The organism is Ruminococcus sp. AM31-15AC, from assembly GCF_003462045.1.
GTDB lineage: Bacteria > Bacillota > Clostridia > Oscillospirales > Ruminococcaceae > Hominimerdicola > Hominimerdicola aceti.
In genome coordinates this window covers 1-55,877 of record NZ_QTYG01000016.1, presented here as the reverse complement: position 1 = coordinate 55,877, position 55,877 = coordinate 1, and the positions used below count along the sequence as shown (strand labels likewise).

The window sequence follows — 55,877 nt, the reverse complement described above, 5'->3', positions numbered from 1 at the left end:
ATCATTCAAAGCATGAACAGTGCCGGCGGAAGATGTCATGATAATGCACGCTGTGAAAGTATGTGGGCAAGAATGAAAGAAGAGCTATTCTACAGCCGTGGGGACAAATCGGAGAAATACACTATGAGAGAGTTGAAGACTATGATCTGGAGATATTATATGAGTTACTGGGTCAACAGAAGAATCTGCACCGCCAACGGCGGACTGCCTCCGGCAGCCCGAAGAAAGCTCTACTATGATCATATCTTTCTCGTTGCATAATTCTTGTTCGAATAAAATGTGTCAAGTGATATTGACAAAACCCAAATATGTAAAAATCAAAAATAAAGGGGAAAGCTTATGAGTGATGAGAAAAAAGACGTAAACAGCCAGCAGGAGAATGTGGGCAAAAAGGGCATAAACAAAAAGCTTATTATCGCTTTTGCAGGCATGGGCGCTGTTATAGTGGGGCTTGTTATTGCACTGATACTGGTGGCAACGTCAGGTAAAAAAGACGTTGACAGCTCGGCTTCAAAGGCGGAGAGCAGTTCTGCGGTGGCTTCGGAAACCGATGACACCAGTGAGGAGGACTCTGCGGCTGATGAAAGCGAGGACGAGCCTGATGCTGATGAGGAGGAAAGCTCTCAGGAAAGCAAGGACGATAAAAAGGAAAAGGGCTTTATCATCTCCTATTCAGGGGACAACAGTTGGCAGGACGGCGACAAGGTCATGACGGGCATGGAGATAGGCATTGAGAACAACTCCGACGAAGCCCTCAAGGAGTGGACTCTGGAGCTTGAAATAGACCAGCTCAAAAGCTGTGACGGCTGGAACGGCAACTTTAAGGTCAAGGGCAACAAACTCACGGTCACAAATGTTGATTACAATGGCGAGATCGCAAAGGGCGGTTCGACCTCTATCGGCTGTAATATCGGAACTGGAACAAAGCTCAATGTTAAGTCTGCAAAGCTAAACGGTGTGGAGTGTACTGTTAAAAAGGGCAAGGTATCACAGAATAATAACAATAATAACAATAATCAGAATAATGACAAAAAGGTCACGGAAAAGGACGTTAAAAAGCTTCTAAAGCGTACCTCAAAGGCTAAACAGGGTGATGATTGGCTCCACACAGACGGAAGCAAGATACTTGATAAGGACGGCAAAGAGGTTTGGCTCACGGGCGTGAACTGGTTTGGCTACAACACAGGCACTAACACCTTTGACGGACTTTGGAACAGCGAGCTTGTGTCATCGGTGGAGGCTATTGCAGACCATGGCTTCAATCTTATAAGAGTGCCTATGTCGGCGGAGCTTATCAACCAGTGGTCGGAGGGCGAATATCCAAAGGCGAACTACAATAACGCATACAATGAAGAGCTGAACTCTATGAACAGCCTTGAGATATTTGATTATTTTCTTAAGCTTGCAGAGGAAAACGGTCTTAAAGTAATGCCTGATATCCATTCAGCGGAAACCAATGCCAGCGGTCATACTGTAAATCTGTGGTATACTGACAAGGTCACTGTAAAGGACTATTACCATGCTTTGGAGTGGCTTGCTGACAGATATAAGGACAATGACACTATCATTGCATTTGACCTGAAAAACGAGCCTCACGGCAAGCCTAACGAGGGTGACGCTGCGGCAATATGGAATGATTCAAAGGACACAAACAACTGGAAGTATGTGGCTGAAACGGCAGCGAGCAAGGTGCTTGCGAAAAATCCTAATGTGCTTATAATGGTCGAGGGTATCGAAATATACCCTAAGAACATCAAGAAAAACGGGGATTATTCCTCCACCAACAGTGATGATTACTATTTCAACTGGTGGGGCGGAAATCTCAGGGGCGTAAAGGACTATCCTATCGACCTTGGCAAATATCAGGATAAGCTTGTTTACTCGCCGCACGACTATGGTCCGACAGTTTATCAGCAGCCTTGGTTCGAGGGGGATTACACATACAAGAGCCTTATGAAAGATTGCTGGAAAGACAACTGGTTCTACATTCAGGAGCAGGATATCGCACCGCTTCTTATAGGCGAGTGGGGCGGCTTTATGACAGAGCCTAACCTAACTTGGATGACCTACATGAGAAAGCTCATAAAGGACAATCATGTAAATCACACTTTCTGGTGCTTCAATGCAAACTCAGGTGACACGGGCGGACTTGTAAAGGACGATTTTGTTACATGGGACGAGGAAAAGTATGATTTTGTCAAGGAAGTTCTTTGGCAGGAGGGAGGCAAGTTCGTTGGACTTGACCACGCTATCCCGCTTGGAGATAATGGTATAACTTTGAAAAAGGCAAAGGGTCTTTGATATCACATATAAAAATAGCGGACGAAGTTTTCGGGCTTCGTCCGCTTTTGTATTGTATTTTTATCGCTGGTCGCCCATAAAGAACAGAGCGAGAGTTCCAGGTCCTGAGTGTGAGCCTATAACAGCACCTGTGTAGCAGATATGCACAGTGGTCTTTTTGCCAAGCTTTTTTCGCATAAGGTCAGCTGCATATTCTGCGTCTGAAAGGCAGTCGCCATGGCAGACGGCTACTGTGGAATTATCCCAATTTCCCATGCGTTCGCACATCATATCCACAAGCTTTTCAATGGATTGCTTTCTGCCTCGTATCTTTCCAACTGGGATAAGATGTCCCTCGTTGTCAACGTGGAGAAGCGGTTTAATGCCAAGAATAGAGCCTGCTATGGCGGCAGTCTTTGATACCCTGCCACCTCGGTGGAGATATTTCAGGTCATCAACTGTGAAAACATGGCATAGGTGAAGCCTGTTGTCAGTGATCCACTGGGCAAGCTCGTCAATGGAAAGACCCTGCTTTTTCTTCTCGTCAGCCTTTATGAGCAAAAGACCTTCGCCTGTTGAAGCACAGAGGGAGTCTATGCAGATTATCTTGCCTTCTGGGTATTTTTCCATTACGCTATCTCTTGCAATGCAGGAAGTGTTGAAGCTTCCGCTAAGACCTGACGAAAATCCAAGATAAAGCACGTCATAGCCTGCGGCAAGTTCCTTTTCAAAAGCCTGTTCATAGTCGGAGATCCCTATTTGCGATGTTTTCGTTACTGCTCCGTTTCGCATTTGGGAATAAAATTCAGGCAGCGTCATGTCATTCTTGCTCTTTACAACACCGTTTACTTCAAAAGATAATTCCAGAAGCGTCACGTCCATATTTTTTAATATATCCTCCGACAGATCGCAGGTGGAGTCGGAATATAGCTTGTATTTTCTGTCAGACATTTTTATCCTCCTTTTGCCGTTTGGACAACAATATATAAAAATATTATAACATATGGGCGGGCTTTTGTAAAATATCCCTCAACTATACTTTGTAAAATTTCTATGAACACAGTTGCCTGCGGTGCTGTGCGACAGTTAAGGTGTTTTCAGATACGCAAACAGAAAAGTCACGGCAGGCGGAGGAGATAAGCATATCGCTTATGCGATTTTCTATGAGGGCGGTAATTATGTGGCGTATCTCTCGTGCAGAGCCGCTTTTTGAAAGTGCCTGCTTTGCGATAAAAGGGCAGACCTCTGGATGACAGGCGAGTGTACAGCCAAGTTCGGAGAGCCTTTTTTCAAGAGCGGATATTTCAAGGCGTGTAATGTTTTCCATATCGGAAAGGGTAAGGTCGTTAAAAACAATCACCTCATCTATCCTGCCTAAAAGCTCGGGAGACATAAAGCTTTTAAGCTCTGAGAGCATGGCTTTTTTCTTGGCTTCGCCATTTGACTTGCTGTTTGAAAAGCCCACGGTCTTGGTTTCGGCAAGCTTTTTCACGCCGATATTCGAGGTCATTATTATAAGGACATTGGAGAAAGAAACTGTCCTGCCAGCAGAGTCGGTAAGACAGCCGTCCTCTAGTATCTGCAAAAGCAGATTGTAGATGTCAGGGTGAGCCTTTTCTATTTCGTCAAGAAGAAGCACACAGTAGGGCTTGCGGCGAATTTGTTCGGTGAGCCTGCCACCCTCGTCAAAGCCTACATATCCAGGGGGCGAGCCTATGAGCTTTGAAACGCTGTGGCGTTCCATGTATTCTGACATATCAAGCTTTACAATGGCGTTATCTCTGCCAAAAAGCGTTTTGGCAAGATCTTTTGCAAGCTGGCTCTTGCCCACTCCCGTTGACCCTAAGAAAATAAAACTTCCCATGGGGCGGTCGCTGCCCTTTAGTCCTGCACGACAGCGGCGGACGGCAGAGCAGAGTAACTTTATAGCTTCCTGCTGTCCCACAATGTTTTCGCTTAGCTTATCTTCAAGCCCTGTGAGCCTTGCGGCTTCGTCCTGTCCGATATCAGCGCAGTTTATGCCTGTGAGCGATGAAATAACGCTGTCAATGTGCCTTTTTTCAAGTGGTATGCGCTTTGGGCGACACTCTGTTATGGCGGTGAGATATTCGTCACGGGTGAGCTTGCCTTTCACATAATCGTTGAAAGCGTCTGATATTTTCTCACCAGAATTATTTTCACTTTGCTCTATGACCGCACAGGCACAGGCTTCGTCAAGGATATCAATTGCTTTGTCAGGAAAAATCTGTCGGTGACATACCTTGCGGCAAGCTTAACTGCATATGGGATAAGGTCAGGGGAGATGTTAACGCTGTGGTGCTGTTCATATTTGTCTATAAGACCGCTGAGGATACGGCAGGTCTGGCTTTGATCAGGCTCATCTATCTTCACTTTCTGAAAGCGTCGCTCCATAGCTGAGTCTTTTTCAATATTTTTGCGGTATTCCTCAAAAGTCGTTGCGCCTATGAGCTGTAGACCGCCCCTTGCAAGCTGTGGCTTCAGGATATTTGCAGCGTCTATTGCACCTTCTGCCGCTCCTGCACCCATTATGTTGTGAAGCTCATCAATGAAAAGTATCACATTTCCAGCCTTTGCGGCTTCGTCCATACAGCTTTTCAATCGCTCCTCAAAGTCCCCACGATATTTTGCCCCCGCAAGAAGAGCAGTTATATCAAGGGAGAAGATCCGTTTTGAGGACAACGCAGACGGCACTTCTCCAAGCATGATCTTTCTCGCAAGCCCCTCCACTACAGCGGTCTTTCCCACACCTGCCTCACCTACAAGGCAGGGATTGTTCTTTGTTCGGCGGCAGAGTATCTCCATGATACGTTCTGTTTCAGTTTCTCTGCCTATGCAGGGGTCAAATTTTTCGCACTCGCTTTTGCGTGTAAGCTCTCTGCCGTAGCGTTCAATGGTCTTTAGCTTGGGATAATTTCTGTCTGAAAAAATATTAGGCTCGTTGCCTGACAATGAGCAATCGTTGTACATCTTGTTGCAGTTCACCCCTAACTGCTGCAATATCTCAAAGGCACAGCAATCACTGCGGCGGAGTATCATAGCAAGAATGTATTCCGTTCCTGCGATACCGCCACCCATGCTCTCGCACAGCCTTTTTGCGCCTTTTAAAACAGCGGCAGCGTTAGGAGTGATGTCATTTTTCGTAAGACGGCATGGCGTGCCTCTGCCTATGATGTATTCTATCTGCTCCTCTATCCTTTGAGCCGTGACCTCGTGGCGCAGAAGCACTGCACAGGCTGTGGAGTCCTCCTCATAGGCGGCAGAGAGCAGGATATGCTCAGTGCCGATATAAGTATGCCCCCAGCTTCCTGCCAGAGTGACGGCATTTTTCACAAGCTCTCTTGCCCTTGGTGTAAAGCTGTCGCTATCAAAAAACTGTTCGTTCATAAAATTCACCCCTTAAAATGTTTAAGACAAAGCTTTGTCTTAGCTACATTCTTGACAGTTTTGCGTCTTGTTATTCTCGCATTTTTATCGCTTTTATATTCTTATGCACAGGACAAATTCTCCTTGCAGATTTTTTTGTAACACATTTTTCTCTGCGTCATAAACTGTAATATAAAGCAACGGAGCAAAGCTTCAGCTTTATAAATCTTAACAAAAAAGGAGATTTCATTTATGAACGGTTGTGGATTTGGCGGTTGTTGGTGGATCATTATCCTTATTCTCATATTCTGCTGTGGCTGCGGCGGTTGCGGAAATGGCTGTGGCGGTTGCGGAAACGGCTGCGGTGGTTGTGGCTGCGACAATGGTTGCGGCGGCTGCGGATGCTGATCTGACGGCAAATAAAAGACGGCGGAGCATTACGCTTCGCCGCTTTTTTTTATTTATCTTCTTTTTCCAAACGCTTTTCAAGGCGTTTCACAATAGTTTTCAGTGCTTTTATGCGGGCGTATTTTTTATCGTTGCCCTCAAGTATCGTCCATGGTGCTATATCTGTGGAGGTAAGTGTTATCATGCGGTCAACATATTTCTCATAGGTGTCCCACTTTTCACGGTTGCGCCAATCCTCGTCGGTTATCTTCCAACGCTTTTCAGGCGTGTTCTCACGCTCGTTAAAACGGCGGAGCTGTTCGTCTTTATCAACATTCACCCAGAATTTTATTATCTCTGCGCCCCAATCATGAAGCTGGCTTTCAAACTCGTTTATCTCACGATAAGCCATGTTCACACGTTCTTCGGGGGTGAGCTTTTCGATAGGCTCGACCATTACTCTGCCATACCATGTGCGGTCAAAGATAGTAAAGTGACCATTCTTTTCAAGACGTGTCCAGAAACGCCATAGATAGTGCCTTGCAAGCTCTGACGGTTCGGGTGCAGCGATAGGGTGAACTTCATAGCCCCTTGGATCAAGGGCTGCCGCAATACGCTTGATATTTCCGCCTTTTCCTGCTGCGTCCCAGCCTTCATAGCATATTATAACAGGTATCTTCTTCTGATAGCAGAGATTTTGCAGTTTGAAAAGCTTGTCCTGATATTTTTTCAGCTTTTTCTCATATTCCGCTTCGTCAAGGGATTTGTTCATATCCACTTCTGCAAGAGCAGGCATTTCAATAGTTTTATATTCAGGATAATTGTATCCGCAGGTGTCGAACTGTGGTTCGGGAATATAATGTTCGCCCTTCTCCTTGGCGGAAACTGCAGTGCTTACTGCCTTTGTGACCGCTGTCAGCACTTCAAGCTCAGCAGAGGCACGTTCATTTGCCCCAATGCAAGTCCACGGAGCAAATGCCGTGTTTGTGCATTCAAGCATTTTGTCATATCTGCGGAAAAACTTATCGTATTTTTCCATGTTCTTTATATCGTGGCTTTCCACACGCCAGCTTGTAACAGAGGAGTTCGCCAGCTTTTCGATACGCTTTTTCTGCTCGTCTTCGGTAATGTGCAGGAAAATTTTCACGATAACATATCCGTCGTCAGTAAGTTGTCTTTCAAAGGTGCAGATATCTTCAAGACGTGTGTCCCTTGTGTCCTTGTCTATCTCGCCGTACATACAGGCGTTCACAGTGTCACGATACCAGCTTCGGTCAAGGATAAGAAACTCGCCCTTTTTCGGCAGCGTCTGCCAGTAACGCCACAGCCATGGCATACGCTTTTCCTGCTCGTTTGGCGCACGAAATGACACCACCTTGTAAAAACGTGGGTCAAGAGAGCGTATGAGCTTTGCTATCATCGAGCCTTTTCCTGCGGCAGACCAGCCGTCAAATGTGATTATAACAGGCACTCCTGCGGTCTTTATTTTGTTTTCAAGCAGGGTGAGCTGTTCTCTCAGCCCTTTTAGCTGTTCGGATATCTCTGATTTTTCTGTGTTTTTCTGTATGATCTTTTCAAGCATTGCTATCTCTCCTCTTTTCACTAAATTGTTATTATCACAACTTAATTTATTTGATTTATGTATATTATACACATTTTATCTTTAATTGTATATAGACATTTTTCATGAAAATGCTATCTCTTTTTTGTTAATACGGAGTTAATATTATTGGTTTATACTAATATGATATAAAATATCTCGCAAAGGACGGCAGTGATATGTCAAAAAAAGACGAAAAGGACATTAATATATCAAAGCTCGACAAAAGTCTGGAGGGTCAGGGTCTGTTGGAGGACGCTGATGACGCAGAGTATGAGCGCACGCTGGCTCAGCAAAGGCGTGAGGCTGAGGAGCGTGAAAGGCAGGTTTTAGAGCAGGCGGAAGCTGAAAGACGTGAGCGTGAACGTCAGGAAGAAAAGGAACGTGAACGCAGGCTTGCTCAGGAGCGTATCGAGCTTATGAAGCTCAAAAGCGGAGTTATCGACGAAAGCGAGTCTTCCATAAAGGAAGAGCATGACCAGATAAGAGAGCTTCACGGCTTTGAAAAGGTGCAGAATTTCTTTTATCACAACAAGGTGTGGATAATCTTTACAATATTTATCATAGCGGTGGCGGCATTTATTTTTATTGACGCTGCAAGGCGTGAAAAGGCTGACCTGACAGTGCTTATGATCGCAAACAACGGCTTGGAAACACGTCAGGAGGAACTGGAGGAGTTCTTTGAAAAATACACGGATGATCTTGACGGCAATGGTTATGTCCATGTTGAGGTCATTATGATTCCGCTAAATTCTCACAGCGACGATTATCAGCAACAGAACGTGAACAGCACTAAGTTCTTGGCACAGCTTCAGGGGGGCGAGTCTATACTTGTTATAACAGACTCAAACACTGACGAGGAGTTCAAGTCAATAATGACTCCTGAGTTGCCAAAGGAATTTCCGAACAACAAGTATGTTGATGATATGGGCATGAGCTGGAACATGGAGGTCATGGCAAAGGAGCTTAACTTCGAGAATATGCCGAATGATATCCACCTTTCAATGAGAACGCCAGTTAAGACTTTGGGCGACTCTAAGGAAACTATGCAGGAGAATTATGATAAGGCGTTCAAAGTTTTCAAACGCATAGTTGATGATATGACTGAGAAAGCCGTAGAGGCAGGAGATAAGGGTCTTACAACTGAGCCTGTCCACTATGATGACAGCAGTTTGGAAAGCTCTGATAGCACAGAAAGCTCAGAAAACAAGTAACGGATATTTGGCTGTAGGGGACGGCGTTCTCGACGTCCCGTATGACAAGGTAAAGAATAGCGGACAACCACTTTCCTGTGGCTGTCCGCTTTGTATTTGTATCAGTATTGATAATCATAATTTGTGTTGTCCTGATAATAGCCGTCAGGCTGATTTGACTGGGTGTCGGAAGTGTTCAGGCTTGAACAGTTTTGATCTTCGGCATATTTGTAATCAGAGGTGACACCAAGATATTCTTCAAGGCAAAGTCCGCTCTTTGTGACAGCTTCGGCTTTTTCCTTGCCGAGATAGCGGATATGCCACGGCTCGTACACATATCCTGTTTTGTCCTCTTTTCCCTCAGGGTAGCGGATAATAAAGCCGTACTCTGCACAATGCTCAGCCAGCCAGTTGGCTTCGGGAGTGCCTGCAAAGCTGTTCTCGGTGGTGTTTACATCAAAGGTCAGACCTGTCTGATGTTCCGAATGTCCCGGACGGGAAGATACCTCGTCTGCAGCTTCTGTGCCACGCTCTGCGGCATAGGAGTTGTAAAGATACTCCTGATCCTGATATGAACGATAGCTTGAGTTCACAAACAGCGTTATGCCGTCCTGAGCCGCTGCAGCTGCCATTTCGTCAAAGGCGTTCTGTGCAATTGTGCTTACGCCCGGAGCGTAATCTGATGGCAGGGAGTAGGTCTTGTTTACGATAAGAATGCCGTCAACAAAGGTCATGCCGTTTGACTGCTCTATCTTATGCTTTGTTTCCTCTGCTTTGCTGTTGTCGGAGGTTTTCTTTTTGGTGGTGGTCTTTGCTTCCGCCTGCTTTGTGCTTTCGGTCTGTGATGATGAATCAGTAGCAGGCTTGTTGTCTGACTTTCCACCGCAGGCTTTCACTATCACAAAAATTATCACCAAAAGAATTGCTATGGCAATGATACGGTTTTTCATAACACGCCTGTGTTCTCTTGCACGCCTTTCGGCACGGCGTTTTTCCATTTCAATGCGCATTCTTTCGTATTCTTCGTCAGAGTAGTCATAGTTGTTATATGGCTGTTTGTCTGTGTTTTCAGTCGTGTTGCCGTTATTTATATGTTCGTCCATAGCTATCCTCTTTTTTTGCAGATTATTTCACACTTTTGTGTAAGTATTATACCATACTTTGACGCAGTTTTCAAGTCGGATAATGTCGTCTTATTTCATAACATAAACATAGCATTGATATAGCGGCATAGATTCGTATTCATCATTATCCGGGTCATTCCACATATGGTCTTTTCTTTCCTGAACTATATCATCATGGAAAAAGCAAACACCAAGATATGTGTAATCTTCCAAGCCGTTGATCAGATTGTCACCGTAAGAGAAACCGAAGCTTGCATTATTTTTTAACCAAGTAAAAAGCTCTGTGTATGCCTCGTCATAGTCTGAAACACAGCTGTTGTTTGCTGTGAATTGTCGTATTTTGCTGTTGTTAGGCAGACCGACCTCAGAGAGATGTTCGTATACGTCGCCAATGCCTTGGCAGTAGTCGTCCATAGGATAAATGCTCTTTTCCAGCAGTTGGTCAAACTGTCCGCTTGCACGGAGTGGTTTCAGACCATATTTCTCACGGAGAGGATTTACATAATCGAGCAGGTCAAGGGTCATCTGACTTGCACCATCAGGGGAGTAATATTCAGGCTCGACAGTCTCGTCCTGCTGAGTATCTTCTTTGTTTTCCTGCGGTATATCCTGCTGTATCTCAGGCTCTGTCTCAGGCTCAGTCACTTTTTCTGTAGTGGTAGTGGTTGTGACTGCGGCGGCTTTTGACTCTGCTAATGCCGCCCCTTCTGCAATATCTGACGCAAGGGCGGACTTGTCAGGCTCACGCTTTTTTGTGGTAGTAGTCATGACAGTGGTGACGGGAGGCAGAGTAGTTGTCACAGGTGTATTTGTGGTGACAGTGGCAGTAGATTGAGGTGTGCTTTTTTTCACAGCCGTGGTCTTATCACTATTGTTATTATAAGTATACACCCCGAAAACAGTTGCGGATATTAATGCCACAGCGATTATTGGTGTGGTTATTTTTGCTTTTAAAAACACTTTTTTTGGGGTAGCGAGAACTATTTCTTGCCTCTTGTTTATTTCGCTCATGCAGCCAAAGCAGAAAATGGAATCGTCATGAAGAATTCTTCCGCAATTAGGACATTTTTTCATTTTTTCAAATGCCTCCTGACTTTGTCAAGTGCTTTGAACATTTCCTCAGCCGAGCTGTATCTGTCAGACGGATTTATGGAAAGTGACTTTTTGATGATCTTCAACAGCTTTTTGTTTTCGCACATTTTGACTGACGGGTGCTCGCCTGTTAACAGAACGTTCAGCAGCACGGCAAGTGAATAAAGGTCAGTTCTTGCGTCAGATTGCTGCATACCGAATTGTTCAGGTGCGGCAAAGCCTACAGTTCCCAAAGTTTGGGTGTCAGAGCGTTGATTAGATTTGTAAATTTTAGAAATATCAAAATCTATAATCTTGACATTATTGTCGTCACATATTATAATATTATCAGGCTTTATATCACGGTGAACGATGCCGCTGTTGTGAAGAGCATACAATCCCTGGCATATGGAGCAGGTAATGTTCAGGCGTCGTGTTCTGCTAGTGTTTCGCCGTTTGCATAATCCGTAAGAGTCATGCCGTCGCAGAATTCTTCATAGATAGTATACGCTTCAGTGCTTTCGGAGATCTCGTAGATACGGCAAAGATATGGATTATTTATCAATGCGAGCCTTTGATATACAGAAACGTCAGCAGGCTTATAGATAATGTGCCGCACCATTTTTACACCTGTGTCACTCTCTAAAATGACTTTTTCGTGCTTGCTGTTTTTAAATAGATAGTTTTTGCAGTCGAACATTTTGTCGATCTGTTCTGTTTCAAAATCATATAAGCTTTTTTGTGACATATTTCTCATCTCCAATGTAAAAATGTAAAAAAATAAATTATTATAGGAAGGAACTGGTGACATGAAAAAAACAACACAGCTTATGGAGGAGCTAAATGGAAGCGATGATATCAACAGTTTTCTAAGCAACAATAAGGATTCTCTTGACAGACAGGATTTTGCACGTTATCTTTGTGAGCTTGTGAAAAAGAAAAAGATGACAAAGATAGAGGTCATAAGAATATCCCAGCTAAATCAAATATATGGATATCAGATATTTGCAGGAGCAAGACTTCCAAGCAAGGATAAGATAATCGCTATCGCACTTGCTATGAAGCTTGATGTTGATACCGTTCAGCGACTTCTGACCCTTGCGGGTGAAGCTCAGCTTTATCCTAAAAACACCCGTGATTGCATACTCATTGATGCAATAAACAAAGGCTATGATGTGGCAAAGCTCAACAAAGTGCTTTTTGAAAATGGTTCACAGTGCCTTAAATAACGATCGTTTCATAAAGCAGCTCCGGCTCTTCGGAGCTGCTTTTTTATTATCGTAACAAATATTATATCACATTTTGACAAGGTTTTCAAGAGTTGTCAGGAAATAAAAACACACGCCGCAGAAAATTTCCGCGGCGTGTTTCTCTCTATTTAACTCTTATGGAACGAGAGTTGTAGTTGTTGCTTTATCCTTTGCAGATGTAGTTGTTTCTGCTACAGAAGAATCGGTCTTTGCTGTTGTTGTGGTCGTAGTTGTTGCTTCGCTTGCTGCAGCCGATGAAGAATCGTCAGTTGCAGGCTTTGAAGCCGCACCAGCCTTAGTTGTTGTGTAACCCTCGGCTTCAATTACCTTCTTCTTGAAATCTGCTTCTTTGTTGTAGTAAGATGTTGAGAAGTAAGGCTCTTCAGTAAATGTTTCACCTGTTGCAACGATATTTGAGCAGTAGATCGAAGCATAGAATGAAACTGCTTTTTTCTCCTTGTCTGTCTTTACAGTTATCTTGTAAAGATTGTAGAGTGCATTTGTGTTCTCCCAAGAATCATAATTCTTCTTGTTTGTGAACGCAACATAAGTGTCAACGTAATCAAAAGACTCGATAGATGTTACCTTGCCGTCAAAGTCAGCAGGATATGGAGCGTAATGACCCTTTATATCCTTTCTCATGTCTTCGATCTTGTCGTCGAGATATGACTGATAGCTGTCCATAGCAGCCTTACCGTTGTCAGCTGTTACATATGCAGGGAATGTTTCGTCAACTGTTATTTCCTTAACATAAACAGTGTCGCCCCAGTCGTTTGTTTCAGTTTTGCCGGAAAGTGTGATACCATTTCTTGCAAGTGAGGAATAAGGGCTGCAAGTTACCTTGAATGTGCCGCCGATACCGATATAATCGTCGCATGATACTGAGTAAGAAACATTGTCCTTGAGAGCAGCAGGGATAGACTCGCTCTTTACTGAGTAAGGCTTAACAAATGGAACACCGCCTGAGCATTCAAATTCAAGTCCCTCGAATGGGTCGACCTCCTGAGTCTTTTCAAGACCCTCAACAGTGAAATCCTTTGTTACCTTGCCGTCCTTAACGTCGGCTGTCTTGTATGTATAATACTTGTCGTCATATTCAAACCAAGTCATGTCACCGCTTTCTTCTGCACCATAAACGTCTATGTTAGCTGTAACAGTGTACTTGTCGCCGTTTTTCAGATCTGACTTGTAGTCATAATCATAGTAGATAAATGGATATGCTGAGTCATATGAAACGTCAGCAGAGCCGTTGCCGTCAAAGCCTGAGAACTTGACCTCAACGCCCTTGAAGAAGTCGATCTCCTCACCGTTTTTAAGATCCTTTACAGTTACCTCAAACTCAGTGTTCTTTAGCTTTATGTTCTTGTCCTTGAGAGAATCTTCGTTGTACTTTACGGTGCATTTTACCTTGTCACCGTTTTTAAGATTCTTGTTTGCTTTCTTATCAAAGCTTATCTTCAGTTTATACTCGCCGTCGCTGTTTGTTTTGAGAAGGGCATTTCTCATCTGCTTAGCTTCTGCAAAATCGTCAGCTTTGTTAAATGCTTCTGTAAGAGTTTTCTTGTCAATTGCAAAATACTTGCTTACCTTTGATGACTTGTCAGATGAGCTTGCAAAGTCGGAAAGATCATCAAGGTCGCCAAGGTCAAGATCTGCCTCGTCAGCAAGGTCGCCGAGAGCGCTTGTAGCGTCTGCCATTGAATAGTAGCTCTTGTCATAGCAGTTAAGCTCTGCCTCAACATAGCCACAGCCGTCAATGCCCTTAAATTCAAACTTGAAAAGATCCTTTGCGTCGATCACCTGATATTTAAGAATGTTGCACAGAATGATGATCGCAACGATAACAACGATAAGAGCCGCAGCAGCGATAAGCGTTATCTTCTTGTGACCCTTTACCCATTCGCCAAGCTTAGCAAAAGGATTTGGCTTTGCAGCCGCAGGAGCTGCTGCCTGAGTGTAGTTGTTTGCTGGTTGTGCATACTGCTGGTCATACTGAGGAGCCTGCTGCTGTACAGGCTGAGCCTGCTGAACGGGTGCCTGAGCAGGTGCTGCCTGCTGTGTGGAAATGCCTGCCTCGGCTTCCATTTCGGCGATAGACGCACCGCAGCCGCCACAGAATTTTTCTTCTGGACCTATTGGCGCTCCGCACTTAGCACAAAACTTGATAGTGTTCATTTCATACCTCCATTGATACTTCTTTTCTAAACAGGATAAAATTTTTTATCCTATTCATACATTCTAAGTATAATATTAGCAGAAAGAAATGTCAAGAAAAACTCGTTGAAACCGCCTTGTTCTGTATGATTTTTGTAGATTTGTACAATAACGCAAGAAAAAATCATACACTTTGATAACGTTTTAGACACAATTTTTCTGCATTAAAAAACTGAATATAAATGGGGATACTGAGTGTGGTATATCTTCTCTGTCCATGAGCGTATGCTCTCGCACTCTGACAAGAATTCCTCAGAGCCTTTTCCAATAGGGCGGGGAGCTTTGCCACTGCATAGGAGATATCATCAAGTGTGCAGGATTGTGCTATATATGATATTCTTACATAATATTTATTCCAGGCATTTTCGAGTTCTTCGAGCCTTTGGGCTGTGTCGCTGTCATCATTTCTGTAGCTGTTTTCAGCGGCGTTCACAAGGCTTATGAACTTATCGTTTTCTTTTTTTACCGCAAATACGGAGAACACTGACATGGCGGCTATGACAGTGAGGATAATAATGCAGGCGGTCAATCTTTTCATTGTGATTGCTCCTTTATACTTTTTTCTTGCTCTTGTCTTTTCTTATGGCAACTATCTGCCTGAGGGGTCAGCGGTGCAGATGTAAACATCTTTCAGGGGCATACCCTTTTCTCCTAGCTTTTTCATGAGCCACTTTTCGTCTTTGCCGATAAGACCAAGGGCGGAGTATATTATCCTTCCGTTGTCGACAACGAGCTGTGGAGGGTCGGTCTGAGAGTCTTTTATGCCAATTCCGCCATTGTTCACAGGTCGAAACTGTGCTTTCTGATAGACCGATATCTTGCCTGTTGTTTCCACCACCGCAAGCTGTACCTCGTTTATATCGAATATACCCATGCTTCTTAGGGACTCCAAAAGATCGTCTGCAGAAAAACGCAGGTCTTTGAGCTGTTTTTGATCTATGATCCCACGGGACACGACTATTTTCGGAGAGCCGCATATGAGCTTTCTAAGCCCTCTGAATTTAAGCGAGCAGTGAGAGAGTATAACGTCAAGGCACACCAGCGTGAATATAGGCACTATGCCCATTGACATCGGTATAGTCATATCCTCGATAGGCAGGGTGGCGATGTTTGAAAGCAGAAGCGTTATAACAAGCTCCGAGGGCTGTAATTCGCCTATCTGCCTTTTGCCCATAAGGCGTATGCTTATGACAATTAGTATATAAAGTATAACGGCTCTGAAAAAAACTATCAGCATTTTGTTTTCCTCCAATATGGTCAAAGCTATTTTTTGCAGCTTTAACGCAGAATATTCTGATAACAGACGCAGATAATAAATACAACAAAATTTCATGTAGGAGAAACAAAATGAATACACCCGATTTCAGAAACTACAAAAACGCTGAGATAGATAAGACCATTGACGCTGCCATGACTTCACTTCGCACCATAACAGGCAATTCAATGGATCTTAACATAATGAATGTGAAGATATGCTCCGTAAGCTGTGCGGTGGTATCCATAGAGGGAATGATCTCAACGAGCGCAATGTCAGAGCTTATTTTCAGACCTATAATGGAGCTTTCTGCACAAAAGTCAAAGGGCAATGCAGAGCAGGTATTCGACTTCCTAACAAAAGAAAGCCTGCTTGCCGCCGAGAGAAAAACGGTCTTTAATTATGGTGACATCATACAGTTTTTGTTTTCGGGCTTTGCGGTCATATTTGTGGAGGGGCTTTCAAAGGCTGTTGTTTACGGTATCCAAGGTTACGACAAGCGGTCGGTTTCTGAGCCTGCAAGCGAGCAGACTATAATGTGCGCACAGGATTCTTTTACGGAAACAATAAGAACTAATATTTCTCTTGTGCGCCGACGAATGAAAACACCATCGCTACGGTTTGAGATGATGCAGATAGGAAAGCGTTCTTCCACCGACGTGTGCATGGTCTACATGAGCGACCGGGCAAGCTCAGACGCTGTGGACAGGCTGAGAAAACAGCTCAAAGGCATAAAGCTCGATACTGTTCTCACAAGCGGATATATCGAACCTTTTATCGACGAAGGCTTCGGTTCGTCAGTGTTTTCACAAATGGCTTATTCCGAAAGACCTGATATGATATGCACAAGGTTAAATCAGGGCAGGATATGTGTTTTTGTGGACGGCACGCCATTTGTGCTTATCTGCCCATCGCTTTTTGCGGAAAATTTTCAGACCATGGACGATTTTGCGGAAAAGCCTTTTTACGTCACCTTTATGCGGTGGCTGAAATATATTGCGTTCTTTCTAGCGGTGGCTTTTCCGGGACTGTATGTTGCACTGGCGAGCTTTCACCCTGAGGTCTTCACATTGAAGCTTCTTCTGAATCTTGCAGTCTCAGAGGAGTCAACGCCTTATCCGTTGACAGTGGAGGTGCTTGTGCTAATGCTTCTATTTGAGATAATGAAAGAAGCAGGCTTGCGGCTTCCAAAGGCTGTGGGAAGCACTGTTTCTATAGTGGGCGGTCTTATCATAGGCGATGCTGCCGTAAAAAGCGGACTTGTGTCCGCCCCTCTGCTTATAGTGGTGGGGATAACCACAACATCATCGTTCGTTATACCGAGCCTTTATCAGCAGACGGCTATATTAAGGCTAGTGTATATCCTGGTGGGCGGCGGCTCGGGGCTTTATGGCATTGCACTTTGCACTGTGCTTTTGATGATAAATATAAACTCCATGGACGACCTTGCAGTATCTTACACCGCTCCTGTTACGCCATTTTTCTCAAAGGGTATAAAGGACGTTATTTCAAGGCGGAGCTTTCGGTCATATGAGAAAACTCACAGCACCATTAAAGAATACAAGCTTGACGAAAAGGGGGGAAGCCAATGAAAAAGCTTACGCCATCGCAGTTTTTTGCAATGCTTATCTGTACAAGAGCCTTTTCAATGATGACATTTCTCCCTGAAAGCACCGCAAACGCTTTGGAGCTTATGCTTGGAACAATGCTGTCTACAGTTTTTCAGATAGCTATGATATGCGGTATGGCGGCTTTCCACAAGCGCTTTCCTAATGATGACCCATGCACCCTTGTGGTGAGCCGTTCAAAGTGGGCAGGCAGGGGAGTTTGTACAATGTATCTTGCATATTTTCTTACAGTGTCATTTTATGTTATCGGCACCTTCACCTATTTTATGGATTATTATTTTTCTGATTATATACCACGGCTCATGATAGTTCTCAGCGTTGCCGCCTGCGGGATATATGTTGCAATGTCAGGCCTTGGGGTCATAGGAAAAACGGGGACAGTGCTTTTTGTACTTTTTCTCTTTGTGACATCCATCCTTGTTATAAGCTCTCTTGAAGATTTCACATTCGTTGATTTTCACCTTGCGGAAAGAAACGTTGGAAAAGGCATTTTTCATTCTGCTGTCAGCGAGCTTGCAAGAAGCTCTTATCTTGCAGTGATAGCTTTTCTTTTACCCTCAATAAAGGGCAACGCCGCAAAAACGTCTATGTATTTTCTGTTCACAAGGCTTGCCCTTGTTGAAATAGTCTTAGGCTTTATCACAATGATACTTGGAGATTACACTCTTCTTGCAAAACTGCCATTCTTCGCACTTGCGGCATTTTCACGCACTGCCATAATAGAACGCTATGACGCCGCTGTTATGGGCGTGTGGGTAATGCTCTCGGTATATAAGCTGGGAGTATATTTCCATTGTTCAGGCAGATGCCTGAGATATGTTTTTCCTAAGCTCGGTTCTGGCTCGGGCGTGATAATAACAGCGGCGATTCCTGCGGCGGCAACGCTTTTCTGGCTCTTGCCTCACAAGTGGGAGAGCATCGCATACGCAGGGCTCAGCCCTATCCCACTCATATTTCTCGGAGGCGTAATACCGCTTCTATGCCTGATATTTGTGAAAAAGGGGGCGAGATCTGATGAAAAAGCGTAAGATACAGGTGGCTGTTGTGCTTTTTATCGCAGCAGTGACGCTGTTGTCTTCCTCTTTCGGCAGGCAGGTGGATATCGAGGAGCGTGTTCTTTGCCACGCCATGGGCGTTGACTATGAGAACGGGGAATACAATGTGTCACTGCAGGTCTTTAAGACCCAGAGTATGGGTTCTGATACTCCTCTCGATGTGAGCCAGTCCAATATACAGACTGTCAATTGCAAAGGCAGGAGTATCCGAGACGCCATTGAGGGCTGTCAGTATCAGATAGGCAGGGAGATATTTTTTGGCCATCTTCAAATAATATGCTTTAATAAAAATATAGATCTTTCCTCTCCGGAGGAGCTGTTCTCTTTTGCTATAAAGGACAAAAATGTTTTTCTTGGAGTAGAGCTTTGCTTGGCGGAAAATACCGCAGAGGAGCTTATGAACGTTCAGCTAACAAGGGGAACGATGTCCTCAGAAAACTTCACACAGGTCATAAAAATGGGTGTGAGAAACGGCATAACGGTGGAGTGCCGCCTTATCGATCTGCTTTCCTGCATAAGATCACCGCAGTATATCGCAATGCCGGTTATCTCTATCAAACAACCGCTGGGAGATTTTGCGGAGAGCCATGAGGAAAAGTCAGCGGAACAGCAGGAGCCGCTTTTGGAAATAAAAAAGACCGCCCTTATACGAAAAGGTACGGTGCTTGAGAGCTATCTTTCCCACGCTGACGCATCAGGCTGTCTGTGGCTCACGGGAAAGGCAGAGCAGTATTCTGATATTATCGAATATAATGGAAGCCCCATGGACGTTAGGATAACCTCTGACAGCCACAGCCTGAAGCTTGATAACGAGAACGGCAGGCTCGTATGCAGATTGAAGCTCACTGTTCTTGCACACACTTCTCTTGATATCCGTGACGAGAAAAGTTCAGACGAGGTTGCAGCACTTGTGAAACAGCGTCTTGAAGAAAACATCACAGGGGTGTGGAACAAAGCCCTGTATGAGAACAGGACGGATATTTTTGATGTGTGGCGGCTTTTCCGTCACAAATATCCGCAAAGCTATCTGAAGTATGCCGACCGCCTTGATGAAGTGCTAGGCTCGGTGGAGCTTGAAACGGATATCACCTGTCGGGTGTCATAAGACAGAGCATATCCTCGGGAAGCGGTGCGGTAACAGTCACTATCCTGCCGTTTTCGGGGCTTTGAAAAGTCATTTTCTCGCAGTGGAGAGCCTGACGGCTTATAAGAGGGCTTGCCTCACCATAAAGGTCATCACCCAGGAGAGGACAGCCCATAAAAGCCGAGTGTACTCTTATTTGGTGCGTTCTGCCGGTTTCAAGAAAGAAGTCCACAAGAGAAAGATCTCCCAGCCTTTTGCGTACAAGATAATCCGTTGCGGAATATTGTCCGTCAGCCCTCACACAGCGTTTTATTATAGTTTCCTGCTCCCTTGCGATAGGCGCACAGATACGCCCGCCGCAGTGGGGCAGGTCTTTTATTATTCCAACATAGGTCTTTTCAAAGCTTTTTTGGAGCATTGCGGCGCTTCGCTGACTTTTTGCCACAAGCACACAGCCGCTCGTGTTGCGGTCAAGGCGGTTGACAGGTCTAAAAGCGAGGCTTGGATAAAGTGCGGCAAAAAGATTTCCCAGCGTATCGTCACGATGCTTTATTGATGGGTGGCAGGGCATAAAAGGCGGCTTTGAGAACACCACCACCTCGCTGTCTTCATAGAGGATATCAGCTTTCAGGTCAGGATTAGGGTCAAGAGCTTCACCGTCACCCTCGTTTATCATGATGATGTCATTTTCATACACAAGGTCAACAGTGCGGATAAGGACGCCCTTTCTTGTCATGCCGTTTTCAGTGCGTTTGAGCCTTGTTATGAGCCTTTTTGAAAAGCCCCTTGAACGCAGTACACATTCAAGGGCTTTTTCATTTTCTTCTTTTGTTATTGTCACAGTCATTTGCTGTATTTCCTCCAGCGCTTTATCATTGACGGCATTTTGTCCTGCCAGTAGCTTCCCATTATATCCTGCAAAAACACTATATAGCTTAGTCTGAAATATGGATAGATGATAAAAACAGGATATACTAACAGAAGTGCGGGGATATACATAACAAAGCTCAGCAGGAACGAGATATATCTGCCATGCTGACCGTCCATGAGCCTTACAGAAAGATCGCAGGCGTCAAAAATGTTGGTGCGTGGGTTTAGAGTCATTATATATGGCGCAAGGGCAAGGGATATCCAGTAATGCACCATAAGTCCGAAAAACACAACAGACAGACCGAGTGAGAACATGAAACAAAGAAGACCTGCGGAGGTAAGCTCGCTGAGCTTGCATACCCAGCCCCAATAATACACGCTGTAGGTTGAGATAGCGAAAGGTACTGCGGAAAATAATTTCAGTGAATTAATTATAATGGAAGAAAACATGGTGTGGGAATAATATACATAAGAATGTGAGTTTATATACTGCCTCGATCCCACATAGCTGTCTGCTCTTGCAATATCAACAAAAAATCTGCGGACAGTCCACATTTCAAAAGCTGCAAAAGGTATAATGACAATGAGGTCAAGAAACCAGAACAGCCTTACGGAAACATGATCTTTTATTCCCTGCCACGAGAAAAAGTACTCCCAGCCGATGCGTTTGAAAAGCATAAAAAGGGCAAGCTCGCACAGACCAAGAAATACAAACACCGCAAACAAAAATGCCGTAAGCGATACGCAGTTTCCCATGTTCTGGCTTATATTTTTTCTTGCTGACAGTTTTATCTCTTTGTTTGTCAAGCCTTTTCCCCCTCGTTTCTGTTTTTTACTGCTTACTTATCCTCTTCGTCAGTATAATAATCCTCAACAGTGTAATCAGGCATTTCCTCATATTTTGGCGGATATGTTCCTATTACCTCGAAAGCGTTTGAACGCTGCCACATGGAAGCTGTCACCATGACTTCAAAGCCCTCACCGAAATCGCAGGCGTAGTCCATAGGCTTCCTTTTCGGCACGCCGAAGCCTGCCAGCATATTCATTATAAGACCTCCGTGGGTGCATACCGCAACATTTGTAAGGCCCTCGTACATCATATCGGAAATGATGATGTTCAGAGCTTCATAACAGCGGTTTATGACATCTCTTGTTGATTCGCCGTTCGGCGGAGGATTGTCAAGTCCTCCTTTTATGAACTGCTCATAATCAGGGTCGTTCATAAGCTCATCAGCGGTCTTGTTCTCAAACTTGCCGAAGTCCATTTCACGAAGCTCAGGCATCTCAGCCACAAGCCTGTTAGGCTGGAGTATAGATATAGTCTGTTTGCACCTTTTTAAAGGCGAGGTGTAGACCTTCTGCACCGAAGGGTAATCATACTTTTCTATCTTTTCATAAAGCTGGTCAGCACCCTCTCTGCACAGGGGCAAGTCGGTAGTACCGATATAACGTCCGTCAAGATTTGCCTGCGTCATTCCGTGACGGATAAATGCTATTCTGTAGCCTTTCATATTTAAAATACCTGCTTTCTTTTTTCTTTTATGATAAGTGCTTTAAAACCTGCACAAATTTTTTTCACTTAAATACGTCATTTTATAGATTTTATATTTACAAATACATAAATTTATAGTATAATAGAATAATGGTTGAAAAACCAATATGATTTTATATATGGGAGATATTACATGAGCAATGACAGCAAAGATGAGCTGACTCTCAGGATAGGTGAGAAGCTTACTGCCGCGAGGATAGAAAGCGGCTATACACAAAGCCGTGCGGCCAGAGCAGTCGGCACCAGCCAGTCTTGCATATCAGCCGTTGAACACGGCAAAAAGCAGAACGTCAATATCATCATTGCTCTTATAAAGCTTTACGGTGCTTCCTATGAAGATGTGTTCGGTTTAGTCAAGGTCAGAGAAAAAAACTCTGCGTTAGGCTGTCCGGACGAGGGAAGCGAGCTGCTGAGGGAGCTTATAAAAGACAGCGGCATAAAGGGTCTTGAAACTCAGACGGACATGGCGGTGAAAATATGCACCTATATGCTTTTGAGAAAGCTTTACTCTGAAAATCCTCACAACTCCCACAAGCTTTTTGAGCTTGACACTGAGGAAACCATGGAACGCTGTGTAAAATATCTTTCCGCTCAGCCTGAAGACCTTGACAGGATCCTTGGCATGGCAGGAAAAAAGGTGAACAGGCTTGAGGTTTCAGTGGGGAAAAATCCTGAACTGAGGGCGTTTATCAAAGAGTGCGAACACATTTTGCTCGCTTGCACATAAGAATTTTGATACCGATGCTATCATACTTCGGATATTATAACACACTTTTCAACTAATTTCAAGTGAGGTATAAAAATGAAAAAGCCTGAAAGGCGGCTGTTTGTATCGGCAGCGTGTGCGGCGGCTCTTATGGTGTGCGGAGCGGTTATGATGCACTTAGATAAAAAGCCTGACGAGGCGACATTTTTCGCCATGGATTGCCCATGCACGGCGGCTGTATACGGCGGCGACGCTGAGGCGGTGAAGGACAGGATAAAGGCTTTGGAAAAGCTTTATTCGCCTTATGAGGAAGGCTCGGAGTTATCACGGCTCAATGAGAGCGGCAGGCTTGAGCTTTCTGAGGAAACTGCACAGCTTATAGAAAAGAGCATAGAGCTTACAAAAAAATACGGCGGAGCGGATATTTCCGCAGGGGCGTTGACAGCACTTTGGAACGTCACCGGTGAAGAACCGAGAGTGCCTGAGCAAAGTGAGATACAGACTGCTCTTTCCGCTGTGGGATATGAGAATATAAAGCTTTCAGGGAGCGAATGTGTCCTTGAAAACGGCACACAGATAGACGTGGGCTGTGACGGAAAGGGCTTTGCCCTTGACGAAGTGAAAAAGCTTTTGGATAGCGAAAAAGCCGATTGTGCGGTGGTGAGCTTTGGCTCGTCAACGCTTCTTTACGGGCAGAAGCCTGATAAAACAGATTTCAAGGTCGCAGTCACAGACCCTTTTGATAACGATAACACCTGCCTTAGCTTCACAAGCGGCGGCGGTTCTGTTTCCACTTCCGGGGGATATGAGCGTTATTTTGAAGCACAGGCAAAAAGTGGAGCCATATTTTTGACCTGACAACAGGTTATCCATGTGAAACAGACCTTGTTTCTGTAACTGTTGTGGGGCAGAGCGGCATTGAAACCGATTTTCTGTCTACCTGCATTTTTATTGGCGGAAGCGGTGAGCTTGACAGGTGGCTCAGTGATGAAGATATAGAAGTTATTGCCATTGATGAAAATGGCGTAGTTTATTGCTCTGACAGTATAAAGAGCAGGATAAGTATAAGTGATGATAAATTCAGGTTTGAATAGTCATAAAGTATGATAAGGGGGAAAATTATGAAACTCAACAGCATTTTTCTTTCCCACAAAAAGGGGACGGAAAACAGCGAAACTATCGCCATGCCGCTGCCTGCAAGAGTGAAGATATCCATGTCACAGCACATGGGAGCACCTTGCGAGCCGACAGTTGCCAAGGGTGACAGAGTGCTTGTGGGACAGGTCATAGGCGAAAGCAACGCTTTTATGTCATGCCCTGTTCACTCGTCTGTGTCAGGCACAGTGGCGGCGATATCCGAACTGCTCACAGCAGGCGGAAAGGTGTGCAAAATGGTGGAGATCGACACCGACGGAGAGCAGGAGGTATCACCTGACGTAAAGCCGCCTGTTATAACAGACAAAGCGAGCCTTTGCGAAGCCGTAAGGCAGTCAGGCTGCTGCGGAATGGGCGGCGCAGGCTTCCCGACGCACATAAAGCTCAACTTTGACGAGAACAAATACAAGGTCGATACCCTTGTTATAAACGCCGCCGAGTGTGAGCCTTACATAACAAGCGACTACCGTGAGATGATGGAGAACGCTGACGATGTTATGTGCGGAATAAAGCTCGTGCGTGATATGCTGGGGCTTAAAAAGGTCGTTATCGGTATCGAGGACAACAAGCCGCAGGCTATTAAGCTTATGCGTGAAAAGTCGGCTGATGATGAGGGTATTGAAGTAAAAGTGCTGAAGTCTTGCTATCCTCAGGGCGCAGAAAAGGTGATAATATTCAACGCCACGGGACGTGTAGTTGGCGAGGGTCAGCTTCCGTCAGATCAGGGCGTTATCGTAATGAACGTTACCACAGCAGGCTTTATCGGCGAGTATTCCAAAACAGGTATGCCACTCATATCAAAGCGTATAACTGTTGACGGTGACGTGGTTTCAACGCCTTGCAACGTGAGAGTACCTATAGGAACTTCTGCGGAGGATATACTGAAATTCGGTGACTGCGATAAAGAAAAGGTTAGAAAAGCCCTTTTTGGCGGTCCTATGATGGGAATGTGCCTTTATGAGCTTGACACCCCTGTGACAAAGACCACAAACGCCATTCTTGCATTTGGTGAAAAGGCTGATAAGAAAAAGGGCATCGAGGACAGGTGCACACAGACAAACTGCATAAAGTGCGGAAGATGTATCTCTGCTTGTCCGCTGAATCTTATGCCTACAGAGCTTGAAAAGGCTTATGACAGGCGTGACAAAGAGGCTCTTATGAAGCTCAAGGTGGGTCTTTGCATGAACTGCGGTTCATGTTCATACGTCTGTCCTGCAAAGAGAGATCTTGCAGAGAAAAATCAGCTTGCAAAAGCTTTCATAAGAACATAAGGAGGTAAGAAAATATGGAAAAAATGCTTGTCAGCCCTTCACCTCAGATAAGGGATAATATTTCTACCTCTAAGGTGATGACCCATGTGCTTGTGGCACTTTGCCCTGCACTTGCAATGTCTGCCTATGTTTTCGGCGGACGTGCGCTCATGCTCACAGGCTTCTGCATGATAACGGCACTCATATGGGAAAGGCTTTGCAATCTTATAATGAAAAGACCTGATTCCACAAAGGACGTTTCGGCACTTGTGACCGGTATGCTTTTAGCGTTCAATCTCCCTGTGACAATGCCTTACTGGCAGGCTGCTATCGGCACATTCGTTGCTATCGTAATCGTAAAGCAGCTTTTTGGCGGTCTGGGACAGAATTTTGCCAACCCTGCTATCGTGGGAAGAATAGTTCTTATGCTTGCTTTCACAGGCAACATGACCCATTGGGTAGTGCCTTTCTATGACCCTGACAATATCGTAACAGGTGCAACACCTCTTGCGGCGGCACATTCCGCCCCTGCCGATTATCTCGATCTTTTCCTTGGAAAAGTAGGCGGCTGTCTTGGCGAGGTGTCTGCGGCGGCTTTGCTCATTGGCGGCATATACCTTATAATGATGAAGATAATCTCAGTACATACACCTCTTGCATTTATCGGCACAGTTTTCGTGTTCTCTTACCTCTGCGGCGAGGACGGTATCTATCAGATACTTGCAGGCGGTGTAATGCTCGGTGCATTCTTCATGGCAACTGACTATGTTACAACTCCTGTTACAAAAACAGGAAAGGTGATATTCGGTATCGGCTGCGGCGTGATAACCTGCGTGATTCGTTTCTTTGGCTCTTATCCTGAGGGTGTTTCATTCTCAATACTGCTTATGAATATACTTACACCATATATCGACATGATAACAAAAACTAAGCCTTTAGGGGCTATAACAAAGAAGAAGGAGGCGAAGTCTGAATGAAAGATAAAATAATGCCTCCATTGGTTCTGACTATAATATGTATAGTTGTCAGCGGACTTTTGGTGCTTGCCTATAATGCCACATATGTTGACAATACAGGTGTTCTTACAGACGATATGAAAAAGGGCTGTGAGGAGATATTCGGCAAGGGCGATTATGAGATAATGCTTGACGGCGAGGGTGACGGCAAGACCCCGGTCACATTTGATGCAGAGGGCGTGAACTCCATTATCGCAGATAAAGATAACGGCAGATGCGTTATCGAGATAACTGAGGACGGCTATTCAAAGGGTGGACTTCATCTGCTTATCGGTATAAACAGCGAAGGAACTGTGGAGGGGATAGAATTTCTCTCTATAGGCGAAACTCCTGGTCTTGGCACAAAGGTGCAGGACGATAGTTTTCTTTCAAAGCTAAAGGGCTTTGGTGTTGACACTGATGAAAATTCTATCGACAATGTTACCGCTGCCACCTATTCTTCAAAGGGAATGAAATCTGCGTGCAAAAAGGCTGTGAAGCTTTTTGACGAGCATAAGGAGGAGATACTCAATGGCTGAGAAAAATTCTAATCTGTATGAATTTACAAAGGGTATCATAAAGCAAAACCCGACGCTTGTTACGCTTCTTGGTATGTGTCCAACCCTTGCGGTCACAACAATGGCGAAAAACGGTATCGGAATGGGACTTGCCACAACGTTCGTGCTTGTCTGCTCAAACTTTGTTATATCCCTTTTGAAAAACGTTATCCCAAAGGCTGTAAGACTGCCTTGTTTTATCGTAATAATCGCAGGCTTCGTTACTCTTATCGAGTTTCTTATGAAAGGCTATATACCTGAGCTTTACAGTGCATTAGGCGTATTCCTGTCACTTATCACGGTAAACTGTATTATCCTTGGCAGAGCGGAGGCTTTTGCCAGCAAGAACAAGATATTCCCGTCCATACTTGACGGACTTGGAATGGGTCTTGGATTTACACTTTCACTTTTCACAATGGGTTCTATAAGAGAGATACTTGGCACAGGCTCATGGTTCGGCTTCAAGATACCTTTCCTGTGCGACGATCCTATGACAGTGTTCATCATGCCGGCAGGCGGATTTTTCGTGCTTGGCTGTCTTATCGCACTTGTGAACAAGATAGCGAACAAGAAGCCGCCTAAGGAGATATCCTGCTCGGGCTGTCCAAATGCAGCTTTGTGCAAGGGTCAGTGCAGAACAGAGAGTGAGGAGGCATAAAAATGAGTTACATACTTATACTTATTGGCTGTGTGTTCGTAAATAACGTTGTGCTTTCTCAGTTCATGGGAATATGTCCTTTCCTTGGCGTATCAAAGCAGATGAAATCATCTGTGGGAATGGGTGCAGCGGTAATATTCGTTATGATATGCGCAACAGCTATCACATATCCTGTATACAGACTTCTTGAGCATTTTGGCATAGAGTATCTTAAAACAGTGGCATTCATACTTGTTATAGCAATGTTCGTTCAGCTTGTTGAGATAGTCATGAAAAAGATGATGCCGCCTCTCTATAAGGCACTGGGCGTTTATCTGCCTCTTATCACAACCAACTGTGCGGTGCTGGGTGTTACTATCGGAAACATAGACAACGGCTATAATTTTCTTCAGTCCCTTACAAACGCACTTGGAACAGGACTTGCGTTTACTCTTGCCCTCTTGCTTTTCAGCGGAGTAAGAGCAAGGATAGAAAACTGCGATTTTCCTGAAACTTTCAAGGGCGTGCCTGCAACGCTCATTGCGGCGTCTATCGTTTCGCTAAGCTTTATGGGCTTTTCGGGAATAATCTGATAATAATTTATCGATATGAAACGATCAAGGGTTGAATTTACAAAGCCGATGAAAAAGACCCACACTATATTGATACCATCAATGCTTGACTTCCACTTTCCACTGCTTAAATATGCATTTCTTAGCGGCGGATATAAGTGCGACGTTATCGGGGTGAACGAATACAGTCGGTCACAAATGATAAACGCAGGCTGGGAATATTCAAATAATGATGTCTGCTTTCCCTGCAACCTCATAATAGGACAGTTCATATGTGCATTGAAAAGCGGCAAATATGACACCGCAAAAACAGCCCTGCTGCTGCCTCAAACAGGAGGAGGGTGCAGAGCGTGCAATTACATTATGCTGCTGCGAAAAGCTCTTTTGAAAGCCGGTCTGCAAAATGTTCCTGTGGTGTCACTTAATGTCAGCGGCGTTGAGAAACACAGCGGATTTTCCATAACGCCTAAAATGGTGCTGACGGCTTGTGCAGCGATCTATTACAGTGACTTGCTTTTGTATCTTTATAATGAGCTTTCACCCTATGAACTAAAGAAGGGTGAAACGCTTGATAAAGTCCGCCTATGGAACAGCAGGCTGTCACGGCTCTTTGAGCATGGCAAAGCAGCCGATCCGATCTCAATGTGCGTCATATTCCGCAAGATATGCGAAAGCTTTGCTACAATAAATTGTGATAAAAGCAGATCGGTCAAAAAGGTCGCCGTAACAGGGGAGCTTTACATAAAATTCTGTGCTCTCGGCAACGGCGAAACGGAGAAATACCTCCGTGATCTCGGTTGTCAGATATATATGAGCGGCTTTGTTCCATACATAATGTACCTTGCCGATTCCTGTACAAATGATGATAACATTTACGGAAGAAAAACCTTGGCAGGTGTGGGAGCAAAAGTCCTTATTGCCTATATGAAAACGCTTTGGTGCAAAATGAATTCTGCACTTGTACAAAACGGTTTCGAGCCTATGGAAGACTATAGATCCTTGAAAAGCTACGGTGAAAACTTTGGCTGCCTTGGCGAAACAATGGGGGACGGCTGGCTTATCGGTGCAGAAATGTGTTCAGCGTTGAAGAACGGCTGCAAAGGTGTTGTGATGCTGTTGCCGTTTGGCTGCCTTGTGAGCCACACCTGTGCAAGAGGCATAATAAAGCGTATAAAAAAGCTCTACCCAGACAGCATCATAACGGCGGTCGATCACGATTCGGGAACAGCGGACGTTAATATCAAAAACCGCATTAAGATGACCCTTGATTTTATGGATAATAATATAATGAAACACAACAAAAACTGAAATTCTGAAAGAGGAGAATGATATGGAATATTTGATCCCTTTGGCTATATTTGCCGCTTTGGGCATATTGGCAGGCGTTCTGCTGACGGTGGCTTCAAAGGTTTTTGCCGTTGAGGTGGATGAGCGTGTTGACGCTATCGCAGAAGCGCTTCCGCAGGCAAACTGCGGTGCTTGCGGCTTTTCAGGCTGTGCAGACTATGCCGACGCTATCGTGAACAAGGGTGCGGAATGTAACCTTTGCCGTCCTGGAGGCGAGGCTGCTGCAAAGAAGATAGCCGAGATAATGGGCGTTGAAGTGACTGTAACAGAGCCACAGGTGGCTTTCGTGCGCTGTTCGGGAGATTGCTCTCATACACCGCATAAATACGATTTTGACGGCATTCAGAGCTGTGTGGCGTGCAACAGGTTTTATGACGGAAGCAAGCTTTGCACAAGCGGCTGTTTAGGCTACGGCGATTGTATCAAGGTCTGCTCTCAGGGGGCAATATCTATCGTTGACGGCATTGCCGTTATCGACAAAGCAAAGTGCATGGGCTGTGGGCTTTGCGCAAAAGCCTGTCCAAATGGTCTTATCGCAGTGAGAAGGATCTCTCAGGCTGTGGATATCTGCTGTTCATCAAGAGATGTGGGCAGAGTGACAAGGTCTGTTTGTCCTAACGGCTGTATAGGCTGTAAGCTTTGCGAGAAAAACTGTCCGTCAGGTGCCGTTACAGTGCAGAACAACCACGCTGTTATCGACTATGACAAGTGTACAAACTGCGGAAAGTGTGCAGAGGTGTGCCGTGTCCACGCTATCAGGTCTATCATGGGCAAAAAAGTGGAAGTGCAGTAAAATATTTTGCTTCAAAGGCTCTCTTGACGTTTATGCGTCAGGGGAGCTTTTTTTGTGCCAAAAATACACAGCCAAATTTGTGCAGTGTTCACGAAAAGTTTAGCGTTTGTTGACAGATACTTATAAATGATTTATAATACTATTTGTACGAATAATTGTCAGCGGCAAGAAAAATATAGCCGAACTTTAAGGAGAACACAGAAGAATGAACATTAAAGACTACAGAATTATCAGTGAAAAAAACGTTTTCAGACGGATAGCGGCACTTTTGACAACGCTCTTGCTCGTTATCACAGTGATTCCAGAGGGCTTCTCTACGGCTATAACATCGGTGGCAGAAGCGGCAGATACGGCTGTGACAGGTGCGTATTTTGATACAGACGGCATGGAAATCGTCACTTATAACGTGGTTAATGACTTCGGTGCAGACAACACAGGAAACGCCATGACCGAAAAGCAGATACAGCAGGCACTTGACGCTGCACAGGAAAATTCAGGACAGGGCATTTTCACAAAGGTCGTGATACCAAAGGGAACGTATCTTATTTCTTCTGCACTTGTGGTATACAGCGATACTTGGATATACTGTGAAGAGGGCGTTGAGATAAAAAGGTGCATTTCCTATGGACCTATGCTCAGGTGCGATAATAATGGTATCGGCGGCTATGACGGCGTTAAAAATGTTATCGTCGAGGGCGGGCTTTGGAACGGAAACACAGACCAGTGGCCAAATACCGCAGATTTTTCAAATATCAGATTTGCACATTGCAGAAATATTCTTCTGAGAGATATGCACGTCAAAAATAACGAGAACGGTCATCATATGGAGATAGGCGGTGCGGCTGACGTCACCATAGAGGGCTGTACTTTTACAGGATATACAGGCTACAGGAAAAAAGAAGCCATTCAGCTTGATTGCATGAACAACAGCAGAGTTTTTGCAGGCTATGCGCCTTTTGACGATACATCATGCGAAAATGTGGTCATAAAGAATAATCTTTTCTCTGGCATTTGCAGAGGTCTTGGTTCTCATTCCGCCACTCTTGGTATCTATTACACAGATATCCTTATCAAAGGCAATGTTTTTGAGAATCTCGACGATATGGCAATGATAATGTACAATTACAAGAATTGTACCATAACAAATAACACTATCACAAACTGCGCAAGCGGTATAGAGTTCAAGGCAATGTCCAGCCTGCCTAACAACAATTTCAATCCTCCTGTGGTGAAGTCTATGGAGGAAGCAGTTGACGGCTTTGATGACGATGCAAACTCTGTTATTTCATCTAACACTATCTCTGTAAGCGGTGATGACGAATATGGCATTACAAGCGGCATACGCCTGACAGGGTATGAGGTCAAGGACAACGGTGTTATCCCTGACTATAATTTCAGAGTGGCAGGAGTAAAGATCGTCGAAAATCGAATCGAGAGCAACGGAACCACTATCGCACTTAATGACGCTGAGAATTGCAGTATCGAATCAAATATTCTCGTTACAAAGCAGGACGGTGTTAATTACAAGGATAAAAATGGTCTTACTCTCAACGAGTGCGACAATATAAAGATAACAGATAACTACATTTCAGGCTCAGCCAGAAACGGTGCTTCCCTTACTGACAGCTCAGGGAATACCCTTGAGAACAATACCATAGAAAACGTTGGAATGAACGGAATAAATATCTACAACGGCTCTGAGAACAATAGTGCAAGCTCAAACAGCGTAAATTCAGCGAAAAAGCATGGCATAGCAGTGGCTGCAAATTCTTCAGCTGTGATAAAGTCCAACAGCATTTCAAAGGCGGGGGACACGGGCATTCTTATTTATAACGGCTCAAAGGGCGAGTGCTCAGGCAACAAAGTTAAAAATGCCGTGGGGCATGGTATCGTGTTCAGCAAGAACGCTTCGGGCAAGGCAACCTCAAACACTGTTTCTGGCGCAGGCAAGCATGGTGTGCTTGTTACAGACCACTGCGGCAGTGTGGCTCTAAGTTTAAATAAGATATCAATCAGCAAGCAGAACGGCATTTGCGTGTCAAATTACAGCAGTTCTGTGAGTGTAAATTCAAACAGCATAAGTGGCTCAGGAAAAAGCGGCATAAGCGTAAGCTCTCACAGCAAGGCTTCGCTGAAAGACAACGCTGTGAACGGCTCAAAGTCTGCGGCAGTGTCAAAGAGCGCTGATTCTTCTATCAGCCTGCCGAGAGTATCAGGATTGTCTGTTAATTCTGTGAATAACACGGATATACAGATCAGCTTTTCTGGCAGATCAACTAACAAATGCGGCTATGAGATATACAGGAAAACAGGCGCAAAGGGAAAATATTCTGCCGTGGGGACGACTGCAAAAGGAAAGTTTACAGATGGATTTTTCAAGGCGAACACAGATTATTATTACAAAGTACGCTGTTATGAAAATGTGTCAGGCAAGAGGGTATATGGTAGATATTCCGATGAGATAAAGGTAAGATCAGCAACGAAAAGATCTGTCAAGAAGGCGTCTGTTAAGGTGTCAGATCAGGTGTGGACAGGTAAGGCGCTGAAGCCTGCTGTCACTGTAAAGGACGGAAATGTCACTCTCAAAAAGGACAGGGACTATACTGTAAGCTACTCTGCAAACAAGGGTATAGGCACTGCTAAGGTGACTGTCACAGGGAAGGGAAGCTACACAGGTAAGATAACAAAGACTTTCAAGATAAACCCACAGGGACAGAGCATTTCTGCCAAGGGTGACAAGAGCGGAAAGAAGATAGCGGTCACTCTTGCAAAGCACAGCTCAAATTCAGGCTATCAAGTGTCATATGCCGACAACAGTGGCTTTAAGAACAGCAAGTCCTTGTGGCTCAGCGGAAACTCAAAGAACAAAGGCACAATAAAAGGTCTTAAAAGCAAAAAGACATATTACGTCAAGGCAAGGATTATAAGACCATTGGCAAGACCAAAGTGTACGGCAAGTGGTCGGCTGTGAAGAAGGTAAGTATTTAGGGCAAAAAATTTTCCAAGCCGATTGACAAGGCTCTTATAATGTGGTATAATTCAAGATATGACAAGGAAGGTGAATATAATGACCAATGTTGTAAAGGGCGATCAGGTAAAGGATTCATACGGCAAGATCTATGATGTTATCGAAGTTCATGAGCATAATGTTATGGTGCTTGAGCCGGGTAAGCCATACTGGGAGCGTATCTGCATGGGACGTTTTGATTTCGACTCATATTTCAGAAGAGCAGATGAGCCTATGACAGATGATATGCCTCGTCCAATGGGCATCGATGAAGAAGATTTCGATGAGGACGAAGAGGAAGAAGAATAAGATTTATTGCGGTTGGCTTTTGTCAGCCGCATTTTTATTGCACAAAAACGCCACGGAGATATTCTCTCCGTGGCGTTTTTCTTTGGGCGGAATAGCCCCTTTTATGCTGTTTCTTCTGCGAAGTTTCCTGTGTAGAGCTGATAATACTTGCCCTTTTTGGCAATAAGCTCGTCATGTGTGCCACGCTCGATTATCCTGCCCTGCTCAAGTACCATTATGCAGTCTGAGTTTCTGACAGTTGAAAGTCTGTGGGCGATAACGAATGTTGTTCTGCCCTGCATGAGAGCGTCCATACCAGCCTGAACAAGACTCTCTGTTCTTGTGTCGATAGAGGAGGTAGCCTCGTCAAGGATAAGAACAGGAGGATCGCCGACTGCCGCTCTTGCAATGGCTATGAGCTGACGCTGACCCTGTGAAAGGTTCGAGCCGTCGCCTGTGAGAACAGTGTTGTAGCCGTCAGGAAGTCTTTCTATAAAGCCGTTTGCGTTTGCAAGCCTTGCGGCTGCCATACATTCCTCGTCGGTGGCGTCAAGGTTGCCGTAGCGGATATTTTCCATTACTGTGCCTGTGAAAAGGTGTGTGTCCTGCAAAACTATGCCGAGAGTTTTTCTCAGAGCAGGCTTCTTTATCTTTGTAATGTTTATTCCGTCATAGCGTATCTTGCCGTCCTGAATGTCATAAAAGCGGTTGATAAGATTTGTGATAGTTGTCTTTCCTGCGCCTGTTGAGCCAACAAAAGCTATCTTCTGACCAGGCTTTGCAAAAAGCTTTACGTCATGAAGAACTATCTTGCTGTCGTCATATCCGAAGTCAACACCGTCAAATACGACCTCGCCCTCCATTTTCTTGTAGTCAACAGTGCCGTCAGCCTGATGACGATGCTTCCAAGCCCATATGCCTGTACGCTCTTTGCATTCTTCAAGCTCACCGTTCAGGTTATATTTTGCATTAACGAACTCAACATAGCCCTCGTCTGTTTCAGGCTTCTGGTCGAGGAGGTCAAACACTCTGCCTGCGCCTGCGGTAGCCTGAACAACGAATGCCATTTGCTGGCTTATCTGTGTGATAGGCTGTGTGAAGTTCTTGTTAAGGGATACGAATGTTACGATAGTGCCGAGGGTAAGACCTGCATAGCCGTTTATGGCAAGGATAGCTCCCACAATGGCACAAAGCACATAGCTGAGGTTTCCGATATTTGCGTTTATCGGCATCATGATGTTAGCGTACTTGTTAGCTTCGTTTGCACTGACTCTCAGCTTGTCATTTATCTTTACAAAGTCTTCTATTGCCTTATCCTCGTGACAGAACACTTTTACTACTTTCTGTCCGTCAAGCATTTCCTCGATAAAGCCGTCAACTGCACCAAGGTCACGCTGCTGAGCTGCAAAGTGCGCTCCTGACTTTGAAGCGAGATCGTTGGTCACCTTTACCATTACAAATGCCATTGCGATAGAGAGTATGGTAAGAGGAATGTTGAGGACTATCATGGAAACGAGGGTGGATATAAGTGTTGCAAGAGAGTTTATAAGCTGAGGTATGCTCTGGCTGATAAACTGTCTGAGAGTATCAACGTCATTTGTGTATACTGACATGATGTCGCCATGCGGGTGTGTGTCAAAATACTTGATAGGAAGTGTTTCCATGTTGAGAAACAGATCATCTCTTATGTTTCTCAGCGTACCCTGACCGATGTTTACCATTATCCTGTTGTATGCGTATGAAGCCGCAATGCCCACAACGTATACTACAGCAAGACCGCCGAGAGCTTTTGCAAGTGGTGAAAAATCATGGCTGGAGGTCTTTAGCATCGGTGTGATGTAGTCATCAACAAGTGACTGTATGAACATCATTCCCGCAAGTGTGGTGACAGCCTGAATAAGTATGCACGCCACAACTATTATAAATGAGAATTTATAGTTTTTGAGCATATATTTCATTACTCTACCGAGGACTTTCATCTGGTCGCCTGACATTTTAGGCTTGCCGCCCATTTCTTTATTCATTGGCTTAGGCATTTAAGCTTCCTCCTTTCCTGCTGACTGAACGTCGAAATCTCCGCCGCCCTTTACCTGAGATTCATATATCTCACGGTATATCTCGTTTGTTTCAACAAGCTTTTCGTGTGTGTCAAAGCCGTTTACTTTTCCACCGTCAAGAACGATTATCCTGTCGGCGTCCTGAACGCTTGAGATCCTCTGTGCGATAATGAACTTTGTCGTGCCTGGGATAGACTTTGCGAATGCCGCTCTTATCTTTGCGTCTGTTGCAGTGTCTACTGCGCTTGTGGAGTCGTCAAGGATAAGAACCTTTGGCTTTTTAAGAAGCGCTCTTGCAATACAAAGTCGCTGCTTCTGTCCGCCTGATACGTTTGTACCGCCCTGCTCGATATAAGTTTCATACTTGTCAGGAAAGCGTTCAATGAACTCGTCAGCGCAGGCAGCCTCACAGGCTTCGATACACTCGGCGTCTGTGGCGTTTTCGTTGCCCCAGCGTAGGTTGTCAAGGATAGTGCCTGAGAAAAGCACGTTTTTCTGCAATACTACAGAAACCTGATCTCTCAGATATTCCATATCGTAATCTCTTACGTCCTTGCCGCCAACGCACACAGAACCTTCGTCAACGTCATAAAGACGGCTGATAAGATTTACAAGGCTGGTCTTTCCGCAGCCTGTTGAGCCTATGATGCCGATAGTTTCGCCAGACTTGATGTGCAGGTCGATATTGTTAAGCACCATTTTTCCGCTTCCATGCTTGTATGAGAAGCTTACATTGTTGAAGTCAACAGAGCCGTCTTTCATATCCTTTGCTGGGTTCTCACCGTTGTGAAGATCAGGTGTTTCCTTGAGTATCTCTGAGATACGTCTGATACTTGCTGTGCTCATTGATATCATAACGAATATCATAGAGAGCATCATAAGTGACATCATGGCGGAGATAACATATGTAAAAACAGATGAAAGCTCGCCTGTTTTCATAGTGCCTGCAACAACATTCTTTGCGCCAAGCCAGCTTATGAGCATTATGCAGGAGTAGATAACGAACATCATAACAGGGTTATTCAGTGCGATAAGGCTCTCAGCCTTTACAAACATCTTGTAGAGGTTGCCCGAAGCTTTCTTGAATTTCTTCTGCTCGAAGTCCTCTCTTACATATGCCTTTACAACTCTGATAGCCGATACGTTTTCCTGTATGCTTGCGTTAAGGTCATCATACTTTTTGAAAGCTTCTGTGAAAACTTTCATCGTCTTTTTAACGATGATTCCAAGAACTATGCCAAGAAGAACGATAGCTGCAAGGAATATAATGCTCATTGAGCCGCTTACTGCAAAGCACATTGCCATTGAGCAGATGAGCATTAGCGGCGCTCTCACTGCGATACGGATTATCATTTGGTATGCGTTCTGAACGTTTGTAACGTCAGTTGTCATTCTTGTTACAAGACCTGCGGTGCTGAACTTGTCGATGTTTGAGAACGAATAGGTCTGCACCTTGCGGTAGATAGCTTCACGAAGATTGCAGGCAAAGCCTGATGAAGCCGAAGCCGCATATTTTCCTGCAAGAAAGCCCGAAAGCAGGCTGACCATTGCCGCCACTACCATTACGCCACCAAAAATATAAACGTTTGTCATGTTGCCCTTTTCAATGCCGTCGTCGATTATCTTCGCCATTATAAAAGGCAGAAGCATTTCCATAAAGACCTCAAGTGCGGTAAAGACAGGGGTCAGAATGGAGTCCTTCTTGTACTGTTTGATCTGTGCTAGTATTTCTTTCAAGCCAGATCCCTCCTCTCGCTTATTTTTATATTGTATTGTCTATCATCTTTTTCTGGAGCCGTTCCATTTCGTCAAGCTCCTGATCTGTAAAATTACGGAAAGCCATTGTTTCTATCTTTTTAAGACAGTCGCAAATGTCCTGCTGGAGGGTATAGGCTTTCTCGGTTGCTATTATCTTCTTGTGACGCTCGTCATCATCACTGCCCTCATAGGAGAGATATCCTCCTGCACGGAGCTTTTTTATAAGTCCTGATACCGTCGCACGGGAAATATTCAGATCGTGGTGTATCGCCGTTGAGAAAACAGGCTCGCCATTATGTTCCATTATGTACATAAGCACATGGCTCTGAGCGGCGGTTATACCCTTGCCTGCGAGCATGGTGTTTATCTCGCATTCTATTTTCAGATGAATGTATTTGGAATACCGCAGAATGTTCTTTTTTCTGTTATCTGCCAAATTGTTCGCCTCCTTACATTTTTGTGCCTAACATTTTGCTTTAATTAATAATATCACACTTTTACTTGAAAGTGAAATACAAATATGTTATAATGAATAAAAGAATTTTATAGATTGCTATCAAATTTAATTTTTATTAAGAATTGTTTACCAAACGAAACAATTTGCGGAAATGAACAAACATAAAGGGGCGTTTTTTGTGAATACTGTACAATTGGAGTGCTTTTTGGCTGTGGCGCAGTATCTTAACTTTTCCAAGGCGGCGGAATCTGTGAGCATCACTCAGCCTGCGGTGAGCCACCAGATAGGTTCTTTGGAGGACGAGCTAGGGGTGAAGCTTTTCGTGCGAACGAGCAAGAGCGTTTCACTCACAAGAGAGGGTATAATGTTTATTTCAGACGCAGAGCAGATACTAAAAATAGCAGGCTCGGCAAAATTCAGGCTGTCAGAAAAGCCTGAGGACGAACCTGTGAGGATAAGCATAGGCTGTCACAATCAGGCGGAGCTGAACGTTTTGACTCCTGCCCTAAGAGAAATGTCCAGGCTTTATGATGATCTTTTGCCGTCAATACATATTCTGCCTTTCAAGTCTATAGACAATCAGCTTAAAGATCAGAAAATACAGCTTCTTCTGTCATTTAAAAGTCCTCATAAACAGCCTTTTGATTACACTGAGCTTTGCCGCTGTCCGCTCATGTGCCTTTGCACAAAGGATCACCCACTTGCGGCGGCTGAAAGCCTTGACATAGAGGACTTTTCAGGAAGACCGCTTTTCATAGAGCGGCACACCTGTCCTGAAGAGGTTTTCTCATTTCAGCACAAACTTCTTGCACAGGGAAATGTGGAAAAGATAACATTCTGCGGCGATTATGAAAGTGCTATCACAATGGCGGAGGCAGGGATAGGCTTTTTTGTCTACCCTATGATAGGGGAAACCTACAGAGGTCCGCTTAAATGTATCCCTATAAATGGCGTGAGGGAAGTGTCCTTCGGGGTGTATTATCTCAAGTCACAGCTTGAAAAGCAGGCAAAGGATATGATAAGGATATTGAAGAAAATATATGCAAAATAAAAGCACTGCATCGTGGAGATACAGTGCTGTGAGTGTTGCAAAGAAAATAATTAGTGGGCGACCTCAGGTCGCCCCTACACAAAATCGCATATCAATAAGTGGTAGGGGCGAACAGCGTTCGCCCGCAGTATTACATATCAAACAATGGGTACATAATTTCATTTTTATGACGCTTTCTGCAAGTATTCTTCAAGGCAGAGGCCATTTTCATACATTTCCTTTGCCGCCTTTTCGCCAACATATCTGTAGTGCCATTCTTCTGGAATAATACCGGTAATATCCTGCTTTTCGGCTGTGTAACGCTCTATAAAGCCATATTTGTAGCTGTTTTTGGCGAGCCAATCCCATACTTCCTGATTTGTAACTCTGCTGTCACCGCTTGCGATATCAACGCACAGACCAAGCTCGTGTTCGCTTGTGCCGGGCATTGCCACCCATTCTTCCGCATAGGCTTTCGCTTTTTTGTCGCTGTAGCCTATTTTCTGATAGTGTTCATATTTGCTCTCAAGTATGTCCTGCTGATCCTCTGCGGTGCGGAACGATGATGTGATAGTTGGATATATCCCTGCGAGCGTGCGTCATCAAACATTTTCTGAAGCTGTGGGTAAATGCGGCAGTCCACTGCCTGACCATTGTCAAGGGCGGTGAGTATCACTGAGCAATTATCGCATATAGGCGTGTCATTGTTCACCAATGTGAGCTGCCAGTCCTGCCGGGCATTATACTCTGCAAGCTGAGATGAAGTCACGCTGTCGTCATAGGTGTATTCCACTGATGCAGGTGTGAACTGCTTCTTGGGCTTCATATCAGGAATGTAATATCTGTATATAAGCAATGCCACAACCAAAATAATGATTGCAGTGGCGATTACGATATGCTTTTTGTTTTTCTTTGTCATAATGACCGCTCCTTTGCTTTTGCTGTATCAATGATACCATAATGAAGAGGTTTTCGCATGAGTATTAGCTTAATTGTTTCATAAGATTTTCTTAATGTGTCGGACTAGCGTTAAAATATTGTCGGTGATAACAAATTTTGCATGACGATTTGTGCATATCGACGATTTTATAGAAAAGGTCTTGACTTGGAGCTAACTCCAGGTAGTAAAATATAATTGAAAAATCAATAGGCAATATCACATAAACCCCATGTGGTGTTGTTAAAAGGAGAAAGCTATGACTATTTCTGAAGTTAGTGAGAAATACGGGCTTACACCCGATACACTGAGATATTATGAGCGTATAGGACTTATCCCGCCTGTGCCGAGAACGAAAAGCGGTCTTAGGGACTATGATGAAAGTTCATGCAATTGGATAGAGTTTATAAAGTGCATGAGAGGCGCAGGTCTGCAAATAGAAGCCCTTATAGAGTATGTTGCTTTGTATCAGCAGGGCGACAGCACTATCGAGGCAAGAAAAAATCTGCTTATAGAGCAGAGAAAAGATCTCCTTGAAAAGCAGGCTGAGATAGCTGCGACTATCGACAGACTCAACTATAAGATAGACAATTACGAAAAGATATGCGCTAAGGTCATAAAGTGACGGATAAGGTCTTGATACAAAGGACGGCAGTAAAATGCCGCCCTTTTTGTGTTGTTTTAACAGCCTTATCTGCGTTGACAAACAGCGGTTTTAATGGTATAATGGAATAGCTTACAGATTTGTGGGGATAATTTTGACAGAATGAAAAAAGGACGGTGCGCTATGGTAGTGAAAAATGTGGAGTTGCCTGAATACAGCGTGCTTATGTCTGTTTATGCAGGAGAGAAGCCTGAACATCTCAGGGCAAGTATCGAGAGTATGCTGTCACAGACCTATGTGACGAACGATTTTGTGCTTGTGTGCGATGGAAAGCTCACAAAAGAGCTTGACGAGGTCGTAGACTACTATGAGGAGAATTACGAGTGCTTTCACCCCATAAGGCTCAAGGAGAATGTTGGCACAGGAAGATGCGCTAACAGAGGTATAGACGCCTGCAAAAATGAGTATATAGTCAAAATGGACTCTGACGATATAGCTAAGCCTGACCGCTGTGAAAGGTCGCTTTATGCTTTGGCGAAGCACCCTGAGATAGATATGCTTGGGGCTTATATAGACGAGTTCGACAGTCAGACGGGCGAAGTGATAGCCACAAAGAAAACGCCGCTGACCAATAAAGAGATACACAAATATGCAAGGCGGAGAAATCCGTTCAATAATCAGACCCTTGTTTATAAGAAATCCCGTGCTTTGAGCGTGGGAGGTTACAGCAATATAAAACGCTGTGAGGACTATGAGTTCGTGGTGAAAATGCTTGCGGACGGCGCAAGGGGAATAAATCTTGACAAAACGCTTGTGATGTACAGAGTTACGGCGAACAATTATGAGAGAAGAAGAAACTGGGCGAACACAAAGTCCTTTGTGAATGTCAGGTGGAAGATATTCCGTATGGGATATTCAAACCTGTGGGACTTTATTGTTCCATGCACTTTTCAGTTTTTCATTTTCATAATGCCGAAATCGCTGACAGGCAAGATATATAAGAGGTTTCTTAGGGGATAATGGAGAGCCGCAAACGTATAATAAGACAGCACATAAAATCAGCACTGCAAAAAACGCTTTTGCCACTGTGCTACAAGCTGTCAAAGAAAAAGGATATAGACAAAAAGCTCGTTATCCTTGCAGACCTTAACAGCGTTTCTACTCCTGAGAGCATGGAGCTTATAAAAGCGGAGCTTCAAAGCCGTGGCTATAAGGTCAGGGAGATGTACTGCGACCTTTCAAGCTGTGGAATGGTCTCGGGGCTTAAATATATGATGAGCTTTATGAAAGCTTACGCAAATGCAAGGGCTGTGTTCATATGCAACTATTTTGTGCCTGTGACTTCCTGCAAAAAGCGTGAGGAAACGACAGTGGTTCAGCTTTGGCATTCCTGCGGAGCATTGAAAAAGTTCGGCTATGACAGCGAGGAGGATATATCTTCCCATTTCAAAGGCTCTGTTACAAGAAATTTTGACCTTATCACTGTGAGCAGTAAAGAGTGCGTAAAGGCTTTTGTGTCTGCGTTCAGGCTGAAAGAAGATATCGTAAAGCCCCTTGGCGTCAGCCGTACGGACGTGTTCTTTGATGAAAGCTACAACGAGCAGTGCAGACGTGAGTTCTTTGAGAGATATCCCGACTATAAGGGCAAGAAGATAGTGCTTTATGCGCCGACGTCAGGGGGAATGCTTTGGATTGTCATTGCGTGGGCGAGGAGTATGCCGCAGAGCTTGAAAAAAAGCTTGGGGAGGCTTGGAAAGTCGTTATAAAAATGCACCCCAGACTTCACAGCGGGCTGACTAACTGCGATATTGCTACAAACAGGCTCATGCCTGTGGCAGACGTGCTTGTGACGGACTATTCGTCGCTTGTGTTCGAGTATGCACTGTATAAAAAGCCGTGGGTGATATTTGCCCCTGATATAGAGAGCTACAGCAAGGGCAGGAGCTTTTATCTTGATTATAAAACAGATATGCCTGCGCCTTTGGTGACGGAGGGAGAGAAGCTTGCACAGGCTGTGCTTGATAGTGAAAAGAGCTTTGACCGTGAGGGAGTGGAGCGTTTCACGGAAAAATATATGTCTGCCTGCGACGGCAGGTCAACGGAAAGAATAATCGACAGCGCTTTGGGAAAAGAGCGTTTTTGACGGAGATGATAAAAATAGAAGGAAAAAAGTTTGATTGGTTCGGGCTTACCCAGATATTGAAAGAGCATAAGGGAAAGCTCAGACAGATAAGAATGTTGTCGGTGAACGAGCTGAAAAAGAAGTATAAGGGCGCGGCGTTAGGTCCGATTTGGGCGCTTATCAAGCCGACCTTTACCTTGTTTATACTGTGGTTTGCCTTTGAGATAGGTTTAAAAAGAAACGGTGGAGTGCATTTCATTAACGGAAAGTATACTCAGTTCGTTTTCATGCTCACCGGCTATGTGCCGTGGTTTTATATTTCAGAATGTATCGTTGGAGGATCGAGGTCAATAAGAAGCAACAAGCAGTTTGTAACAAAGCTGTCATTCCCTGTTTCAAATATCATGACCTTTACCTCACTTTCGGGACTTTATATCCACATTTTGCTGTGTGCTATAATGTATGTGGTGTTGCTGTGTCTGGGCTTTGGACCGAGCATTTACAATCTTCAGTTTATCTATTATGCGCTGATGATGTATTTTTTCTTCCTTGTGCTTTCGTGGATGACTGCTCCTCTAAGTGCGTTCAGCAAGGATTTTGAAAATCTTATAAACTCTATTATAACAGGACTTTTCTGGCTTTCAGGTATATTCTGGAACACATATGATATCTCACCTTTGTGGCTGAGAAAGCTTATGTATTTCAACCCAATAAACTATTTTGTAAACGGCTATAGAAAGAGCTTCCTTACAGACACGTTTATTTTTGATTCTAACTATACCACCGAAACTATGGTGTTCTATGCGGAGTTTATCTTTATGATATTCCTCGGAGCGCACACCTATAAGAAGTTCAGGAAGATACTTCCTGATGTTCTGTAACAAAGGCTGAAAGGAACTGACTTTTAAATGGAAAATCAAGCGACTGAGCCAATTATTGAATTTTTGGACGTAAAAAAAGAATACTTTTTATATAAAAACGAAAAGGCACGCTTTAAGGCTATTTTCACAAAAAACAGGGGAGTAAAGAAGCACCCTGCCCTTAAAGGCGTGAGCTTCAAGATATACCCAGGCGAGTCTGTGGGAATTATCGGAAAGAACGGTGCAGGAAAATCGACCATTCTGAAAATGATAACAGGCGTAAGCTTTCCAAACAGCGGCACTATCACTGTAAGAGGAAAGGTTGCCGCATTGCTTGAGCTTACAGCAGGCTTTTCACTGGATATGACGGGTATGGAAAATATCTATCTAAAGGGCTATCTGCTTGGTCTTAATGACGATCAGATAAAGGATATAGAGCAGGATATAATTGATTTTGCAGATCTTGGAGAGTATATCGACCAGCCTGTAAGAACATATTCAAGCGGAATGAAAATGCGTCTTGGCTTTGCTATCAATATAAATATAAAGCCTGATATCCTCGTTGTTGACGAGGCACTGAGCGTTGGCGACGCAGACTTTCAGAAGAAATGTCGTGATAAGATAAATGATGTTATCGCTACGGGCGTAACGGTACTGTTCGTTTCCCACTCACGCAAGGCTATCGAGGAAACTTGCACAAGGGCGATATTCCTAAAAGACGGCAAGGTGCAGGTGGACGGCACTGTTGAGGAAGCCTTTGACGCTTACGATAAGAAAAAATGATCATGAAAGCTTTTCGTTTTTTTTGACGGGAAGCTTTTTGTTTACACTTAATATGGTTGATATTTGATAAGTATATACAATTATCAATATTGAATTTTGTATAATAAATCATAGTCAAAAAGCTTTACAAAATCGCAAAAATGTGTTATAATAAGATATTATCGAAAGGAATTGATATTATGAATTGGGTTGAAATGGATATATATACCACAACAGAAGGCATCGAAGCAGTAACGGGAAGTCTGCTTGGAATGGGTATAAACGGCTTTGTTATCAAGGATGCAAAAGATTTTCAGGACTTTCTTGATGATAAGGACGGCAACTGGGATTATATAGATGATGACCTTATGGGTCTGAAAAACTGTGAAACTACAGTGACAGTTTATCTCCCTGAGAACGCTCAGGGTCTTGAAAATCTTGAAGCTATGAAGCTGGAGCTTAAAGCGCTCAAAAAGCGTGACGTGAACAATGAGTTCGGCAGGCTTGAATATGAGCTTAAAAACGTTAAGGAAGAGGACTGGGCGAACAACTGGAAGCAGTATTTCAAACCCCTTTGCGTTGGCGAAAAGCTTCTTATAAAGCCGTCATGGGAAAAGGTCGCTGAAGGCGAAAAGAGAAAGATACTTGAAATAGACCCTGCTTCATCTTTCGGCACAGGTCAGCATAACACAACCCAGCTTTGTCTGGAGCTTGTGGAGAAAAATCTCCATGAGGGCGACAGTATACTTGACCTTGGCTGCGGAAGCGGAATACTTTCTATCGGCGCATTGCTCCTTGGTGCTGAAAGTGCAACAGCGGTGGACGTTGACGAAAATTCTGTTAAGATAGCAAAGGAAAATGCAGAGAAAAACCATATAAGCGCAGAAAAGTATATAGCTTACTGCGGAAATATCATAGACGATAAGGCTCTGGTTGAGCAGATAGGCACAGGCTATGACCTGCTTTGTGCAAATATCGTGGCAGATGTTCTTATAGGCATGAGCGGCATTTTCGGTGGATTTATCAAAGACGGCGGAACGCTCATAGTTTCAGGAATAATCGACCAGAGAAAAGACGAGGTGCTTGACAGGCTTAAAGCAGAGGGCTTTGAGCTTATTGAGATAAGAGAAAAAGAAGACTGGGTGGCTGCGTCATTCAGGAAATAAGAGATGAAAGGACGGATCAAAATGCAGTTATTGTTTTTGGTTATCAAGAGAATCGAGTTAGTAGACGAAATCATGCGTTCGCTGGCACAGGCAGGCATAAGAGGCGGAACGGTCATTGACAGCGTGGGAATGGCGAAATCTATTTCTACAATGGATAATCTGCCTATGATCGGCGTTCTGAGATCTATTCTCAGCGGTGAGGACGCTGCACAGAAGGGCAAGACCATTTTCGTTGCCGTTGCAGACGATCAGGTAGATGTTGCAAGAAAGGCGATAACTGATGTTACAGGCGACCTTTCACAGCCTAACGCAGGCGTGCTTTTCGGTGTGCCGATCAGCTTTGCAGAGGGAGTAAATTAACACTTTATACAAGATAAAAAGCGTTGCACTTTTCATAGTGTAACGCTTTTTTTGGTGGATCAGTTTATTTTCATTTATGAAACTCTTAGAGAATAAAACAGATAAGTCCCGAACAGCCCTCGTTTATCATGCGCTCAATAGTTTCTTTTATCTTCATGCGTGCGTCCTCAGGAAGCTTTGAAAGCTTTGTGTGCAGACCCTCGCTCACAAGTTCGTGGAGTGACTTGCCGAAAATGTTTGACTCCCATATCTTTTCAGGTGATTCCTCAAAATCGTTGAGCATATAAAGCACAAGCTCCTCAGATTGCCTTTCCGAGCCGACGATAGGTGCGACCTCGGTGTTGATAGTGGTTTTCAGAAGATGAATAGCTGGTGCGGCGGCTTTGAGCCTTACGCCGTATTTTCCACCCTGCTTTATTATCTCAGGCTCATCAAGGGTCAGCTCGTTCATTTCAGGCATAACGATGCCGTAGCCTGTTTTCTCCATTTCATCAAGGGCAGAGCTGAATTTCGAGAAACGCTCTTTTATCTTCACAAGCTCCAAAATTCTCGGCATAAGGTCGTTTTCGTCCTTAATCTCAAGCCCTGTGCTTCGCCTATTATCCTGAAAAACAGCGCAGGGTCAAGCTCCACCTTTATGACAGCCGAGCCTTTTCCAAGGTCTATCTCAGCCACCGAACCAGATGATACCTGCTCACAGCAGCATATCTTCTCAGCACAGTCTGAGATGTCACGAAGATTTGTCACAGCCGAAGCCGCTTCCTTGATATGTCCGAAAACCGCTTCTTTCAGCCAGTGACCCTTGTCAAGAGAGTTTATCCATGAGGGCATTGAGATGTTTATCTCTTTCACAGGGAAAGAGTATAGCAGAAGCGTAAGTATCTCTTTTATCTCTTTTTCCGAAAGCTCCAAACAGTTTATAGGCATAACTGTAGTGCCGTATTTGTCGGAAAGCTGTTCGCAAAGGTTTTTTGCCTGCTGAGAGTAAGGCTCAGTGGTGTTCATAAGCACCACAAACGGCTTGCCTATCTGCTTCAGCTCGTCGATTATACGCTCCTCACATTCCTCGTATTCTTCACGGGGCAGGTCGGTGATACTGCCGTCTGTTGTCACCACAAGACCTATGGTGGAATGTTCTGTTATGACCTTTTGCGTTCCCACCTCAGCCGCCATGTTGAATGGAACTTCCGTGTCAAACCACGGTGTGACCACCATTCTCGGGGCTTCATTCTCTATGTAGCCTATGGCGCTTGGGATTATGTAGCCCACACAGTCTATCATTCGCACGTTGAAGCTTGCTCCGCCCTCTAGGGTGATGTTCACAGCTTCCTCAGGAATGAACTTAGGCTCGGTGGTCATGATAGTCTTGCCTGCGGAGGACTGGGGCAGTTCGTCAATGGCACGCTCCTTGCGGTAGTCGCTTTCAATGTTCGGTATAACGAACTGCTCCATGAACTGTTTTATAAAGGTGGATTTTCCCGTGCGGACAGGACCTACCACGCCTATATAGATATCGCCCCCCGTCCGTGTGGCAATGTCGGTGTAAATATCGTTTTTCATGTGTCTGTCCTCCTAGTTCATTAATGGGATAAGCAACATTCCCTGTTTTGATATTTTATCGTTGGTAAGCTCGTTTTCTTCAAGTATGGCTGTTATGGAAGTTGAATACTTTTTCGCTATCTCCCAGATATCGTCGCTCTCATTGCAGTAGCATATTTTCAGAGCGTATTTGTCATTTTTCTCTTTCGGCTTATCTGTGAGTACCCTAAGCTCTGATATCATAGTCCCTGTCTGTTGAATAGTCATTTCGCCGCCTATCTTGATATCGGCTTTAAGCTCCGCTGTTGTTTCGTCTGCAAGATAGTATGTGCAGTTTTCTATGCACAGGTCAGGGGATATGGATATCTCACCATTGACATTCTCCGGAAGGGGTATCTCATGCTCAAAAGGCGAATCGTTTTCAAGATAAAGGGGAGTGCCGTCCGCGTTCCTGCCGATAACACAGAACGTCACGCTTCCTGAAATGATAAAGCTTTCTTTTCCTCGTCAAGCCTTGATGTCACATTGGAAAGGGTCGCCCAACTGTCGTGAACACAGCGTATCTCGCCATCCTGGCAGGAAAGCTTTGCAGTAACACTGTGGCTGTCAGATAACTTTATGCTTTCGCTGTCAAGCTTGCTTTCACATCTTTCAGCCTCGCACTCAAAGCAGGTGGAATATGCGTCTGTGACTATCTCACAGGTGGAAAGCTTTTTGGCAACGCAGTTCACAAGAAGCACAAGCTCACATTCAAGTGTGCCGGAATCGTCAGACTTTGGTATGATATCACACCCCGCAGGGGTTATCCTCACGTCTGCGGTGAAAGTATCGTCAATGCCGTCTATGTCGATTATCTGTGAGAACGGCAGAGTAAACCGCATTGTTTCAGCGGTTTCTTCTCCATCGGTAGTTACGCAGGAGTAAAGCATCATTATCTCAGCGTCGCCCTTTGTCACAAGCTTGCCTGCTATCATTTTGTGTTCCTGTGGGATAATGCGGCAATCTGTCCGCAGGATAGTGCCAACAGGGGCTTTTGCCGCAGAAAGCTGCAATTCCTCTATTAGTGTGATACGCTTTGCTGCGGTAAGACGTTTTGCAGGGTATGTAACAGCCGCCTTTTTAAGCTGAATTCCGCAGCCGAATGCGTCTGTGACTATAGGCACAGTTACTTCGCCCGTCACATTTGCGTGGATAGTCACAGCACCCCTGATATCAAGTCTGCGCTGATTTACCACACGGCAGTTGACGTAATCGCATTTTGGCGTGAGCCATATCATAGGGTCGCCGCAATCCCCTTGCAGGTCGAAAGATTTTGTGTAGTTCATTTTCTGCTCGATGCAGTTTATCCGCTTGTCGTTCTGGCTGATGTAAAGCACTCTTATGAGCACTGCCATGTCAAAGCTGAGCTTTCCGCCGTTTATGGAATGGCTCTGTACTGTTGGCATGATAACGCATTTTAGTACCCTGAAAATATCGGGATAATAGTCGGGCAGCAGAAAATCCTTTTCCACAGCCTGCTCGCAGGAGGCGTCAAGGATAGTCCGTGTCATTGACAGCATCTCTCTGTTAAGCTTAAGATCCATAGTGTTCATCTTGTCTGTTTCCTCCTAAAAATAAACTGATCATACGATCGTAAAGGGCTTGTAATGCCCTGCTGAGAACATTATATTCACTTGGGACGGGTCATATTCTGAAAATCTCAGACAAATTTAATGTATTTTGTCGGCAGAGGCTTTTTCACACAGCGTAAAGGCTTTTCATAGACTAAGATATGTCATTGTATCTGACATAATACTGTCTGAAAGGAAACATATTAGTATGAATGGTCTACTTTGGGCTGCGGCAGGCACGGGCTTTACATTCTCTATGACGACGTTAGGTGCGGCTGTGGTCTTTTTCATGAGAAAAGAGGGGCAGAGCGAAAAGGTGCAGAAAGCCTTTTTAGGCTTTGCTGCAGGCGTTATGATAGCCGCAAGCGTGTGGAGCTTGCTTATCCCTGCCATAAACGAGGCGGAAGCTCTCGGCAGGATAGGCTGGATACCTGCCGCAGGGGGCTTTGCACTAGGTGTGCTGTTTCTTATGGTGCTTGACAAGGCAATGCCTTATTTTCTACCTGAGCCTGAAAGGGAAGAGGGCGTCCGCAGGGGACTAAAGCGTTCGGGAATGCTTATTTTCGCTATCACACTGCACAATATCCCTGAGGGCATGGCAGTAGGTCTTGCCTTTGCGTTGGCGGCACATAATGACAGCTCGGTACTGCTGGCTTCTGCTATCGCACTTGCCATAGGCATGGGAATACAGAACTTTCCGGAGGGTGCGGCTATCGCACTGCCTCTGAGGCAATCGGGCATGAGCAGGGCGAAAGCATTCGGCCTTGGCACTCTTTCAGGAATTGTTGAGCCTGTTTTCGGACTTCTCACCGTTCTTGCCGCAGGTGCTGTCCAACCGCTTCTTCCGTGGCTTCTTGCCTTTGCCGCAGGAGCAATGCTCTATGTGGTGGTGGAGGAGCTTATCCCCGAAGCACATCTGGGGGAAGGTCACATGGGAACAGTTGGCGTAATGCTAGGCTTCTTGCTTATGATGATACTTGATGTGGCACTAGGATAAAAAGGCATATTTGTTAAAAACTGTGGTGAAATTTTTCGCCGCAGTTTTTTTGTTGTGATAACGCACAAGTATCGTGCGCTGACTTTGTGAGTTATTGCTTTCGTCTTTTTGACGTTTTTCGGTTGACAAATGGGGCGTGATTTGGTATAATTGAATATGTGTAAAATATGTTCTGCAAAAAAAGATAAAAGGAACAAAAAGAGAGCAGCGATAACCCTAAGACAACGAAAGGACAGATGAGAATTGACAAAGATCACTCGCACCTTTATTGCCTCTGCAGCGGCGTGTTTACTCGCCATTATGCTTATGACAGTAAGGTGCTTTGCTTATGACTATTCCACTATCACCGGCACAAAAGCCAGCGGAGCGGAAATAAGCGGATATTCGGGAGCGCTTGAAGTGAATGTTGTTGACTTCGGCGCAGACAAAAAGGGAAAGAAAGACTCCTCAAAGGCGATACAGAAAGCCCTTGACTATGCCATTGACAACGGCTCAAACTCTGTGCAGATAAAGGTCGTTGTGCCAAAAGGCAAATACAGGATAGACAAGCTTTTGGAGATATATTCAAACACTTGGCTGTATCTTGAGGACGGAGCGACTATCGTCAGAAATTTTGACAAGGGCTGTATGATAAAGAACGCTCAGGCAAATGGTGCAGGCGGATATGGCAGCGAGAGAAATATCGTTATCGAGGGAGGCTGTTGGGACGGCAACCCTTCGTCTACTTCAAGACCATTTTCTAATATGAGATTTGGTCACATGAAAAACCTTTGGATAAAGAACGTTGAGATAAAAAACAATTACAATGGTCATCATGTTGAGATAGGCGGTGTAAAGGGCATCACTATTGAGGATTGCGATTTTCATGGTTATACGGGAACATTTCAGAAAGAGGCTATTCAGCTGGATACCATAAGTAACAGTGATGTTTTCCCGGCGTATGAGCCTTTTGATGATACCCCTTGCGACAATGCTGTAATAAAGAACAACAAATTCCATGACCTTATAAGAGGTCTTGGCTCACATTCAGCTTGTCTTGGTGTATATTATACTAATACACTTATATCAGGCAACTCATTTTATAATATGAGCGGAACGGCTATCGTACTTATTAATCATAAAAAATGTATAATCGAAAACAACACTATGAAAAACGTTGGCTGTGCCATAGATTTCAAGTACATGACCGATTATGAAAATGCAAATTTCCATGTGCCTAATTCAGGCTATGCAGGCATAAAGGATCGCCTTGACGATAATGCCAACACCATAATAAGAAACAACGACATAACTGTTGTGGGTACATATTATTATCCAGAGCCGTATGCGATACAGATATTCGGCAAAAAGCTTGAAAAGTCATATTCACACCCTGATTACAACTACACTGTAAAGGGCGTGAAGATAGTAGACAACACTATAAAAACAGCTGGTTCAGCAGTAAGGCTTACAGACGTTTCGGGAATTTTCATAGGTTCTAACGATATAAGCTATGACTATGACAGATATAATTATTCCATGGATCTTATATGGCTCAGCGAATCGTCACAGGTGACTGTGACCAAAAATAAGCTTACAGGCACAAAGCAGAACAGCGTTTATATAAGCGGTGGTTCAGGCAATGAGGTAAGCTCAAATACCATTAAAAAGCCAGGCGTGTCGGGAGTTTATGTTTCAGGCGGTTCTGATAAAAATACCATATCAGGCAATACTATAACCTCCGCAGGCTCCAACGGCATAAAGATAACCAAAGAAGCTAAGGCAGATGTGAGAAAAAACACTGTTAAGAAGTCTAAAAATCACGGACTTATATTCACTGGCGGAAGCGGTAAGGCTTCTGACAATATCCTTGAAGAAAACGGTCTTAGCGGTCTGATGGCTGATAACAGCGCTTCTGTGGAGTTTTTCAACAACACCTGCAATAAAAATAAAGGCTACGGAATAAAAGCTAATAAGAAATCTCAGGTTAAAATAAGCGGAAACAGCTTTGCTGACAACAGCAAGGGCGATATTTACGTCACAGGCAGTGCGGCAGTGCTTCTGAACGCACCTGATAACGTAAAGTCGCAGGATATCTGCTCTGATAAGCTCACTTTAACATGGGACGAGGTGTCGCAGGCTGACGGCTATTATGTTTACAGAAAGACCGACGCTGAGGACGCAGAGTTTGAGCAGATAGCAACTGTAACAGACGGCACTTCATTTACAGACTATGGACTTGTTCCAAAAACAAGATATGTTTATAAAGTGAAAGCTTTTCTTGATACTGTTGACAGTGTCCAAGAGGGAAGCGACAGTGCGGATATGAGCATAAAAACAAAGCTTACTATTGTGGGCTGTACCACAAATATGCGTGGCTCTATGTCATACACAGGCAAGGAGAGAACACAGATATTTGACGTTTTTGTTGGCGGCGAAACACTTATTCCTGATGTTGATTATAGAACAGTTTACTCTGACAACGTGAACGTTGGAACTGCAAAGGTGACGGTTATAGGCATGGGTCAGTATTGCGACTCGGCTGATTTTCAGTTTGACATAACGCTAAAGTCTGATAATGTAATGGTCATAAAGCCGCAGGAGCTTAACAGCAAGTCTATCGTTACGGGCAAGCCTACAATGAAAGCCCAGGGCTATGAGGTAGCAGAAGCGGTCAAGGATAAGCTTGACCACACCTCTCACAGCGAGCCTGCCATAGTGGTGAACTACAATTCACCTTCACAGGTCATTGCAAAGGCGAGAGCAAATATGCTGGATCTTAGAGTGCGCTCATATCGTGAGCTTACAGGGGAAACTATTTACGGCGCTTGGCTGTAAAATATAAAAATTGGCATAATAAAACACGGCTGATATTTTTTTCAGCCGTGTTTTTTTTGTATGTCTTTATTCTTTCCTTACTGTGGTGTCTGCTGAACGTCCTGCATTTGCGGAGCAAAATTTGCAAGGGAATAGAGCCTGTTCATGAAATCACCGTCAACAAAGAGTTTGTTCACGAGAACCTTTGTGTCAGGGTTCTTGTTCTTAGGATTGATAGTCTGCTGATATACTGTGAGATAATTCTCATTGCCTGACTTGCTAACATAGCAATCTATCACCATATATGTAGGCAGGAATTGAGTAACAGCCGTCTGATAATCAAAAAGCGTGTAAGGGCTTTGCTCCATTGAAACCTTAAATGACTTTATGTCCTCAGGCACCATGAATTTGTATGCACCCTTGAGGTTTTTGTATTCTGCCCAATCGTCCTCAGACTCGATAAAAGGCTCTTTTGACTTGATTCTCACGCCGCCCACAAGGAAAGCCAGCAGAAGGATAAATTCACTGCCCCATACTATCCACAGGATCGTGCCGTTCACAAGCGAGCCGTTATCTTTTGATGAATGTGATGACTTGTAAGACCAGCGACCCTCCTTGTTGATAGACTTTATATCATTCCAAAGGTCAGACGGGTGTGCGATTATGTCAAAAAGTCCTGTTTTATCATAATCTCTGTAATCATAAGTGTAGTCATATGCGTTCATGGTGTATGACTTTTCAAGGCTTTTCTGTGCGGATTTTTTATCCTTGCCAAGAAGCTTGTCAAGCTCGAAAAACTGCCATACAGACTTTTTCTGCATGGTGGCAATGTCCTCGTCTGAGAAATCGCCTGTTGAATCGTTGCTGAAAAGATCATATGCCTTGGTCTGGTGATAAAAGTCATAATAATCACCGAAGCCGTCTGTGTTTTCATCGAAAAGCATATTCAGCTCGTCATAATAATCATAGGCTGTGTATTCACCCATAAGCTCATAGCCATATTTTTTCAGATCGTTGTAATCATACAGCGCCCATTTAAAATATGAGGCAAATAAAAAGCCCACTACTGCACAGGCAACTGCCACAACTGTGTTTCGCATTTTGAATGCTCTGACTATCTTTCCTCCCACAAAGCCAAGTGCGCATGACACCGCTATTGCAGCGATAACATTGAGATAGATGATAGTACACCAGCCCTCAAAAAGCAGATAGAGCCAGAAAAGCAATCCACCGCATACTGCCGTTGCAAGCACCATGAGCAATGCTCCAATTGGGCTGAATTTGCCCGACTCTTTGTAATGTTTGTGTTCTCCCATTTAAAATACCCCCTTATATACTTCAGGCGTAAGCCATAAAAAATTATATCACAAATTTAAAGATTTTTCAATAGTTTTGCTGAATTTATGCAGGCATAAAGAGAAATTTTTGTGGAAAACTATTTGCAGTTATGAAAGGAGCGAACTTAGATGATAGAAAAGGATACAATAAAGCTTCTCAGGGAGTGCGATGCAGGAATAAAAATGGGCGTGCAGTCTATTGAGGATTCGCTGAAATACACTTCAAACGGAGAGCTAAAGCGAACGTTAGAGAAAAATCTTGCAGGGCATGTGGAGATACAAGAGAAGCTTCAGGGACTTTTAAATTCATATCATGACAGCGGAAAAGAGCCGCCTGCTATGGCAAAGGGCATGGCATGGCTTAAAACCAACTTCAAGCTTGCGGCAGAGAGCAGTGACGACGCTGTGGCAGATTTTATAACAGACGGCTGTAATATGGGCGTGAAGTCCCTGTCTGGTTATCTCAACAATTATAAGGCGGCAGACGAGAAGTCCAAGAACATTGCCAAGGAGCTTATATGTCTTGAGGAACGCCTTTCTGTAGACATGAGAGGATATCTCTCTGCAAAATAGGCATGAAAAAGGCAGCCGTGGAGTTTTTCCTACACGGCTGCCTTGATTTTATTTAGATACAACGCAGTTTTTGCCCTGATTTTTGCCCTTGTATAGCAGCTTATCCACTTTTGAGATACCCTCGTCATAGTTTTCGTTCGGAGTCACTGAGTAAACTCCAAAAGTCATGGATATATTGAAACTTCGAGAATTTTCCTTAAATGTACACTCATGTATTTTCTGGCAAATGCTCTTTGCTATCTTCTCACAGCTTTCTGTGTCTGTATTTGGAACAACGAATAGTATTTCCTCACCGCCCCAACGGCACACATAGCCCTCGCTAGGCACGTTTCCAGCTATAACATCTGATACCGCTCTAAGTACCTTGTCACCGACTTCGTGACCATATGTGTCATTAACGTGCTTGAAATCATCGATATCGCCCAAACACATAGAATATACGCTGTTTGTCCTGCGGCTGTTGCTTTCTATCTTTTTGATAAAATCCATCATGGCACGGCGATTGAAAAGCTGAGTGAGTGGGTCGATAGTGGCGAGCTTTTGAAGCTTTTCGTTCTGTGCTTTTGCTTCACGCTTGTTATGCTCATTTGTGAAAATGTATATGGAAGATACATAGATAATTATAATAAAGCTGCATAGAGTATTGTAAATGTATAAGATATTCTCTCTGTTGGTATCAAAGCTGTAAGGTGCGACCCTGTTTGTGACTATGATACGCATGACTATGAACACAACAACATCAAAGGACGAAAGTATATATGGTATCGCTTTCCTGTTTTGTGAAATGAAAAATGGAATAGGTATTATACACAGCATTATCTGCGTAAATCCTGCTGACCAGCCTATGTAATAAGCACCCATGCAGGCGTGTACTATTATCTCGCCAAGCACAAGGTAAGTAAATGACATTTTGCCTATCTTCTTAAAATGAAGCAGGAAATACATCACTGCATAGAATGCTACGCTGAAATAGTTATAATATACCATTTGGTATACTCCGAACCGATAAAACAGCACAAGATATATTATATGACCTAACAGCAGTATGATATCACCATAGCGATATATTTCCTCTGCGGTGAACATTCCCGCAAAGAGGTTTATTTCTTTTTTTATTTTCATACATTTGTTTCTTTCTTTGATATTTGGTTTGATGTTATAAACAAAATCACTTTACTTTAACAGATATATTATATACTATTTTAAACGTTTTTGCAAGACTAAATTTGTACAAATTATCATGATGATTTTGTAGGTGCTAGCCTAAAAAGTGCGAAAAATGGCGCTTTTTTGTTGCTTTTCATAGAGCACATAAATCATATTATATTGATATGAACAATATGAAAAAATATAGTGAAAAAAATATTGCCGGCAAGCCATGGTGTTAGTTTGTCAATGATATTGGACACGATAGTTATTGAAGAATTCGATAGGCGAAAGCCAGTTTAAAGGACGCATAGGACGATTGTTTGTCCTCTTTAAACGTGCAGCTAGCTGCACGTTTAAATCTTCACAGGAATAAAAACTATGGCAATTATAGAATTTGTTGTGATCTTCACGGTGGCTTCTTTCAACCTTGCCATTGTGCCGTGGAGTATATGGACGTATAAGCTTATGCCTTACTCCCAACTTTTCTAATGTCGCCTCAAAAAGCGTCT

Annotated in this window: 55 protein-coding genes and 2 pseudogenes; 32 read left to right on the top strand and 25 right to left on the bottom strand. The window is 44.1% G+C overall.

Features of this window, described 5'->3' with window-relative positions:
- Together DW793_RS06605 and DW793_RS06600 are read left to right on the top strand one after the other, a co-directional pair.
- A partial coding sequence (locus DW793_RS06605) for an integrase core domain-containing protein (RefSeq protein WP_252969708.1) occupies window positions 1-261 on the top strand: 261 nt, incomplete at its 5' end.
- Window positions 262-339: 78 nt separating this feature from the next.
- Window positions 340-2,301: a cellulase family glycosylhydrolase gene (locus tag DW793_RS06600; RefSeq protein ID WP_118157419.1), complete on the top strand. Its 1,962-nt coding sequence runs from the start codon at window positions 340-342 to the stop codon at window positions 2,299-2,301.
- A 60-nt stretch (window positions 2,302-2,361) separates the two neighbouring features.
- On the opposite strand, the gene DW793_RS06595 is transcribed toward DW793_RS06600, so the two are convergent.
- The 3 genes and pseudogenes from DW793_RS06595 to DW793_RS06585 form a co-directional block, all read right to left on the bottom strand.
- A complete protein-coding gene (locus tag DW793_RS06595) occupies window positions 2,362-3,231 on the bottom strand; it encodes a DegV family protein (protein WP_038670760.1) in 870 nt (289 codons plus the stop codon).
- A 100-nt stretch (window positions 3,232-3,331) separates the two neighbouring features.
- Window positions 3,332-4,414, bottom strand: a complete 1,083-nt coding sequence (locus tag DW793_RS06590; RefSeq protein WP_118157418.1) for an AAA family ATPase — start codon at window positions 4,412-4,414, stop codon at window positions 3,332-3,334.
- 87 nt (window positions 4,415-4,501) lie between these two features.
- Window positions 4,502-5,685, bottom strand: a pseudogene (locus tag DW793_RS06585) (ATP-dependent Clp protease ATP-binding subunit); the annotation flags it as partial.
- 231 nt (window positions 5,686-5,916) lie between these two features.
- On the opposite strand from DW793_RS06585, the gene DW793_RS14590 reads away from it, so the two are divergent.
- Window positions 5,917-6,072: a hypothetical protein gene (locus DW793_RS14590; RefSeq protein WP_022288524.1), complete on the top strand. Its 156-nt coding sequence runs from the start codon at window positions 5,917-5,919 to the stop codon at window positions 6,070-6,072.
- Window positions 6,073-6,121: 49 nt separating this feature from the next.
- On the opposite strand, the gene pap is transcribed toward DW793_RS14590, so the two are convergent.
- Complete coding sequence (gene pap / locus DW793_RS06580; RefSeq protein ID WP_118157416.1) at window positions 6,122-7,633, bottom strand: polyphosphate:AMP phosphotransferase; 1,512 nt, start codon at window positions 7,631-7,633, stop codon at window positions 6,122-6,124.
- Between the two features lie 197 nt (window positions 7,634-7,830).
- On the opposite strand from pap, the gene DW793_RS06575 reads away from it, so the two are divergent.
- Window positions 7,831-8,865 (top strand): hypothetical protein, encoded by a 1,035-nt coding sequence (locus DW793_RS06575; protein ID WP_022288522.1) that lies wholly within the window; start codon window positions 7,831-7,833, stop codon window positions 8,863-8,865.
- A gap of 101 nt (window positions 8,866-8,966) precedes the next feature.
- On the opposite strand, the gene DW793_RS06570 is transcribed toward DW793_RS06575, so the two are convergent.
- From DW793_RS06570 to DW793_RS06555, 4 genes are all read right to left on the bottom strand, one after another.
- Window positions 8,967-9,947, bottom strand: a complete 981-nt coding sequence (locus DW793_RS06570) for a M15 family metallopeptidase (protein ID WP_252969707.1) — start codon at window positions 9,945-9,947, stop codon at window positions 8,967-8,969.
- Window positions 9,948-10,037: 90 nt separating this feature from the next.
- On the bottom strand, window positions 10,038-11,042 hold the full coding sequence (locus tag DW793_RS06565) for a zinc ribbon domain-containing protein (protein ID WP_118157415.1): 1,005 nt from the start codon (window positions 11,040-11,042) through the stop codon (window positions 10,038-10,040).
- Window positions 11,039-11,437: a serine/threonine protein kinase gene (locus DW793_RS06560; protein WP_252969706.1), complete on the bottom strand. Its 399-nt coding sequence runs from the start codon at window positions 11,435-11,437 to the stop codon at window positions 11,039-11,041. The genes DW793_RS06565 and DW793_RS06560 overlap by 4 nt, the downstream gene beginning before the upstream one ends.
- Window positions 11,438-11,463: 26 nt before the next feature.
- Entirely contained in the window at window positions 11,464-11,787 is a 324-nt protein-coding gene (locus DW793_RS06555; RefSeq protein WP_118157413.1) for a hypothetical protein, read from the bottom strand.
- Window positions 11,788-11,848: 61 nt separating this feature from the next.
- On the opposite strand from DW793_RS06555, the gene DW793_RS06550 reads away from it, so the two are divergent.
- A complete protein-coding gene (locus tag DW793_RS06550; protein WP_022288517.1) occupies window positions 11,849-12,268 on the top strand; it encodes a hypothetical protein in 420 nt (139 codons plus the stop codon).
- A gap of 156 nt (window positions 12,269-12,424) precedes the next feature.
- Here the strand turns inward: DW793_RS06550 and DW793_RS06545 are convergent, their stop codons facing one another.
- From DW793_RS06545 to DW793_RS06535, 3 genes are all read right to left on the bottom strand, one after another.
- On the bottom strand, window positions 12,425-14,464 hold the full coding sequence (locus tag DW793_RS06545; RefSeq protein ID WP_118157412.1) for a zinc ribbon domain-containing protein: 2,040 nt from the start codon (window positions 14,462-14,464) through the stop codon (window positions 12,425-12,427).
- A 163-nt stretch (window positions 14,465-14,627) separates the two neighbouring features.
- The gene (locus tag DW793_RS06540) at window positions 14,628-15,041 is read right to left on the bottom strand and encodes a DUF4363 family protein (protein WP_118157411.1); all 414 of its coding nucleotides are present in this window, start codon (window positions 15,039-15,041) and stop codon (window positions 14,628-14,630) included.
- Between the two features lie 51 nt (window positions 15,042-15,092).
- Window positions 15,093-15,740, bottom strand: a complete 648-nt coding sequence (locus tag DW793_RS06535) for a DUF421 domain-containing protein (RefSeq protein WP_118157410.1) — start codon at window positions 15,738-15,740, stop codon at window positions 15,093-15,095.
- Window positions 15,741-15,850: 110 nt separating this feature from the next.
- Between DW793_RS06535 and DW793_RS06530 the strand changes: the two genes are divergently transcribed.
- From DW793_RS06530 to DW793_RS06520, 3 genes are read left to right on the top strand one after another with little or no spacing between them, the layout of a single operon-like run.
- Window positions 15,851-17,350 (top strand): spore germination protein, encoded by a 1,500-nt coding sequence (locus DW793_RS06530; RefSeq protein WP_118157409.1) that lies wholly within the window; start codon window positions 15,851-15,853, stop codon window positions 17,348-17,350.
- Window positions 17,347-18,414 carry a GerAB/ArcD/ProY family transporter gene (locus tag DW793_RS06525; RefSeq protein WP_118157408.1) on the top strand — a complete coding sequence of 356 codons (1,068 nt, stop codon included), beginning with the start codon at window positions 17,347-17,349 and terminating at the stop codon, window positions 18,412-18,414. Before DW793_RS06530 ends, DW793_RS06525 begins: the two co-directional genes overlap by 4 nt.
- Window positions 18,401-19,546, top strand: a complete 1,146-nt coding sequence (locus tag DW793_RS06520) for a Ger(x)C family spore germination protein (RefSeq protein WP_118157407.1) — start codon at window positions 18,401-18,403, stop codon at window positions 19,544-19,546. Before DW793_RS06525 ends, DW793_RS06520 begins: the two co-directional genes overlap by 14 nt.
- On the opposite strand, the gene DW793_RS06515 is transcribed toward DW793_RS06520, so the two are convergent.
- Genes DW793_RS06515 through DW793_RS06505 form a run of 3 tightly spaced genes read right to left on the bottom strand, consistent with a single transcriptional unit; the run spans window position 19,527 to window position 21,906 of the window.
- Window positions 19,527-20,372, bottom strand: coding sequence for an RluA family pseudouridine synthase (locus DW793_RS06515; RefSeq protein ID WP_252969704.1), 846 nt, complete (start codon window positions 20,370-20,372; stop codon window positions 19,527-19,529). The genes DW793_RS06520 and DW793_RS06515 overlap by 20 nt on opposite strands.
- A complete protein-coding gene (locus tag DW793_RS06510) occupies window positions 20,369-21,202 on the bottom strand; it encodes a hypothetical protein (protein WP_117905619.1) in 834 nt (277 codons plus the stop codon). Before DW793_RS06510 ends, DW793_RS06515 begins: the two co-directional genes overlap by 4 nt.
- Before the next feature lie 32 nt (window positions 21,203-21,234).
- Complete coding sequence (locus tag DW793_RS06505) at window positions 21,235-21,906, bottom strand: histidine phosphatase family protein (protein WP_117864903.1); 672 nt, start codon at window positions 21,904-21,906, stop codon at window positions 21,235-21,237.
- A 174-nt stretch (window positions 21,907-22,080) separates the two neighbouring features.
- On the opposite strand from DW793_RS06505, the gene DW793_RS06500 reads away from it, so the two are divergent.
- The 12 genes from DW793_RS06500 to DW793_RS06445 all read left to right on the top strand — a co-directional run bounded on the left by DW793_RS06500 (window position 22,081) and on the right by DW793_RS06445 (window position 33,275).
- Window positions 22,081-22,674 (top strand): helix-turn-helix transcriptional regulator, encoded by a 594-nt coding sequence (locus tag DW793_RS06500; RefSeq protein ID WP_117927711.1) that lies wholly within the window; start codon window positions 22,081-22,083, stop codon window positions 22,672-22,674.
- Window positions 22,675-22,749: 75 nt separating this feature from the next.
- Entirely contained in the window at window positions 22,750-23,511 is a 762-nt protein-coding gene (locus DW793_RS06495) for an FAD:protein FMN transferase (RefSeq protein ID WP_118157405.1), read from the top strand.
- Window positions 23,499-23,747, top strand: coding sequence for an FAD:protein FMN transferase (locus tag DW793_RS06490; protein ID WP_118157404.1), 249 nt, complete (start codon window positions 23,499-23,501; stop codon window positions 23,745-23,747). Before DW793_RS06495 ends, DW793_RS06490 begins: the two co-directional genes overlap by 13 nt.
- Window positions 23,748-23,774: 27 nt before the next feature.
- On the top strand, window positions 23,775-25,079 hold the full coding sequence (gene rsxC, locus DW793_RS06485) for an electron transport complex subunit RsxC (RefSeq protein ID WP_117859097.1): 1,305 nt from the start codon (window positions 23,775-23,777) through the stop codon (window positions 25,077-25,079).
- Between the two features lie 14 nt (window positions 25,080-25,093).
- Window positions 25,094-26,035 carry an RnfABCDGE type electron transport complex subunit D gene (locus DW793_RS06480; RefSeq protein ID WP_117938824.1) on the top strand — a complete coding sequence of 314 codons (942 nt, stop codon included), beginning with the start codon at window positions 25,094-25,096 and terminating at the stop codon, window positions 26,033-26,035.
- On the top strand, window positions 26,032-26,592 hold the full coding sequence (locus DW793_RS06475) for an FMN-binding protein (protein ID WP_118157403.1): 561 nt from the start codon (window positions 26,032-26,034) through the stop codon (window positions 26,590-26,592). The genes DW793_RS06480 and DW793_RS06475 overlap by 4 nt, the downstream gene beginning before the upstream one ends.
- Window positions 26,585-27,268, top strand: a complete 684-nt coding sequence (locus DW793_RS06470; protein WP_022288500.1) for an electron transport complex subunit RsxE — start codon at window positions 26,585-26,587, stop codon at window positions 27,266-27,268. The genes DW793_RS06475 and DW793_RS06470 overlap by 8 nt, the downstream gene beginning before the upstream one ends.
- A 2-nt stretch (window positions 27,269-27,270) precedes the next feature.
- Window positions 27,271-27,840 carry an electron transport complex protein RnfA gene (locus tag DW793_RS06465; protein ID WP_022288499.1) on the top strand — a complete coding sequence of 190 codons (570 nt, stop codon included), beginning with the start codon at window positions 27,271-27,273 and terminating at the stop codon, window positions 27,838-27,840.
- A 15-nt stretch (window positions 27,841-27,855) separates the two neighbouring features.
- Window positions 27,856-29,127: a 2-hydroxyacyl-CoA dehydratase gene (locus DW793_RS06460; RefSeq protein ID WP_117864891.1), complete on the top strand. Its 1,272-nt coding sequence runs from the start codon at window positions 27,856-27,858 to the stop codon at window positions 29,125-29,127.
- A gap of 22 nt (window positions 29,128-29,149) precedes the next feature.
- A complete protein-coding gene (locus DW793_RS06455) occupies window positions 29,150-29,959 on the top strand; it encodes an RnfABCDGE type electron transport complex subunit B (protein ID WP_118157402.1) in 810 nt (269 codons plus the stop codon).
- Window positions 29,960-30,164: 205 nt separating this feature from the next.
- Complete coding sequence (locus DW793_RS06450; protein ID WP_118157401.1) at window positions 30,165-32,930, top strand: right-handed parallel beta-helix repeat-containing protein; 2,766 nt, start codon at window positions 30,165-30,167, stop codon at window positions 32,928-32,930.
- A 96-nt stretch (window positions 32,931-33,026) separates the two neighbouring features.
- Window positions 33,027-33,275, top strand: a complete 249-nt coding sequence (locus DW793_RS06445) for a hypothetical protein (RefSeq protein WP_022288495.1) — start codon at window positions 33,027-33,029, stop codon at window positions 33,273-33,275.
- Between the two features lie 101 nt (window positions 33,276-33,376).
- Here the strand turns inward: DW793_RS06445 and DW793_RS06440 are convergent, their stop codons facing one another.
- Genes DW793_RS06440 through DW793_RS06430 form a run of 3 tightly spaced genes read right to left on the bottom strand, consistent with a single transcriptional unit; the run spans window position 33,377 to window position 37,505 of the window.
- Window positions 33,377-35,278 carry an ABC transporter ATP-binding protein gene (locus tag DW793_RS06440; RefSeq protein WP_118157420.1) on the bottom strand — a complete coding sequence of 634 codons (1,902 nt, stop codon included), beginning with the start codon at window positions 35,276-35,278 and terminating at the stop codon, window positions 33,377-33,379.
- Window positions 35,279-35,290: 12 nt separating this feature from the next.
- Window positions 35,291-37,048 (bottom strand): ABC transporter ATP-binding protein, encoded by a 1,758-nt coding sequence (locus DW793_RS06435; protein WP_118157400.1) that lies wholly within the window; start codon window positions 37,046-37,048, stop codon window positions 35,291-35,293.
- A gap of 25 nt (window positions 37,049-37,073) precedes the next feature.
- Window positions 37,074-37,505, bottom strand: coding sequence for a MarR family winged helix-turn-helix transcriptional regulator (locus DW793_RS06430; protein WP_022288492.1), 432 nt, complete (start codon window positions 37,503-37,505; stop codon window positions 37,074-37,076).
- A gap of 199 nt (window positions 37,506-37,704) precedes the next feature.
- On the opposite strand from DW793_RS06430, the gene DW793_RS06425 reads away from it, so the two are divergent.
- Window positions 37,705-38,577, top strand: coding sequence for a LysR family transcriptional regulator (locus tag DW793_RS06425; protein ID WP_181988306.1), 873 nt, complete (start codon window positions 37,705-37,707; stop codon window positions 38,575-38,577).
- 164 nt (window positions 38,578-38,741) lie between these two features.
- Here DW793_RS06425 and DW793_RS06420 read toward each other — a convergent pair whose 3' ends face one another.
- Together DW793_RS06420 and DW793_RS06415 are read right to left on the bottom strand one after the other, a co-directional pair.
- Window positions 38,742-39,089: a M15 family metallopeptidase gene (locus DW793_RS06420; protein WP_252969710.1), complete on the bottom strand. Its 348-nt coding sequence runs from the start codon at window positions 39,087-39,089 to the stop codon at window positions 38,742-38,744.
- Window positions 39,053-39,475, bottom strand: a complete 423-nt coding sequence (locus DW793_RS06415) for a hypothetical protein (protein WP_118157397.1) — start codon at window positions 39,473-39,475, stop codon at window positions 39,053-39,055. The genes DW793_RS06420 and DW793_RS06415 overlap by 37 nt, the downstream gene beginning before the upstream one ends.
- 277 nt (window positions 39,476-39,752) lie before the next feature.
- On the opposite strand from DW793_RS06415, the gene DW793_RS06410 reads away from it, so the two are divergent.
- The 8 genes from DW793_RS06410 to DW793_RS06375 all read left to right on the top strand — a co-directional run bounded on the left by DW793_RS06410 (window position 39,753) and on the right by DW793_RS06375 (window position 45,367).
- Window positions 39,753-40,118 (top strand): MerR family transcriptional regulator, encoded by a 366-nt coding sequence (locus tag DW793_RS06410; RefSeq protein WP_117859077.1) that lies wholly within the window; start codon window positions 39,753-39,755, stop codon window positions 40,116-40,118.
- A gap of 162 nt (window positions 40,119-40,280) precedes the next feature.
- Window positions 40,281-41,117: a glycosyltransferase gene (locus DW793_RS06405; RefSeq protein WP_022288487.1), complete on the top strand. Its 837-nt coding sequence runs from the start codon at window positions 40,281-40,283 to the stop codon at window positions 41,115-41,117.
- Window positions 41,117-41,863, top strand: coding sequence for a CDP-glycerol glycerophosphotransferase family protein (locus tag DW793_RS06400; protein WP_118157396.1), 747 nt, complete (start codon window positions 41,117-41,119; stop codon window positions 41,861-41,863). Before DW793_RS06405 ends, DW793_RS06400 begins: the two co-directional genes overlap by 1 nt.
- Window positions 41,785-42,240: a CDP-glycerol glycerophosphotransferase family protein gene (locus DW793_RS06395; RefSeq protein ID WP_118157395.1), complete on the top strand. Its 456-nt coding sequence runs from the start codon at window positions 41,785-41,787 to the stop codon at window positions 42,238-42,240. The genes DW793_RS06400 and DW793_RS06395 overlap by 79 nt, the downstream gene beginning before the upstream one ends.
- A gap of 5 nt (window positions 42,241-42,245) precedes the next feature.
- Window positions 42,246-43,100: an ABC transporter permease gene (locus DW793_RS06390; protein ID WP_147338624.1), complete on the top strand. Its 855-nt coding sequence runs from the start codon at window positions 42,246-42,248 to the stop codon at window positions 43,098-43,100.
- A 27-nt stretch (window positions 43,101-43,127) separates the two neighbouring features.
- Complete coding sequence (locus DW793_RS06385; protein WP_118157394.1) at window positions 43,128-43,862, top strand: ABC transporter ATP-binding protein; 735 nt, start codon at window positions 43,128-43,130, stop codon at window positions 43,860-43,862.
- Window positions 43,863-44,041: 179 nt separating this feature from the next.
- The gene (gene prmA / locus DW793_RS06380; protein WP_118157393.1) at window positions 44,042-45,007 is read left to right on the top strand and encodes a 50S ribosomal protein L11 methyltransferase; all 966 of its coding nucleotides are present in this window, start codon (window positions 44,042-44,044) and stop codon (window positions 45,005-45,007) included.
- A gap of 21 nt (window positions 45,008-45,028) precedes the next feature.
- Window positions 45,029-45,367: a hypothetical protein gene (locus tag DW793_RS06375; RefSeq protein ID WP_022288482.1), complete on the top strand. Its 339-nt coding sequence runs from the start codon at window positions 45,029-45,031 to the stop codon at window positions 45,365-45,367.
- 85 nt (window positions 45,368-45,452) lie between these two features.
- On the opposite strand, the pseudogene spoIVA reads toward DW793_RS06375, so the two are convergent.
- The 3 genes and pseudogenes from spoIVA to DW793_RS06360 form a co-directional block, all read right to left on the bottom strand.
- Window positions 45,453-46,927: pseudogene (spoIVA, locus tag DW793_RS06370) on the bottom strand (stage IV sporulation protein A).
- Between the two features lie 12 nt (window positions 46,928-46,939).
- Window positions 46,940-47,380, bottom strand: coding sequence for a LysM peptidoglycan-binding domain-containing protein (locus DW793_RS06365; protein ID WP_118157392.1), 441 nt, complete (start codon window positions 47,378-47,380; stop codon window positions 46,940-46,942).
- On the bottom strand, window positions 47,377-48,498 hold the full coding sequence (locus tag DW793_RS06360) for a DUF3794 domain-containing protein (RefSeq protein ID WP_118157391.1): 1,122 nt from the start codon (window positions 48,496-48,498) through the stop codon (window positions 47,377-47,379). Before DW793_RS06360 ends, DW793_RS06365 begins: the two co-directional genes overlap by 4 nt.
- Window positions 48,499-48,724: 226 nt before the next feature.
- Here DW793_RS06360 and DW793_RS06355 point away from each other — a divergent pair, with 226 nt between their 5' ends.
- Complete coding sequence (locus DW793_RS06355) at window positions 48,725-49,513, top strand: ZIP family metal transporter (protein WP_118157390.1); 789 nt, start codon at window positions 48,725-48,727, stop codon at window positions 49,511-49,513.
- Between the two features lie 243 nt (window positions 49,514-49,756).
- The gene (locus DW793_RS06350; protein ID WP_118157389.1) at window positions 49,757-52,330 is read left to right on the top strand and encodes a right-handed parallel beta-helix repeat-containing protein; all 2,574 of its coding nucleotides are present in this window, start codon (window positions 49,757-49,759) and stop codon (window positions 52,328-52,330) included.
- A 77-nt stretch (window positions 52,331-52,407) separates the two neighbouring features.
- On the opposite strand, the gene DW793_RS06345 is transcribed toward DW793_RS06350, so the two are convergent.
- Window positions 52,408-53,625 (bottom strand): hypothetical protein, encoded by a 1,218-nt coding sequence (locus DW793_RS06345; RefSeq protein WP_118157388.1) that lies wholly within the window; start codon window positions 53,623-53,625, stop codon window positions 52,408-52,410.
- A gap of 150 nt (window positions 53,626-53,775) precedes the next feature.
- On the opposite strand from DW793_RS06345, the gene DW793_RS06340 reads away from it, so the two are divergent.
- Window positions 53,776-54,219 carry a hypothetical protein gene (locus DW793_RS06340; protein ID WP_022288477.1) on the top strand — a complete coding sequence of 148 codons (444 nt, stop codon included), beginning with the start codon at window positions 53,776-53,778 and terminating at the stop codon, window positions 54,217-54,219.
- Window positions 54,220-54,267: 48 nt separating this feature from the next.
- Here the strand turns inward: DW793_RS06340 and DW793_RS06335 are convergent, their stop codons facing one another.
- Both DW793_RS06335 and DW793_RS06330 read right to left on the bottom strand, forming a co-directional pair.
- Window positions 54,268-55,341: a GGDEF domain-containing protein gene (locus tag DW793_RS06335; RefSeq protein WP_118157387.1), complete on the bottom strand. Its 1,074-nt coding sequence runs from the start codon at window positions 55,339-55,341 to the stop codon at window positions 54,268-54,270.
- A 270-nt stretch (window positions 55,342-55,611) separates the two neighbouring features.
- Window positions 55,612-55,877, bottom strand: a 266-nt coding sequence (locus tag DW793_RS06330) for an integrase core domain-containing protein (protein ID WP_147342171.1), incomplete at its 5' end; no start/stop codon positions are given.

Coding starts and splice junctions, on each gene's coding strand:
- DW793_RS06405 (WP_022288487.1), top strand. CDS start 40,281: ATGGTAGTGAAAAATGTGGAGTTGCCTGAATACAGCGTGCTTATGTCT.
- DW793_RS06575 (WP_022288522.1), top strand. CDS start 7,831: ATGTCAAAAAAAGACGAAAAGGACATTAATATATCAAAGCTCGACAAA.
- DW793_RS06545 (WP_118157412.1), bottom strand. CDS start 14,464: ATGAACACTATCAAGTTTTGTGCTAAGTGCGGAGCGCCAATAGGTCCA.
- prmA (WP_118157393.1), top strand. CDS start 44,042: ATGAATTGGGTTGAAATGGATATATATACCACAACAGAAGGCATCGAA.
- DW793_RS06460 (WP_117864891.1), top strand. CDS start 27,856: ATGAAACGATCAAGGGTTGAATTTACAAAGCCGATGAAAAAGACCCAC.
- DW793_RS06390 (WP_147338624.1), top strand. CDS start 42,246: ATGATAAAAATAGAAGGAAAAAAGTTTGATTGGTTCGGGCTTACCCAG.
- DW793_RS06445 (WP_022288495.1), top strand. CDS start 33,027: ATGACCAATGTTGTAAAGGGCGATCAGGTAAAGGATTCATACGGCAAG.
- DW793_RS06375 (WP_022288482.1), top strand. CDS start 45,029: ATGCAGTTATTGTTTTTGGTTATCAAGAGAATCGAGTTAGTAGACGAA.
- DW793_RS06385 (WP_118157394.1), top strand. CDS start 43,128: ATGGAAAATCAAGCGACTGAGCCAATTATTGAATTTTTGGACGTAAAA.
- DW793_RS06475 (WP_118157403.1), top strand. CDS start 26,032: ATGAAAGATAAAATAATGCCTCCATTGGTTCTGACTATAATATGTATA.
- DW793_RS06355 (WP_118157390.1), top strand. CDS start 48,725: ATGAATGGTCTACTTTGGGCTGCGGCAGGCACGGGCTTTACATTCTCT.
- DW793_RS06505 (WP_117864903.1), bottom strand. CDS start 21,906: ATGAAAGGCTACAGAATAGCATTTATCCGTCACGGAATGACGCAGGCA.
- DW793_RS06440 (WP_118157420.1), bottom strand. CDS start 35,278: ATGAATAAAGAAATGGGCGGCAAGCCTAAAATGTCAGGCGACCAGATG.
- DW793_RS06525 (WP_118157408.1), top strand. CDS start 17,347: ATGAAAAAGCTTACGCCATCGCAGTTTTTTGCAATGCTTATCTGTACA.
- DW793_RS06500 (WP_117927711.1), top strand. CDS start 22,081: ATGAGCAATGACAGCAAAGATGAGCTGACTCTCAGGATAGGTGAGAAG.
- DW793_RS06515 (WP_252969704.1), bottom strand. CDS start 20,372: ATGACTGTGACAATAACAAAAGAAGAAAATGAAAAAGCCCTTGAATGT.
- DW793_RS06465 (WP_022288499.1), top strand. CDS start 27,271: ATGAGTTACATACTTATACTTATTGGCTGTGTGTTCGTAAATAACGTT.
- DW793_RS06345 (WP_118157388.1), bottom strand. CDS start 53,625: ATGGGAGAACACAAACATTACAAAGAGTCGGGCAAATTCAGCCCAATT.
- DW793_RS06535 (WP_118157410.1), bottom strand. CDS start 15,740: ATGCTGATAGTTTTTTTCAGAGCCGTTATACTTTATATACTAATTGTC.
- DW793_RS06480 (WP_117938824.1), top strand. CDS start 25,094: ATGGAAAAAATGCTTGTCAGCCCTTCACCTCAGATAAGGGATAATATT.
- DW793_RS06450 (WP_118157401.1), top strand. CDS start 30,165: ATGAACATTAAAGACTACAGAATTATCAGTGAAAAAAACGTTTTCAGA.
- rsxC (WP_117859097.1), top strand. CDS start 23,775: ATGAAACTCAACAGCATTTTTCTTTCCCACAAAAAGGGGACGGAAAAC.
- DW793_RS06555 (WP_118157413.1), bottom strand. CDS start 11,787: ATGTCACAAAAAAGCTTATATGATTTTGAAACAGAACAGATCGACAAA.
- DW793_RS06570 (WP_252969707.1), bottom strand. CDS start 9,947: ATGGACGAACATATAAATAACGGCAACACGACTGAAAACACAGACAAA.
- DW793_RS06530 (WP_118157409.1), top strand. CDS start 15,851: ATGAATACACCCGATTTCAGAAACTACAAAAACGCTGAGATAGATAAG.
- DW793_RS06410 (WP_117859077.1), top strand. CDS start 39,753: ATGACTATTTCTGAAGTTAGTGAGAAATACGGGCTTACACCCGATACA.
- DW793_RS06400 (WP_118157396.1), top strand. CDS start 41,117: ATGGAGAGCCGCAAACGTATAATAAGACAGCACATAAAATCAGCACTG.
- DW793_RS06495 (WP_118157405.1), top strand. CDS start 22,750: ATGAAAAAGCCTGAAAGGCGGCTGTTTGTATCGGCAGCGTGTGCGGCG.
- DW793_RS06340 (WP_022288477.1), top strand. CDS start 53,776: ATGATAGAAAAGGATACAATAAAGCTTCTCAGGGAGTGCGATGCAGGA.
- DW793_RS06565 (WP_118157415.1), bottom strand. CDS start 11,042: ATGAAAAAATGTCCTAATTGCGGAAGAATTCTTCATGACGATTCCATT.
- DW793_RS06360 (WP_118157391.1), bottom strand. CDS start 48,498: ATGAACACTATGGATCTTAAGCTTAACAGAGAGATGCTGTCAATGACA.
- DW793_RS06335 (WP_118157387.1), bottom strand. CDS start 55,341: ATGAAAATAAAAAAAGAAATAAACCTCTTTGCGGGAATGTTCACCGCA.
- DW793_RS06455 (WP_118157402.1), top strand. CDS start 29,150: ATGGAATATTTGATCCCTTTGGCTATATTTGCCGCTTTGGGCATATTG.
- DW793_RS06520 (WP_118157407.1), top strand. CDS start 18,401: ATGAAAAAGCGTAAGATACAGGTGGCTGTTGTGCTTTTTATCGCAGCA.
- pap (WP_118157416.1), bottom strand. CDS start 7,633: ATGCTTGAAAAGATCATACAGAAAAACACAGAAAAATCAGAGATATCC.
- DW793_RS06550 (WP_022288517.1), top strand. CDS start 11,849: ATGAAAAAAACAACACAGCTTATGGAGGAGCTAAATGGAAGCGATGAT.
- DW793_RS06600 (WP_118157419.1), top strand. CDS start 340: ATGAGTGATGAGAAAAAAGACGTAAACAGCCAGCAGGAGAATGTGGGC.
- DW793_RS06470 (WP_022288500.1), top strand. CDS start 26,585: ATGGCTGAGAAAAATTCTAATCTGTATGAATTTACAAAGGGTATCATA.
- DW793_RS06540 (WP_118157411.1), bottom strand. CDS start 15,041: ATGAAAAGATTGACCGCCTGCATTATTATCCTCACTGTCATAGCCGCC.
- DW793_RS06415 (WP_118157397.1), bottom strand. CDS start 39,475: ATGACAAAGAAAAACAAAAAGCATATCGTAATCGCCACTGCAATCATT.
- DW793_RS14590 (WP_022288524.1), top strand. CDS start 5,917: ATGAACGGTTGTGGATTTGGCGGTTGTTGGTGGATCATTATCCTTATT.
- DW793_RS06595 (WP_038670760.1), bottom strand. CDS start 3,231: ATGTCTGACAGAAAATACAAGCTATATTCCGACTCCACCTGCGATCTG.